The following is a 57,671-nucleotide window of genomic DNA, read 5'->3' as shown; positions in this document are numbered from 1 at the left end:
ACAGTGACGGCCACCGCCGAAACATCTTGAATCCTGCCTATACACATGTAGGTGTAGGCGTAGTAAGCAGCAGCTCCGGAAATTACTACGTGCAAATCTTCGCTCAGTTTTAAGAATTTTCGTATCCGCAAACCTGAATAGTGCAAAATCGACAAGTCACAGTTCGGCATGAAGAACTGTGGCTTTTTGTTAATAAGCCTTGACCTTTGGTTGCACCTTCATTATCTTTCACATACTCTGTAGCAGCACTCGCGTTAGAGGGACGGTCACTATTTAAAACTTATTTAAAAATGAAAAGGGGACCTGTCGGACTGTCTTAAGGGAGGTGAAATTATGCCGACAATTATTTATCCCCGCACTTTACCTTGGAACTGGATGGTTCAAAGGCCGCAGCAGATTCTCAAAGAACTATCATTCTTGGGATACACGGTACTATATGAGGATGTCGGGTCCTTTCGGGAAATCCAAGTCAAAAAGCTCTGGGATTCCTTCTACCTTTGCCGGGGAATCTCACCCTTATCACTGGCTCATCCTCGCCCACGGATTCTTTGGTTAACCTTTCCCCAACATGTTAATTTAATCGATATATATCAACCGGATGCCGTGATCTTTGATTGCTCCGATGAGGTTAGGGAAGATTTTTCGGCCTGTGCTCCTTACATAAAGCCTGTGCTCACCAGAGCGAAGCTGGTTTTTGCCACTTCCCAAAACCTTTTTGATCTGCTTTCCTCCCAACATCCTCGAGTAACCCTCCTGCGCAACGGCGTCGATTATGCCCATTTTTCCACTCCTCAAGAACGCCCGGAGGACTTACCGAAGGAACAACCCCTGATTGGCTATAGCGGAGCAATTGCCCCTTGGTTGGACTGGGACTTGCTGGAGGAAGTCATCAGCAAACACCCCGATTTTAATTTTGTCTTTCTCGGTGCCTTAGTAATGCTTAAGCATTTTCCCCTAACAGCTCCCAATGTCAGCTATTTGGGGCAAAAACCTTATGCGAAACTCCCCGGCTATCTTCAGCGCTTTAAGGTGAGCCTGATCCCCTTTAAGCATACCCCCATGACCCATGGCTGTAATCCCATCAAGCTTTATGAATATGCCGCGGTGGGCTCACCTATAGTGACCACTCCCCTGCCGGAGCTATTAGAAGCACATTCCTATATTACAAGCGACTCCGAGGCCACTCTCGGCTCCACACTGACACCGGCTTCTACTCCGCAAACCTTCGCCCAAGGTATTGAAGAGGCCCTGCTCAGGGGAGCAGATCGAGGCGCCTTACAGGCCTTTGCCGTCAACAATACCTGGCAAAACCGGGCTAAGGAAATTGATAAGAAAATCCTTGCCCTAGGGCTCGACACAGGCTAATCCTGTAACACTTAAGCTTCAACTTGAATAGAATACCCCGAAAATACAATAAAGGAGGGAAAACAACTCATGGCTGACCTCTATCCATATGACCCTTATCAAGAGAGAGTATGCATAATTGTTGAAAAAGTCTTCTTTAGCTGCCAACAAAGAGAGTGTTTTCCAAATTTCCCAATCGATCTTCCCGATTGCGGCGGGCCATTCACCTTTGTTGACCTTGTCTTTCAGAATGGGGTCATCCTTCCGGAAAGCATCGTCATCACTCCGATTCCCGGCCGCCCAAACTTTGCCCGCGCCCAATTCACCGTCCGCATCTGCTTCACCGCCACAGTGAGAAATGCTGCCGGGCAACTCGTCACTGTTAACGGCTGTTTGCCGGACATTTTCAAGGACATTGTCATCTATTATCCCCCAACCCGTCCTGAATTCGACTTCAACTTAAGAGTTGAAACCCGCAGTGAGCTTCTGGTTCCTGCGATCATCTCCGGAGACACCCTAGTCGTCACCGTAGGCTCTTTTGTTATCACCAAATTGACGGGCTTCGTCCAACTGGCTATAGAGGCCTTTGGCTATTGCCCGGAGCCGCCCTTCTGCGAAGAATTTCCCACTGAAGAGCCTTGTATCGACTTCTTGAATCCAAATCTTACCCCATTCCCAACCGATTTCTTCCCTCCCCAATTGCCCAGTCCGGCACCACTGCGGGCAAACCATGTCAATCTCAGCTGATCCCATTCTTTTTACTCACTGTCACAAAGCTACTAGGGCTGTCATTTGACAGCCCTAGTTCATCCTACCTAGGAGGTGTGCATTGTTGCCTGTTACGACAATTCCTCAATCCCGTCTGTTGCTTACAGATCAATATTCCTTCCTGCTTGAGGTAGATAGTGACCGGATGACCTTATTCCCGACAACCGACCAAGAGCCCCTCTTTCAGTTAGACGAATCGGTCCTGCTTGCTCAAGGGATAATCGATGATACTAATCAGATCCATCTCGCCTACATAAAAAGCACCGGGGAACTATGTTACGACCTTATCTCAGTTAACGGTGAACACCAATCTATGCCCTTAGGAAAGCTGGATGTGCGGTCTCAGCGTTTCGAGCAGCTACTCCTTTTTCCCGTCGGCAAAGTCATCCACATTTTTTATGCAAGCGCAAATTACGGCCTGCCCGATGTTTGGCGCATCACCCATCTCTTTTGGAACGGTCAAGCCTGGAGATCCGCCCTGATTGGGGAAGTGGTCCATCCCCGTCATCCCCTCTTCCAGGTTCTGCTTGACTCCCGCTCTAATCTCCATGTCTTAATGATAACCTTCCTAGGCAATCGCTCCGTCCTGATGTCGAGCATCTTCAACGGCTCCTTCTTTGTGTGGTCAAAACGTCAAGAGGTTCTCAATATTCCACGGGAAGTTATCGATATGACCGCAACAATTACTGCCGATGACCGTGGCTACCTGTTCTGGGCAGCCAAACAACCGGGAAGTGACCGCTTTGAAACCGGCCAGGCAACCCATGCCAAACTGAATGACTTCAGAAGCACATGGCAGGTTGAAGCCCCACCTGCGGCAGATCTTCAAGGTCCATGGCGGGGATTGGGGGTTCTTCAATTCCAAGGTGTACTTAGCCTTATGGTTTATCTAAATCAAGCCGTTCTCTTTCAATTGCAGGATTATACTTGGAAACCTATCCAGACTCTTTCCGCCAATTTCCTTCCATTGATGATCGCCCAAAAGTCTCAAGGAAATATTAACTACACCCATTGGCTGCGGGAGGAAAACCAGGAAAACGCCATCTTTGCCGATTGGCTAAAGCTGCCCAAAGCAGTTCCCGAAGACTCCTTTGATTCCGCTCAAGAACAGGTTCCGATTGCTAATGATTCCCAGCCTATCAGTGAAAATGCCCCTCAGGGCAATCCCCTGCTTGCGCCAACTAAAGTTCCACCTGCGGAAACTTCATCTACAGAAGACTTAAATTTAATTTTCAATAATCTTAAAGAAACTACCCTTAACCTTACTAACGACCTCGAATCCTTAAACGAAAAAATAGACTCTCTCCCGGCGGCACTGCAAATTCTTAAAGAGCTCAAAGAAAAAAATGAAGAGACCCTTGCGGCTCTCCGGCAACTTGAAGCAAAAGTAAATGCCCTTCAAGACCAGCAACAAGTTACGACCAAGAAAGGATTTTGGCAAAGATGGTTAATGTAAACAGCCTGATGAAATATGGGGATGTCCTGAAGCAATATCCCCAGCTTAAGCCTATCTTTCGCAGGATGGGCATTCCGGTCTCCGGCTGCGGAATTTACTATCTTCTGGATATGACCCTTGAACAACTTGCCCATCGCTATAACCTAGTTACAGATACCTTGCTGAAAGCCTTGCAAAGGGGATATTAATGTGAAAGTTCTTTTTCAAACCCGCCGGGACTTTCGGAAAAATCCGGCGGGAGATACCATTCAACTGCTGGCCACTGCTCAGGTCCTTAGAAACCTTGGCGTACAGGTCTTTTTATCCCTTAATCCCAAGGTCCGGTTAGACGAATATGACTTGGTTCATATTTTTAACGCCACCCGCGTAGTAGACTCCTCCATGTATTTAGAAAATGCCCGGAAACAACAAAAACCTGCGGTAGTTTCCCCAATCTATTGGAATATGGAGCATTACCTTAAAAAAGATGGTGAGGATTCTCCTGCTCTTAACCAGTGGGAATCCTATCAGTCTTGGCGAGGACAATTACTCCAGGATTGCGACCTGCTTCTGCCCAATGGCCAACAGGAAATGGCTCAGATCCAAGAGGATTTTCAAGTAACTACTCCTTATCAGGTCATACCTAACGGCTTTCCAGTGGAGTATCTTGGTATAGACGAAACCTATTTTCGGGAGCAATGCCCCGGACTTCCGGAAGAGTTTATCCTATCCGTAGGTCGAATTTCTGCTCGCAAAAATCAAAAGTGGCTGGCTCAATGCTGTCAGGAATTAGGAGTCACCCTTGTCTTAGCCGGCCCCATCAATGAGCCTCACTATTTCGAGGAAGTACAGGCTTATCCCAACGTAATTTATCTGGGTACTTTGCAAGGGAGACTCTTGGCCTCAGCCTATGCCGCTGCTAAGGTCCACGCTATGCCCAGCTGGTTTGAGACGCCTGGATTATCCAGCTTAGAAGCCGGAGCCTGCGGAGCAGTGGTCCTCTCCACCGATCAAGGATGCACCAAGGAATATTTCCAGGATATGGCCGTCTATATCGACCCTTTTAATGAAGAAAGCCTCCTTCCTGCTTTGGAAGAGGCCCTGACCTATAATCCCGAACCCTTGACCAAACACATTCAAAAGCATTATTCCTGGACTAAGGTCGGAGAAAAGACTTTGGCGGCCTATAAGAGCCTATTAAAAGGCTCATCCGAAAGTTAAATAATCTAAAAGATCCTTCGCTCATGCTCAGGATGACACCACACATTATGTCATGCTGAACGCAGTGAAGTATCCTGACCCAATAGCAGTAGCGGCATACGGGTTTAAAATAGCAGTAGCGGCATACGGGTTTAATCTGAAGTTAATTAAAAGCTAAGCTTAATAGCGAGGACAATATGGGAAATAAAAGACACAAATCGACGCGAAAATCTAATAGTAAAAAAGACGAGGTCTCATTAAAGACTCTCGTCTTTTTATCACTGACTACGTTCAAAATTAGCTACGCCTTAGAGAGGCATGAGCAGCTGAAGTTCTTATTTATACCTTGCCCTTTCGTATAAAATCCAGTACCTTCTGGCAGGTTGCATAACGGTCGGCACCCGCCAAAAGGATGGCACGTCCCACCGGTTTTGTATTTCCGCCTACTACATAGATTTTCTTGGCGGAATCTAAATATCCTTGACCAACTTGGTCCAGATAAAGGACCGGTGCCCGCAGATAGTCCGCTAGATAACCTGCCGCTCTTTCATCAGGTCCGCGGCCTACTAAGATTAAACTCTCCACTTGCGTATCAACTCCTGCTCCTCTATTCAACCAGTCGATCTCGGTCTCGATGGCCGCGAGCATATCCTCCCACTCGTAACCGTAGGACTTCAAATAATCAATAGGGTCTGCATGCTTGGTTTCTCTATAGGTAAGGGATATATCCCGATGGGAAAAAACGTTTTCCTTTGTCCATCCATAGCGGACACAGGCATCTGCCACCAACCAAACTGTCCGGTTCCACACCTCCCGGAATTTCTGGGGGTCATGCTCCCGTGGTTCAATCATTTCTACGGATAGAAAACGTTGGTTGGCCGTATAACCGGCATGCCAAGCCACCTCGTTTTCCGGGATGGCAAAGATAATCTCACTCCAGTCCACAAAATAATGGGCCGAAGCAGCCCGGTGTTGGCTGTTAAAATAGTTGAATTCAGTTTGGGCTGTAGCCTCGGAGGTTGCGGTAGAATGAATCACAAAACCCTGGGGCTCTAAAGGTTCTTGGGGCCGATTATGAACAAGAATCTGCTCTTTTATCGCGTATCCCGTGATAACCTCCTCCTTTCACTCAAATTTCCTCCGGTTTGCTTGGAGACGGCCTTTTGTGTCCTCTCCGATTTTGCTTTAGCAAAGGTTTGCTCCTTAGACTACTTTATGCTCTAATACTTTATGCTCTAACCCCACTTATGGTCCGCCCTTTTGCTTGCCATTAAAGTAATGAAAGAAATCATGGGCAAAATTTGCGCCCTTGCCAACCACCAATCCGGTGAGAAATATCCCCACATACTCGTTTTGGGTCTGGATTCCGATTAATCTTAAAGCGTCGATCTGAGTCTGATGGGCGAGAAAAATCCCCGTACCTAAGCTGATTAGTTCAATAGTAAGGGGGCGGAATTTATCAGGGAGAAAGGGAAGAGCACTAACTATAGTTTTAAAAAGGTCCACAACTTTTTCTACAACCACTGCCAATAGCATAACTAAGCTCAGAGCATCCATTTCAATTCCCCCCTTTAATCTCTGGATAAAAGTCCCTCCTTCTTACCTATATTCTAAGTTTCGTCTGTTTGTACATATCTTTAAAAAATTTAAGAAGTTTCTGCTAAAAAAGTAAAAACGCCCCCTAATTTCTTAAGAAAGCGTTGTTTTTAAATCCTCTTATTTAGCCAGGCTAGCTATTTATGGGTTCTTAGATAAATTACCTCTAAGGCCCTTTCCGCAGACCGGACACCCCTGCAAAGCCAAAGGCATTTCCAGACCACAAGCATCCAGCAATTCTGCATTGGTCAGGATTTCCGCCGTGGGGCCATCAGCGGCCACTTCACCCTGATGAATAACAATAATTCTGTCGCATAATTCATAGACCATGTCAAGATCATGACTGGTAATAATCTTCGTATGCTCAAAGCCCTGGAGCAGTTTCATCAGCCTCCGTCTGGACTTAGGGTCAAGAGCCGAAGAGGGTTCATCCATAATTAAGATATCTGGACGCATGGAAAGCACAGCGGCTATAGCGGCGGAACGTTTTTCCCCGCCGGATAATTTATAAGGTGCCCGATCCTTGAGATGAAGAATCCCCACCATCTCTAAGGCTTGAAGGACTCGCTTTTCCACTTCTTGTTCGTCCAACTTATAATTACGGGGTCCAAAGGCCACATCATCGTAAACTGTATTCATAAAGAGCTGATCATCGGGGTTCTGAAAAACCATTCCCATCCGCTGGCGGACGATGGGTAAGGTTTTTTTCGTGACTAAAACCTCCCCCACCCGAACCTCTCCCCGGCTAGGGAAAATGACCCCCATCAGCAGCATCAACAAGGTGGACTTCCCGGCACCATTGGCACCGATGATGCCTACCGACTCCCCGTGATGAATGGTAAAAGTCATTCCCTTAATTGCCTTATGGCCATCGGGATAAATATATTGCAGATCTCTGACTTCTGTCATGTGGTGACTCATAAGGTCCCTCCTGTTAAAATCCTTCAGTCATTCTTCTTCCAGGATGACACGAACCGTCATGCTGAGCAAAGCGAAGTATCTTGTGCCGGTTAGCGTACTTGCTCGCAATTAATAGAATAAGGTTCCTATCAACAACGGAATATTCACAGTTCTGACGAGAATGAAAAAGCCACACCAACCCATCATATAGACGATATCCTTGGCAGTAATCCGCGGTTGCTCTCCCATGTTATATTCTCCCGTGAAACCTCTTAAACACATGGATTGATAGACTCGCTGGGCCCTTTCATAAGTCCGGAAGAGCAACTGCCCAATTAAAGGCCCCCAAACCTTCCGCTTGATACCCTTCTGGTCAGGTGCCCGCAAGGAATAAGCTCTCCAGATCAATGAAACCTCTTCCATGAGGACGGAGATATAGCGATAAGTCAAAAGAAGCTGAAGGACAAATATCTTGGGTATTTTTAACATCCGCAAAGCAGAGCCCAGTTTATCCATCCCCGTGGTGGCTATCAGCAATAGGGCCGCGGTCACAGTTAATCCACACTTAATCAGAATCGCCAAAAAGGTAATCCAGCCCCTGGAGAAGCTAAGTCCGCCGATGATGAATACCTGCTGATCAAAGAAAGGATTGAGTATCCCTATTCCCAAAGCGAAAGGGGCCGCCAAAAGCACCCGCTTCATTATCGGGCCAAAAGGCAGTTCCCCTAAGGTCATCACCAGCACAGGAAAGAAAATCAAGGGCAAAAGGCCGAGAATCTCATAGCGGTTAAAGGACACCACCACTATGATATAGATGAGTGTCGTAATAAGCTTTGCTAAAGGATGAATTCTATGAATGACCGTCTCCTTACCGGATAAGTCGTCCAAATGTCGCATATCAAAAACGGTACCCATCATATTTGCCATAATTCTATACCTCACAAAGCCAAAGGTTTAGCACTGGACCCGACTAACCTTCAGTAGGGATTGAATCCCCCACCGAAAGAAGTCTCGTTCAATTCCGATCTCCACAGGAATATTAGTATCATTTAGCTATACTGGAATTCTTCTTCTTGATCAAAGTTACGGCAAAACCAATAATTCCGGCCAAAGCAAGGGTTAGACCTGCGCCTACTATCCCCGCAGTCGTGGTGCCGCCATCGACTACAGGCCATACTTCGCTGCTAGCGGCAGCAGCGGATGTACTTTCTTCTTCAGCGCCTTTGAAGCCGTAATCCGGTAAAAAGGCAATTTTGCTCTGAAAGCTGGCCAAGGTTTGATAAATTCCCTCCGGCGCCTCCAACTCCTCCACTCCTGCCGTTTTATGCATCGACCATTCCAGCCCATCGGGATTAGCTGAAGCAAACCAGGATAAAACTCCCCCGGTAAGAACAGCGACAACAGCAAGAACCGTTAGGACCCGTTTCAGAGAAATACCCGTCAGCTTTTCGCCCCAGGCAGCATTACCAAGGATTTCCGGACGTTCCTTCCAGACAAAGGTAACTACCGCTGCAATAACCAGACCTTCGACAATCCCAATGGCTAAGTGAATGGGCTGCATAAGCAAGAGGAAGGTGGTAAAGGGTAGTTCCGTCTTCCCGGAAAACAGAGTCTCGAGAACAACACTAAAGGACCCTAACTGGAGGCCGATGACTGCAGCCAACAGTGCCGCACCTAAAATCCGTTTCGAACTGTACCCTTTGGCCACGATGGGCTTATAAATAAAAGGATAGACTACAAAACAAGTAAAAAAGCCAAGATTGAATATATTCGACCCCAAGGCTAAAAGCCCTCCATCAGCAAAGAATAAAGCCTGGATGGTCAAGATCGCAGCCATAGTAAGGAATCCCGCATAAGGTCCCAGAAGTATGGCCAGCAATAACCCGCCACCAAGATGCCCGCTGGAACCGGTTCCAGGTATGCTGAAGTTGATCATCTGGGCGGCAAAAACAAAGGCCCCCATAACACCCATCAAAGGAATTTTCTTTTCATCCATATCATCCTGGATCTTTTTAACGGAATAGGCCGCCACACCTGCAGTCGCTGCCCACATAGTTACCCCCACTGCCGGTGAAATTAGCGCATCAGCCATATGCATACTAATCATCTCCCTTTCAAAAAGTAAAACCATGAAAATCCGCCCATTTCTTCGGGCAAGACCTTCATGGTCATCTCCATCGTTTTGAACTTGTTATAAAATAAGCTTAATTGTCCTACAGGACCCTAAGTATCTTCATGATACCATAATATTACGTGCGTCATAATTAGTTATATTCTAGATTGCTATTAAAATTCCTTCTGTTAAAAGACGAAATGTCGAAATATTTCAGCAATAACTTTAAGCAGTAAATTATTGCTCGTTTGTGGCTAACCGGTCTAAACGGTCCCGGGTTGTCTTTAAGACATTTTCCAGAAGGGGCAAATCGCCATTAGTAAGGATTTCCTCTTCATTAGCTTTTATCTTCTCGATAGCTTTTTCCACCGGAATAACCCGGAATTGCTGCCTACCTCCTTTGGTATAGCTATGGGAGAAGGTAGGGATTAATTTGACCTCATTAAGTTCTATGTTCTGAGAAATCAAAGTATCGGTATCGTCTATTCCTGCTGCAGCTGAAGAATCTACAGAATCCGCCGCCTTTGGCCGTATCACTTTTTCAATGCCGAACTTAAGTTGAAGGATAACCCCGCTGTTGCGTTCCTGTCCGCGCTGATCCCCGATAAAATTGCCAATAGAGTAGGCCACAAATTTCTTTTTCCCGTCAATATTAAAGTACTCAACCGGCTGAATTACATGAGGATGGCTTCCCACGATGGCATCGGCACCGGCTTCCAGAAACTCACGGGCCAGGGTCCGCTGTTCCTCAGTAGGCGTAGTGCTGTATTCCACTCCCCAGTGCAATACTAAGATCAGAATATCCACTTGAGGCCTTAATTGATCAATATCCTGGCGAATCTGTTGCTTTTCCAACATATTAATAAAATAGGCATGCTCGGCAGGAAGGCTCAAACCATTGGTTCCATAGGTATAAGACAGATAACCAACTTTAACTCCGCGAATATCCTTGATCAGAAAACCAGTATCCTCGGCACTTTTCTTAATCCCTAATGTGTCCAACCCCGCTCTTTCGATTACTTCAACCGTCCTTAAAGCCCCTCGGTAACCCCGGTCAAGAATATGGTTATTGGTTGCTACTACTCCATCCACTCCATATTCCTTTAAATGATTCGCGATAGCGTCGGGACTATTAAAAAGAGGATACCCCGTATAACCCGTTTCCGGTCCGGCCAGGGCTGTTTCCAGATTAGTAGTGCAATAATCCCCTTCCTCCATGAGCTTCCTGACTTCCCCGAAGAAATTAAAGGAATATGTCCCATCAGGCTGTCCCCCGGACCAGATCAGGGTATTATGCATTAGAATATCCCCTAAGGCAGTGAGGGTAATAGTGTCCCGCTGGGTTATGGGCCCCGGGTCCGGTTTTGAAGGAGCAGGCTCTGAGTGACCTCCGTTTCCCTGGTCTACGGGAGCAGTCGTTGAGACCCCTAACCCCTTGCACCCTGTTAGGGAAAAAATGGACAGTAAAAACATTAGAAAAATAAGTGCGGGAAAAGATTTTTTAATATAAACCTTCTTCATCCAAACCTCCCAGACTGGTGTTAGCTATCTTCAACTATTGTCGGATGTTTATGACTTCGTTTCTCCTACCCTATTTTCCTTCTAATGCCCTAATTTGTTTGCCTAAACCCTTAAGCTCCCGATAACGTTCGTTCGCCCTTCGGATATTTTCATCACCGAGTTCAGCAATATAAATCTCTTCACCACATTCCTTACAATAAGGAACTCCAGCAAGAGTAGGGATAGTGAATATCAAATTCTTTCCTGTATAAAAATAAAACACCGCAACTTCTGCGGTGTTAATTTCCTATGGAGCCGATGGCAGGACTCGAACCTGTAACCTGCTGATTACAAATCAGCTGCTCTACCAATTGAGCTACATCGGCTTGTCCAGCGACAGAATTTATAATAACATAAGGCAAAAACTTTTTCAACACTAAAATAACAAATAAATTTCCAACTTAATTTCCAACTTCTTTTTACAACCTCAATTTTTACTATGGCTACCCATATCTGAAGAAAAAATTAAGAGTTGACAAGGTAGTTGGGGGGCATACTAATTTTAGCAAAGGGAGGGCAAATGATGAGTAATCTTACTTATGAAGAAATCTTTGGCCGCTTGGTTAAAGCTTCTTACCAGGGAAAACTGCAGGAGGAAATCGATACTCTGGAATCCTCCGGAGATGAACACACCAAGCAATATGTGCATTATGCTTTAGGCAAAGGGGACCCGGATAAGGTCGTCTTTCAAATTAAATCCTGGAATAATGAATGTTCTGAAGAAGAGCATAGCTGTGAGGCCTCGTGTCTTTTTGATGCGATAGTCAGGGATATGGAAGGAAATGTGGTCATCCAAGATCGCAATTGTACCCATTGTGGCCAATGCATCGAACCCTGTTCTTTAGATAGCTTAGTGGATAAAAAAGAATTCATTCCCCTAGTGGAAATTTTGCAAGCCAAGGAAGTGCCGGTCTTTGCCATGGTGGCTCCCGCGATTATCGGTCAATTCGGCGAAAAGGTGACTATGGGCCAGCTTCGTGCCGCCCTTAAGCATCTGGGCTTCTACGGCATGATCGAAGTGGCACTTTTTGCCGATGTCCTAAGCCTTAAAGAAGCCCTGGAATTCGATCGGCATGTTAAAACCGATCAGGATTTTGTTCTAACCAGTTGTTGCTGCCCGATCTGGGTGGGGATGGTCAAAAGGGTCTACGACACCCTGATTCCCCATATCTCCCCTTCCGTATCCCCGATGGTGGCCTGCGGACGGGGAATCAAGCGCCTTCATCCGGAAGCTAAGACCGTCTTTATCGGCCCCTGTATCGCCAAAAAAGCCGAAGCCAAAGAAGCGGATATCCGGGATGCCGTGGATGCGGTGCTGACCTTCCATGAATTGAAACAAATTTTTGCGGCTACGGATATTAACCTTGCCGAAATGGAGGATATCCCCAGCGAACACTCCTCGACCAGTGGACGGATTTATGCCCGCACCGGAGGAGTATCCAAGTCGATCGCCGATACTTTAGATCGCCTAAGACCGGATAAGCCGGTAAAGATCAAATCCATTCAAGCCGATGGCATTAAGGAATGTAAAGCCCTGCTCAATGATCTTATGAATAAGGATATCAAGGCAAATTTCTACGAAGGAATGGGCTGTGAGGGCGGCTGTGTCGGGGGACCTAAGGCCTTGCTAAAAGCAGAGGAGGGCACTGAATTTGTCAACAATTACGGTGCCGAGGCGGGAGCCCACACCCCGGCAGATAATCAGCATGTTTTGGAGCTGCTCAAGCAACTGGGAATCGATAGTGTTGAAGAATTGCTGGAAGGAGAGTCGGCCAAGATCTTCCAAAGGGTATTTTAGGATGAGAGGCTACCAACAAATACAAGCGAGGATTGTAGTTGCACGTACATAGAGAATGCAAGTCAAATCAGAACCCTTGTAGCAAGGAAAGCATGAATATTCGGAGGTGGAATATGGAAACACCACAAAATTTAGAAACCAAAAGCACTCCGACAGTCGGACAACAATCAAGACCCGGTGATTTGGACGCTAACCAAATCTCCCCAAAAAAGATGACCTTGCTCATGTTCAGCGGCGAATACGATAAGGCCCTTGCCGCTCTCATTCTCGCTAATTCGGGACGAGAGATGGGAATGGATGTGACCGTCTTCTTTGCCTTTTGGGGACTTTGCCTCGTGCGCGATCCGGATCGGATGACTTTAGAAGATAAAACTCTCTTTGAGCAGATGTTTGGCCTGGTCACTCCTAAAGGAATAGAAGAATTACCCCTTTCCCGCATGAATATGGCCGGAATCGGCAAGGCCATGCTTAAGGAAATGATGGAGGATGACGACACCCCATCCCTCACTGCCTTTCTTAACGGAGCACGGAAAAAAGGAGTAAAATTCTGCGGCTGCAAGCTCTCCGTAGATGTCATGGGATTTAAAAAAGAAGAATTGCTCCCTGAAGTGGAGATCATTACGGCCACTGACTTTTTACAAGAAGCTATGGAATCACAGATTCAATTGTTCATATAAGGTTAAATAGATTAGCTCCCACCCAACCCATCACACCTCTTGGACAGAGTGAATAGGCTATACTAGACAACCAACGTTCTTATAGCTATTCCATGATTGAAGAAGGTGGTGATAGTATGTTTGATGTTAATATTGAAGCCATTCCTTTGTCGACAGTTATTGCCGTAGGAATAATTGCCCTCTTACTTCTGAGAATTCTGCTGGGCTCTTTGTTAAACCTCCTCGACAAATTATTGCTTGGCTAAAGCTCAATGAAAAGGGTCTGCTGCAGGCGAACTTTATGTTCGTAGACAACAGACCCTTATCTTTTAAACTGCAAAGCCGCATTGTTCGTCACTGAATACTTGGTATTCGGAAACAGTAAAGTTTACAAAATCATATTTCTTCGATTGGAGAGCCGCATACCTTTCAGCCTCTTGCTTATTGACAAAGATTTTGTCTATAGAGCTGACAAAGTTGGTATCAATAGCTTTAACAACATAAACTTTCATCGCTATCACTCCACCTAATATAGATTGTTACGGTATTCTTAATGATATCTTAATACGTTTATGTGCAAATAATAAGAAAATTCTCGCAAACGGCAAAATATAAGCGGTCACCGGTCAAAAACAGGGTGTGAACGGTTAGAAAAAATGCGTTGAGCTGCCACAGTGGGAACTACCACAGGATATGTTGATTTTTATTTTCAACTACTTGCTTTAAAGCAGTAATGATGAATACGATAAAAATGAAGGCGGCAATTGAAAGCATCGGGGAAAAATACGCAAAAGGCTGGGCGCCTAAAAGGGTGCCATGGGCCCATAAATACCAAAGTGTAGACATACGGCATCTCCTTTCTATCGTTTAATGCCTCAGGTCACCCTTGAGTTCCTTCAAAATTGATTCTCGCGTATCAACTTCAAAACGATAAATTTGCCCCAAAAAATAGAGACCTACCGCAGAAGTTAAGGCAAGTATCTGCAACGGAGCGGGTGAATACAAGTCAATAAACCTGATAAGGGCAAATATTGTATCATTAGGCTCCAGGGATTGTTTTACACTTAGCTCCACATGCCGGAAATCAATTGTTAAAAAGCCTATTGAAAGATGATTATCATGAACGGGAAAGTAAATTGACATCCGCGGTGTTAATCTATAGGGATCTAAATTTTTTAATAGCTCCGTATGCTTTTCCCCGTCATATTTCTCTTGAAGTTGATTAGTTCCAGCCTCGTACTCCGACTTAATCGCTTGCATAACACGATAAGCGGCGTCAGTAATAACCAGTCCAAAACAAGAGAAGGTGATCAGCAATGTTAAGGCGTAAGGAAGATTGATTTCAAAAACTTTAAACATTAAATATACAGTTTCATTTGGTTCCATCTGCTGTCTTAAATAAACTGCAATTTCCCGGAAGCTTAAAACAGAAATCCCTATTGCGGAATAAGGAGGGACCATCAACCAAAAAACAATAGCCGGCGGGCAAAGTTTCGATGGCTCGAGTTTGCCTTTTATCCATTTCCGCATTTCCTTATAGATAAGGGGGTAGTACTTTTCTAACACCCAGCTTGGTTGTTTAATAAAGGCATCAAAAGGAGTTCGAAAAGTATTTAAGGTTGCCTTAAGATTTTCTCGATTAAATGTTAATGCTGCTACCTTCAAAACCTCAACTCCCACAGAAATTAAAATCCATCAATGATGTCTTGAGCCGCTTTTTCTATCGGATTTTCTGTATATCCCACCGTGGCAAGAATAAAATAAGTCCAGACTATTGCAACAATAATGCCTAGAACGGTCGGGACCGGTAACCAAACCCCCCAGAACTTATTAGAAGATTTGCTCATATTATTAAGCTGCAAATTGGTCATAATTTCACTTCCATGCACATTCAGATTTCGCAGGTATAATTCCTAAAGATGACCCCACCTAAGACCATTGAAACTATAAATGATCCTACCAGCCATATAACCCAATAAGCTTGAATTAACCTCAGAGAAAACTTGAATGCATCCACCTCAAAAACACCCTTTTTTAACCAATATATGGATAAGATTGTGGTGTTGCCACAAGGTTTTCTGAAGAAAGCCCTGGTTAAGCGACATTTAACCAAAAAGGACCGCTGCTTTAAATGAGCAATTCTGCTCGCTTGCAGCGGTCCTTTACGTCCCGGATTAAATTTTAGATAATTTCCCCATACCCATAATAACTTCTTGCAGGGCCGAATCGGGAATAGCCATCATATCCGGAGACGGCTTCACGGGGAACATTCTTGAATATCTGAAATCTTAGCTTTAATACGACCGGCCCGAACTCCCGAAATATAGTCCATGCAAAAATCATCTTCACCGGCTAAAGCCTTTGTTGCGGCCAATAAGGACATCATCGTTTGATCCAATGGATCAAGAATAAAAGCGTCCATGCCCTTGGTTGCGCCCATAACGGCAAAGACACGATTTATCAGCTTCCGTTCGGGAAGACCATGAGATATGTTGGACAAACCGGAGATGATGTGGATATCCGGATATTTTGAACGCAATTGCTCTGTGCTTTCCAAAACCTCCAACCCGAATTGATTATTTACGCCGAGAGGTTTGACTACAGGGTCCAGATAGATATCATTATCGGTAACCCCGGCCTCACGCAGGCCGCTAACCAGTTTATCCGCTACGGCAAGCCTCTTTTCAACGGTATTGGGCATTCCCGAATTATCCATGCATAGAGCCACTACTTTTGGTTTGTACTTAATAATTAGAGGAAGGACTGCTTCCCATTTCTTTTTCACTGCGGAAATTGAATTAACCATCCCCTGTTTACGGCAGCGTGATAATCCTGCTTCAAGCGCCAGGGGATTAGGACTGTCAATACAAAGAGGGATGTCTACTACCTCTTGAATCAGATCCACAAGCCAAATCATATCAGCGACTTCGTCTCCGCCGTGGGCCGTAATTACGTCAATGTAGTTAGCCCCCGCCTCAGCTTGACGCCTGGCGATGTCTTGTAGATAGTCTTGATCTTTTTGTTCGATAGCAAGAGCAATAGCCTTCCGCGTAGAGTTGAGTAGTTCTCCTACAATAATCAAAGCCCTTAATCTCCTTTCCCTTCTCCAATCCCAATTTCTTTCTGTACCGACCTTTGCTCCACAGATGTTACAAGGAGCATCCCCGTAATAATAGGGATGCCCCCTTTTTTATTAGTGTGATCCCAATTAATACATTATACTTGGTAAATAGGTGATTATCTGAGGGAAGATGCAGAGGGTAATAATTGCCAAGATTTGCAGCCCTAGGAAGGGGAAGGTAGCGCTATAAACTTCTGAGATATTGATATCCTCTTTGGCAACCCCCTTAAGGTAAAAAGCCGCGTAGGCAAAGGGCGGTGACAAGTAGGAAGCTTGAATAAATACCGCAAACATAATGGCAAACCAGATAGGATCAAAGCCAAGGGCGTAAACAATGGGGGTAAAGACCGGAATACCGATCAGCAACACGCCGTAGGAATCAATAAACATACCCATAATAAGGAGAATTACCGAAATCACGGCGAAAATTACCCATCTGCTTACGTCTAAGCTGGTGACAAAGTTAGTAATTACTTGTGCTCCGCCTAAACCAAGGAACACGGATGTAAACATAGAAGCGGCAAGGATAATCCACATGATCATGGCATTGGTCTTCATTGTCTCAAAACATGCTTCCTGGATCATCTTCCAGTTTAAACGCTTGTATGCCAGTGCAATGAGCATTGAACCCACACAACCCAAAGCTGCCGCCTCTGTGGGAGTAGCTACTCCTTTTAAGATTGAGCCAAGCACCAAGACGATCAAACCCAGGGTAGGCACAATAGTTTTAAGGATTAAGAGGAGCTTATCGCCGGTGGAATATTTATCTGCCTCCTCTTTAGAAATCGGCGGCCCCATCTTGGGATCAATTATGGTGCGGATAACGATATAGGCCAAGTACAATCCGGACAAGAGAAGTCCTGCTCCGATGCCCCCGGCAAAGAGTTTGCCGATGGAGATCTGAGCTTGGGCCCCATAGATAACAAGGATAATACTGGGAGGAATGATCGTTCCCAAACAGCCCGCCGCCATAATCGTTCCAAAGGAGAGCTTGCGGTTGTACTTATAGCGCATCATGGTCGGTAAAGCCAGCATGGTCATCATGGTGATGGAGGCACCGATAATCCCGGTAGCAGCCGCTAACAGGGTACAAATAACCACTGTTCCGATCGCCAAACCCCCACGAATCCGGCCAAAGATAATATACATGGATTCAAACATATCATCCGCGGCACCGGACCGTTCGAGGATACAGCCCATGAAGATAAAGAGAATACAGCTTACATAGCTAACATTTGAACCAACATTTAAGATGGTACGATTAAATAAGTTCAAAACCCCGGGATTATCCCACATGGTGAAGCCAAAGATAACGGCGAGACCCCCAAGGGTAAAGGTCAGGGGATAACCCAGCAACAATACGGTTAAGAACCCAATAGCAACGATAATTAATGCAGTTTCCGGTGTCATACCTCTTCTCCTTTCACCACATAGATGATATCCCTAAGCAGTTTGGCAATACCCTGGAGAGCCAGCAGAAGAAAACTCAGGGCAAATATTGTCTTTGACGGGGCAATCGGGGGGCCCCACATGGAGAAAGTTCTTTCATTAATCGACCAGGCAAAAATTGCGTTCTGGGTAGTTTTCCATAAAAGCACTCCTACAAATGGAGTGAAAATAAAACCAAAGAAAACTATGTCTATAATAGCTTGCCACTTTTTTGACAACCTACCATAGATGATATCGGTGCGTACATGTTTCCCTTCCTTTAAAACCCAAGCTACCCCAACCATCCAGCTTATACCGGTAAGTAAGGTCGCTAATTCCCAACTCCAGTCGGTGGGGGATTTTAATATATATCTGCGAACAACTTCGAAAGCCTGAAGAGCAACAATCAGCAAAACAATATAGCTAAAGGATTTAGCCGTTAATTCACTGATCTTATCTATGCCCTTCAAGACTTTAGCTAGTTTTTGTACCATAACTTTCCCCTCCTCATACGGTGTATACAAAGGCTACCCACCGGTAGCCTCTGTATACAATTGGCCAGTCTTTGAATTAACTATTTTTTCAGCGGATAACCAAGCTGCTCCTCCGGAGTTAAGCCCGCTCCCCACCAAGCCGACATATTCTTATAAGGGAACCACAATTCTTGGAAGTTATTGATAGAATCATATACCTCAGCAGTTAGTCCGCCGTATTTCTTAGCATCTTCTTGTTCGATCCTAACCATTTCTTGTCTGGCTTTGATGAAGTCTTCTTTCTGCATCCGGATGAACTCCATTTTACCGGATTCTTCAAGCTTATTCATCGTTTGAGCACTTTCATACTGGCTCTTGGTCCAGTGTTGTAACTCACGAGATTTGAAGGCCATTTCTACAATCAGTTGCAGATCGGGCGGCAAAGAGTTCCAGGCATCTTTGTTAACAACAACGGTGGTTACGAAGTGAACATTCCAGAAGTCAGGATAAATACCATAGTCGGAAATATCCACAAGGCCCAGGCTTTCATCGTATTTAAGGTGACCAAATTCCGCCGACTCCACGGCACCTTGAGACATGGCAGTAAAGACTTCTTCCAGGGGCATGGAAATACCGGCTACACCATATTGGGCGATCATGCGGGGATCAGAGGTTCTCATCTTCGTCCCTGCCATATCGGAGAGGCTCTTGAAGGGTTTTTTCGACATCATAACTTCGCTGCCCCAAATTTCCGCCGCGACGAATTGCAGGTTCAGCTTATCAAAAGCTTTTTGAGTTAAATCCCAACCGCCATGCTCATACAACCAGGTCCATTTATCCATGGAGTCCATAGACATACTTCCCGTGCTTAGAGGAAGCAGTGCATATTCAATTCCTTTGGCGTAAATCGGCCAGCTGGCATGCATCTGGAATACTCCATCGCCGCAGGCTTGGAAGGCTTCCATACTGCTGGCAAAAGTCCCATTGGGAACCACTTCGATCTTCAAGCGGCCATTGGACGCCTTATAGATTTCATCAGCGGTCTGTTTGGTTTGTTCAAAGTCACTTTGACCGGTGGTGTGGATAACTTGCATCTTCCAGTTGAACTGCGGGGTATCCTGCATTCCGCCGGAAGCGGCTCCACCTCCGGATGTAGTTTGGACTTTGGCACATCCGGTTAGCACGAGGCCCGCGATAACTGCGATACCCAATACCTTTGTAAAAACCTTTTTCATTCTAATCCTCCTCTGTTATTTAAAAAATTATTTGATTGGATATTGACCTTGTTTTTCCAATCTGGCGGTTTCAGGGGTTAACGTTGATCTTCTCTAATCCGCGAACAGCTCATCGGTTAGTGCCTCACCTGTGACGACGATAAAATCTTTATCCCAGGGCCCAAAAATAAGCTTCTGCAGATAATCTAAGGAACCCATCATCTCCTCGTACCGTAGGTTAAAGAATTGGGCAAATTCCTTGATGTAATCCACAGCGGCCTTATCATCCGATTCTGAGGTTTTAATATAAACTGTACGAACATAGTTTGCTAAGAGAGACCTGATGGTCCATTCTGCAGTCTCCTCATCGTACTTTTCCACTGTTCTTTTATACTCTTTTAAGGGATCTTCACCCACCTCTGTCCAGCCCTTGGTAAAGTAATAAGTGCCGGGATAAAGTTTAAACTGTTCAAAATACTTTGCCCGCTCACCTAGGCTTAAGCCTATGCAGTCGTCAATTCGGGGAATAATCATTGTTTGATGCGGTTGCGCCCGAAGCCCAATCACTGCCCTGCTGCATAGACCATAGCCCAAAATGATCAGATCGTAGTTGGGACTTTTGTCAATAACTCCTTGAATTTCTTCAGTAAGTAACTTAGGAGTTCTATGCAAACCCTGCTCAAGATAAACCGCTTCATAAGGAAGATTCCCGAGTGTTTCCAGTTGGTCTTTTAGTACCTTACAAGCAATTACTAACCCGTTGGGGTTTGTTTGCAAAATAGCCCTCCTCTCTTTTAAAGAATACGGTTAGCAAGGATACCGTTAGTCCTCTTCAAACTAATGCAATTCTTATGCCAATTCGGAATTGTCAGATTATTGGGGGTTTAGCAATACCCTTTGATTCCACTTAGAATCACTGATTTAGAGCACAAATCATCTCCGACATGCCCACATCACTCGTAAAGAGCATAATCAAGAGATGATTCGTTTGATAATCGCTAAGATTCCACAAATAATCACTTTTTAGGACTTAGCTCAGTTTGCTTTAATAGAATACTTTTTCATCTTCTTAACCAATGCGGACTGGCTGATTCCAAGGAGCTTAGCAGCCCGGCGGGTACTATTTGTCATTTGGTAAGCTTCCGTAATCATCTTTTTTTCTTCATATTCCAGATATTCGTTCAGTAAAACGGGCTTTTTGCCGTTTTGGCTTAAGTTTGCTAAAGAAAGTTGGTCGATATTTTCCTCGCCAATACAGTCCGTACGACTTGTTACTATAAGCCTCTCGATCGTATTCTCGAGTTCACGGATATTTCCGGGCCAATCATATTCCAGTAATAGACCAATAACATCCGGGTGAATCCATTTTTGCAGACCATAATTTTTATTAAATTGGTTAAGAAATTCCGTCACCAAAGGTAAAATATCATCTTTACGTTGTCTCAGGGGGGGAATAAAGATCGGCACCACCTTTAACCGATAATAAAGATCCTCACGAAAAAGCTTTTCTTTAACCATCGCCTCGAGATCGCGGTTTGTCGCCGATACGATACGGGCATCCAGCTTAATCGCCTTTTTACCCCCTACCCGGAAAATTTCTTTATCTTGAATAGCTCTCAGTATTTTAACCTGTAAGTCAAGAGGGAGTTCCCCGACTTCGTCTAAAAATAAGGTTCCGCCATTGGCCAATTCAAACAGACCTGGTTTCCCCTCTTTTAATGCCCCGGTAAAAGCACCGGATTCATACCCGAAAAATTCCGACTCGATAAGATTGGGAGGGACGGCCCCACAGTTAATTTTTATAAAAGGCCCCTTGGAGCGCTTACTGGCTCGATGAATAAGCTGAGCAAAAAGCTCTTTCCCAACACCCGATTCCCCTAAAATTAAAACCGTGGAGTCAACTTTAGCCACATAGTGGGCCATATCAATTTTCTCTTGCATCAAGGGGTTTCTGGTAATAATTTTTTTAAAAGGTTGCTGGGAGCGAAAATGCTCTAATTCCTGCAAATACGTATTTTTCTCCTCTTGGAATTTTGCTAATTGACTCTTCAGTTTTTCAAGTTCTGAAACATCCCGGACTGCAGTAACCACATGAGTAATCTCCCCGGATTCATCGAAAATTGGATTGCCCGTAAAAAGAAATTCTTTACCATTACGTATATCGATAACATTGACCCTGGTTTTTCTTTCTAAAACTATTTCTGTAACAGAGATGTTCATATACCCTTCCTTAAGCAGAACCCTGACGTGCTTGCCCACAAATTCTTTGGCGGTGATCCCTGTCATTCGCTGATAAGCACTGTTAGCCCGAACAATGTAACAGTCCGCATCTGCCACAACTATGCCATCGTCCACTGAATCGATGATGGCATTCAGTTCTTTATTGAGCTTTTGAGCGTCTAATTCAGAAGTCATTGAATCCCCCTCCTATAAAAACTTTTTATGTAAACTTCTAGAAATTATAAAGCATTTATTTTAATATTCGACAGATTACTACAAAAGCCTCTAATTTCAAAACAATTCCGATTATTCTGAGCCAGGGTTCTCTTATTTCCATCTCTACTAGTTATGCATCCCCTGTATAAAACAAAAACACCACAATCTCTTGCGGTGTCTAGGTTCTACTGGAGCCGATGGTCGGAATCGAACCGACGACCTGCTCATTACGAGTGAGCTGCTCTACCTCTGAGCCACATCGGCACTTTTTTAACGAATGTAATTCTACCCGATTTTCAGTGGAAAGTCAACAATTAAGGGGTTTTCCGAATACTTGGTATCGGTGTTTGGGGGCAATTTAGGCACCGTTTATGGGAATAATTGAGATAAATCGTCTAATTCAGTGTCTATATTTGTTGAAAACATTGACTTTACGCCTGTCCCGTGTTACTTTTTTGTAAGAGTCAGGAAATAAAGCAACTAGTTCATAAAAAATGCGGTCGCTTTATCATCTGGACTTGCGCAAAAAGAATCCCCAGACGTGGGGATTCTTTTCTTTTTCACAATGGTTTTGATTATCTCCGCAAAAAAAATAAGACCCTGCCATTTCTGACAGGGGAAGAAAAAATATATCTTCAAAGGAGGCTAAAAGGAAAAGGTATGCTTATATAATAGCCAATAAAAGTGAGCAATGTGTAGCTAGAGTGTGAAGTATTTGTGAAATCTTGTATGGCTTTAGCGGCAATTAGACAAATCCATATTACCATATTGTTCCACACCCCCGTTGGAGCACATATCCTGTATTAGTAGCGAACAATTAAGCTGCTTGCCTAGTTTTTGCTTCAAAGGGAGGTGAACTTATGAATTCTTATCATGTGCACTCCTATGGTACCCGCACTTCTTTGGTAAACTGTCATATTCACTGCATGGGCGGAGTGACAGGCCCGAATGTACCTTATGGCAATTCTCACGTTCACTATTATGCAGGTGTTACGACCTGTGACCACGGTCATGTTCACTATTATCGGGGATGTACAGGTCCTAGTATTCCCTGTCCTAACGGTGGGCATATTCATTGTTTACAAGGCTGTACAACCTACGACCAAGGCCATTCACATGCCTATGGGGCTCTAACCGGCAATGAAGAATGTCCTAGGTTTTTTAATACCCGTGCAGTCTAAGATCAAAGGAAGTTTTTGATTAGGCTTGGATCCCTTTCCCCGGGGATCCTTCTTCTTACTCTGTTATCTTGAACAATATCTTTACCCTAATTTCCTGTTTTTACCGACCGAAAGGAACGCGGGCGGCTATTGGCAATCCTCCCTAGTAAAGCAACAAAGATATCAATTTCTTCCTTGGTATTATAAAGCCCAAAGCTTACCCTAACCATTCCCGGGTGAGGCAAGGAAGGATTAGCCATATGCTGTTCCATTTCCTGCTTGGAAATGTGCAGAAGCCTCTGGACATAGGGTTGGGCACAAAAGCAGCCATTTCTTACGGAGATTCCTCCCTGACGGGCGAGCATCTCCGCCACCTCCTCATGGAACATGCCCTCCACATTAAAGGATATGACGCCGATGCGCTGAGAGATCTGCTGCTGATTAAGGGGGATTCCCCCGTAAAAAGTTAAGCCATCAATCCAGCGCAGCCGTTCATAGGCGTAACTTAATAATCCCTCTTCATGTTGCATTACCTTTTTCATCCCCATGGCAGATAAGGTCCGCATAGCGGCCACAAGAGCAATTACTCCCATGAGATTAGGCGTGCCGGCCTCCTCTTTATGCGGTGGATCGTCCCTGAATACCCGATCCGGAGTCACCATCCGGACAGTACCCCCGCCACTGTAATCAGGAGCCCCTTGCTCAAAAAAAGACCGGGGACCGATCAATACACCGGTTCCAAAAGGCGCGTACATCTTGTGAGCCGAGAAGGCCAGAAAGTCAATATGCTCAGGAGAGTGGGCAGGACGCATATCTATAGGAGCATGAGGAACTAATTGTGCTCCGTCAACACAGATTTTTGCACCATAGCGATGGGCCAATTCCGCAATCTTATGGATAGAGTTACGATGGCCGGTTACATTGGAAGCCCCGGTTACCGTAACCAGCTTAACAGCTCCCTGATGCTTCTCCAGCTTAGTTAGTAAATCATCCATACGCAGGCGGCCCTGCTCGTCGATCTCTATATAATCTACATAGAATTTGTCCCGCCAGGGCAAAAGGTTGGAATGATGTTCCATCCAAGTAGTCAAAATGACTTCCTTTTTATTTTTATTCCCCAAGCGATTAGCCAGTTTATTAAGCGCTTCTGTGGTGTTTTTAACAAAGATTACTACATCGGTATGGGCATCCCCCCCAACGAATTTTAAGACCTCCGACCGCGCTTGCTCATAGACCTGAGAAGAAATCACCGACTTATACCCCGCCCCCCGGTGAACAGAGCCGTATTGGGGAGCAAAACCGGTAATTTCGTCCACGACTGAGATCAGCGGCGGAGTCGTTGCAGCATTATCAAAGTTGATTCCCTGTGTCAAACCTCCCGTTACCACTGGAACCTGAGTATCTAAACCTAGAAAAAGGCCCCGATAGTTCATATGTTGCGTAAATGGGAAAAAGCGAAAGTTCATCCTTCAACCCCCTAGATAACCCTTCAGTATTTTTCTTGATTTTCACTTTGCATTATATGTACTGAGTTTGCATTAGGTCCTCGAAATAAAAGAAGGATGATCATTAGGTAATGGCGAATTATGAAGAACGGGGGAGGTGAGCTATTTGCAATCCCAAAAGAGAGAAGACATGTTTATTTTTGGACTTTTTGCCATTATATTTCTATTCAGTAATATTATTCTCCCTCAACTAAACGATTTTTTTGCCGACAGCATTCAACTTACCTATTTGGCAAGTGCGATAATTTCCTTGATTTTTGCATTCGCAGCTAATCGGATTAATAAAAAAAATAAAGACAAAAAAGAGCAAGCTGAAAAGGAAAAACTTGCTGCTGAAAAGGGTAGGCACCCTAAGCAAAAGGCGAAAAAAGGAAAAAAATAGATCAAATACAGGCTTTCTTGGCATATCAGGCAGTATCTTCCTACGAAAGATAATATTGTTGCTTGATCTTCGCCGAATTACATGGTATTTTGTCATAGTCAGGAGAAATGCCGTGTTAGCCTGACATTGCGTAATAATTCCTGGACGCAGGAATTATACCCAGTCTACTTCGTTACCCAACGAGAAGTGGAGTTATGTATTTTGCATAACTCCACTTCTCGTTTTTTATATTAAGGTTCTTATTAAGGTTCTTAGCCATGCTTAGAATGACGGTTTAAGAAGAATATTCTTTGGCTATTGGGGGAAAAATATGCTGTCAAGGAGGCTATTGCCGTGCTAAACCGTCGTGAATTCCTTAAACTGGTTGTAAAAGGTGCAATCCTCGGCAACTTCATCAGCTTAGTAACCCCCGAAATAGAAAAAGCTTTAGCCCAAGGAGTAATCAAAAAGCTTCCCATCATTATGATAGAAACCGGGACTTGCACCGGAGACAGCATCTCCTTAGATAATATCTGGACCCCAACCCTGTCCGATATTTTTAATAATATTACCGAATGGCGTTATGATTGGACCATGATGCAGTCTCAAGGAGAAACTGCCTATAAGGTCTTATTAGAGACAGAGGAAAAATTAGCCCATGAATTTATCCTTATTGTCCAAGGGGCGATGATCCGACGGGATGGAGGACATTTTAATCATGTTGGAATCGAAAACGATCAACTGATTACAGGACTTGATCTAGTGCGTAGACTAGGCTCAAAAGCTAAATATATAGTAGCGATCGGTCATTGTGCAACCTACGGAGGACCGGTTGCCGGGTTCCCTAACCCTACCCAATGTACCGGTGTGCAAAATATCCTCCCTGAACGGAAAGTGATCAATGTTTCCGGCTGTCCCGCTCATCCCGATTGGATTGTCGGTACACTCCTTCATCTGGCTCTTTATGGGGAACCCGAACTGGAGAAATTCGGTCGCCCGAAAATGTTTTATGGAGAAACCATACATAATAACTGCCCTCGCCGCCGCTATTACGACCAAGGGATATTCGCCACAGAAATCGGGCAAAAAGAATGCCTTTACCGAGTAGGCTGCAAAGGGCCGGTCACTTACGCCGACTGTCCGATTCGGCGCTGGAACGACCGCTATAACTGGCCTGTCGGCTGTAATTCACCCTGTATTGGCTGCACAGAGCCGGGGTATCCGGATCTAATGGAGCCTTTTACCACCCATTTTCCCGACATTCCCTTCCCCGGTGGAAGCAGGGAAACTACCGACCGAATCGGGCGCGGGGTACTGGGGGTAGCCACCCTCGGGATCGGTACCTATTTTCTAACTTCCTTTGCCAAAGGCCGCCTCCAGCGTAACCTAATTAAATCAACCATAAAAGGTAAAAAGAGGCTTAAACTCAAAAAGAATAAAACAAATCATAAATATTGGCCAAAGGATAGATCCTAGGAAAAAACGATATATATGTCTGCCCTGAAAAAATTGAGACTCGTAAGCGTAGCCTATTATACAGCAGAGAGCGATTTCACTCTGCATAAGGCAACTAAGGCTTCTGCCTCGCTTCACTCGCCATAAGCCAAGTTTTCTTTAGCGCGGAAGGGCTGACAAGCGGACAATGTTTCCACAGCAATAGCGCAGCCACGAGGTTGCTTGGCCATGGACGGCCTGATGCCGCGAGCACATGGACGTGCAGGAGCGGCCACATCAGGTATTACCATGAGGTTTGGCGTCGAAAGTGTCCAGTGGACATTTTCGCCGAGGCGTATCTCCAAATGAAGCAGATTCGCCAAGGATTCTGCTGCGGAAACAAGTTCGCCAGCCTTGGAGTGCCTGAGCACGTGATTCTCCGATAAAGAAACCATCCAGTGAATGGTTTCAGGAGATCACGCCCGAAGGTCCGGATGTATGATATAGGAAACTTGGCTTTTATGAAGAATGAACAAAACCCTAGTTGACTTATCCACGGAGTGGATAAGCTACAATCTATCAGTGGTTTCAAGGAGTGAGCTTGCTGGAAAAGAAGGTTGTTTTCCCTTTTACCCGTATTCATAACCCCATGTTGGTAGAAGCCCATCTTGAAAATGGGATAATCCAAGATGCCTATATTTCCGATACCCTCTTTCGTGGCTTCGAAATAATTCTTGAAGGCCGTGCGGCCTTTGACATGCCTTATTATACTCAGCGTATTTGCGGAATTTGCTCATCCGTCCATGCAGTTGCCGCCGCCCAAGCAGTTGAGCAAGCTATGGGGATGACCGTTCCTCCGAATGGTATGATCCTACGCAATCTCATCCAGGGAAGCGATACCCTGCAAAACCATCTTCGTCATTTCTACCTTATGAGTATGCCTGATTATTTTAAGGGACCGGATATTCCTCCCTTTATACCGCATTTGGAGGGAGATCTTCGCCTTAGTCCGGAAGAGGATAAGCGAATGACTGAGCATTACTTTCTAGCCGTGGAGATTTCCCGGAATGCACATGCCGCTTTTGGAGTTTTTGGCGGGAAAGCTCCTCATGGTCATGGCATTGTTCCCGGGGGATGCACTATGCATGTGGATGGAGATAAAGTAAATCGCTTTCGGGGTTATCTTGTAACTATTATCGAATTTATTAATAATGTTATGATCCCGGATGTAGAGTTTTTGGCGGAACGTTATCCGGAATATGTTCATTTAGGCAAAGGCAATGGCAACTTTCTTTCGGTAGGTGGTTTTACCCAACCGGATGGAAGCACCCTGTTCCCTCATGGGCTCGTGCTCCAGGGAAGCCACCAGCCCTTTGAGGACCGCTTGATTACGGAAGAGGTAACCACTGCCTGGTATAAGCAAGGGAATCCCCTGCATCCCTGGGAAGGAAAAACTGAACCGGACCGGAACCAGCCGAATGGCTATACTTGGATAAAAGCACCCCGCTACCAGGGGTACGCCTTGGAAGTAGGCCCCTTAGCCCGGGCCGTAATTGCTAAAGAAAAAATCATTGGCTATGGAGCTCTTGGTCGTCATTGGTCTCGAGTCATGGAGAGCAAGAAAATCGCCGAGGCCTGTATGATCTGGCTGGATCGTTTGACCCCTGGAGCTGAGACCTTGAATAGGAAAGTCGAGCAGGAATCCGGGATGGGAATTGGCTATGTCGAAGCCATGAGAGGTGCCTTGGGGCACTGGGTCAAAATCGAAAAAGGCCGGGTTAAACATTATCAAATCGTCACACCCTCTGCCTGGAATTTTAGCTCCAGGGATGCTGCCGGAACCAAAAGTGTAGGTGAGTTGTCTATTTGCGGCCTGACCATAAAACAGCCGGAATTAAAAGAAGCAGGAAGAGTGATCCGTTCCTTTGATCCCTGTTTTTCCTGCAGTGTCCATTTGCTTGATGGAGAACGACTTCGTACTCTGGACATCAAAGTATAACGATTTTTAAAAAAGTCCATCAATAATGCCGCCCATATAGCATGAAAATCTGATAATCTAAAAAATCTTGTGAGAAGAATTCGGGGAATCGGTACTAGGGGGTGAGGATCATAAAGAATAAAATTTGCAAAGCTACCCAACCCCGGCACAAACTACGCAAGGCCGTCATAAAGGAGCTGCGGCGAGAAAATTTAATCGAGAAACTGACAGAAACCTTTCCCGCACCTGTTCGTTTTTTCCATTGGGGTTTTGCTATTTCTCTTACCGCAATTATTCTTACAGGCTATATCCTCCATCAACCTTTACCTTTTCTTGCTCTTCCCTATGGTAAAGTTTTTGAGGTGCATGTGAGCTCCGGTTGGCTGGCATCAGCTTTATTTGTTTTTCGCCTGGTGGATATGTTTATACGCAAAGATACTTCCTTGCTCCCCTCTGCCCAGGAAATAAAAAGTTTTCGGGGCCTCTTTGCCTATTATTTGTTTTTCCGCCCTGAACTCCCTCACCACGGTCATTATAATATCGGCCAGAAAATCATCTTCGGCTCCTGGTTTTTGCTTTTCCCTTTTTTGGTCTTTATCTCCTTAGCTTCCTACTGGGCGGGAGAACACCTGGATTGGGTAGTTAAACTTCTAGGTGGTATCCAAGTGCTGCGGATGATTAAATATACCGGAGCAATCTACCTCACCTCAACCATTCTTCTTCACGTCTATCTAGGTATCACCGAGGATTTAAGCAGGCTCCAAGCTATGGTCGGCGGCTATGAGCAAAAGCCCCCTAAGCAGTAGGGAATAGCCCCGGTGCCATTCCGTCCCCTAAACAAAAAATGGCCATTCTGAACACCGTGAAGATCTTATTTGAAGACCTTCCCTTTGCTCAGGACGACCACTTCTATAAAGTAGAAATAGTAATTCCTGTAAAATTAATTCCAGTTCTGTAAAACCGTTCTCAAAATCTTCCCAGAGCGGGTCATGGGCAATTTTTCTTTGACCTTTACATCAATGGAACAACGAAGGGAAAATTTCTGACGAACAAAATTGATCACTTCTTCGGTGAACCGTTCATACTCCCCTTCACTTACCGGACAATCTTCAAGGGCCAAGTAAACACTTAGAATCTGAGATTGTGTAGAATCATCAACCCTCGCCACAACCCCTGCTTCCAGGACATGGGGATACTCCAACAAAACGCTCTCAACCTGATAATAGCTTATTGTATTCCGCCCGGACATGAATCCATCTAGCAAAATACCATCCCACATATCTCTTTCTTTCGCTAAGGCGAATTCTGCTCCACCCATCTCTAACCCCTCCTAAAGAAGATGGACTGATATTCTAATATCTTTTTTACTATTATAATATGATATTTCGTTTCCCTCTATATTTTTACCCCAATTGTCTGAAATTTCTGGCGAATGGTCCGATACTATCCGTGAATTGCATCAGGACTTCCCACCTAAAAATTTCCGTGGATAAAATGATACATTTTGCTCCACTATTGGGTATAATGGAGTGTAGAGTTCGAAACTGAAAGGGAAGATGCATCTTGCCATTACATATTCATTTTGTTGGAATAAAGGGTACCGGAGTAAGTGCCTTGGCCCAGGTTAGTGCCCAGATCGAGGGAGCTATAATCACCGGCTCCGACGTTTCCGAGCGATTCTTTACGGATGCCGTTCTGGAGCGTGCCCATATCCCTGTCCTGGACTTTGCTGCAGCCAATGTGGAAAAGGCAGATTTTGTTGTGGCTTCGGCTGCCTACAATGAAAACCATGAAGAGATTGCCCGAGCACGGGAGCTTAATATTCCAGTCTATTCTTACCCTCAATTCCTGGGCAGACTTATGTCTAAAAAGCGAGGGATTGCCGTATCCGGAACCCACGGTAAAACTACTACAACTGCCATGATCGGCCTAGTGCTTATCCAATGTGGAATTGACCCCACCATTGTTGTGGGGAGCGATGTTCCCAGCATCGGTGGCAATGCTTATTCCGGAAAAGGAGACTTCTTCCTGGCTGAATCCTGTGAATACCGTCGCCACTTCCTCAATTATTCACCTGAGTACTTAATTATTACCAATATCGAATTTGATCACCCGGATTATTTCAAGGATCTGGAAGATGTTGTCGCGGCTTTTGCGGAATTCACCCAAAAAGTTCCTCCCCAGGGCAAGATCTTCATCTGGCATGAAGATCCCCACCGGAAGTCAATTCAAGCTCAGGCACCGATTGTTACCTTTGGCTTCAGTGAAGAAGCGGATATTAAAGCCACTGAGGTTCAGTTCCATGATGAAGGCAGCTCCATGAAAATTTTCGCCCATGGCACTTATCTTGGTGACCTGCACCTCCATGTCAGTGGCAAACATAATATTCTTAATGCTTTGGCCTCCATTGCTTTTTGCTTGGAAATCGGAATTCCCGCCGATAAAATTCTGGAATCCTTAGGCCGCTTCACCGGTACCAAACGCCGTTTCGAACATGTCGGGGTTAATGCCGGGGCCCTGATCGTTGACGACTATGCCCATCACCCTACGGAAATACGTTCAACCTTGGAGGGGGCACGACTTTCCTTCCCTGATCGGCGGATTCGGGCTGTTTTTCAACCTCACACTTTTAGCCGCACGGAAAAGCTCTTGCAAGAATTCTCCCAATCTTTCCAAGCTGCCGATGAGGTAGTAATTACGGAAATTTTTGCCTCGGCCCGGGAGAAGAACCTCAATACTATTTCTGCATCCTCTTTAGCGGATCTTATCAACCAACAAGGTATCAATGCCCGCTATATAAACTCCCTCGAAGAGGCCAGGGACTACCTGGCTCAGACTCTGGCTCCCGAGGACCTGGTCCTAACCCTAGGGGCCGGGGATGTTTATAAAGTCGGACAAAGTTTGGTAGGTTAAAGAACTTAAATTTGGATAATAGTTTGCCTTGAGTATGCTTCATGCACGACTCAAGGCTTCTTGTATTTCCTTTCCTAACCTTAGCCATGCTATAATAACTATATTAATATTGAGGAAGAGAACGCTGTAAATGAAGTTATACGGAGGAGGGGTTTTCATGGCTCAAACAACGCGCGCTGAGCGGGAAAAAAAGACTGTTGAAGTGATGATCAAGCTTTTTTGTAAAGATAACCATAAACCCGCGGCGGAACTATGCCCGGAATGTCAGGAGCTGTTGAATTACTCCCAAAAGCGGGCTGAAAGCTGTATGTTCGGCGAGGATAAGCCGGTTTGTGGGGAGTGCACCGTTCACTGCTATAAAAAAGATATGCGGGAAAAAATCCGCAATGTGATGCGCTACGCGGGCCCCCGCATGATCATTCATCATCCCGTGATGGCCATGCAACATATTATCGATAAACAACATAAACCCCAGGGTACTAAAACAAGCTAATCCTGAAGTGAAGAATCTTGTAAGATCCTTCGCAACGCTCAGAATGACATCCGTTATCCAAATAATGAGCCCCTTAGGGCCGGCCAGGTCTTTGACCTCCTGCCGGCATACTAAGGGGACTTCTTTATTTAGATATGATTATCTCATTACTTATTATGAACATAGGGTAATCTTTTGGTGGGCAAGGCTTACTTGGAAGCGAATTTGAGGTAAGGGGCTCGATTGCCAATCTCCCTGAGTATCTCTTGCCAGTCCCGGCAGCGAATAATTCCTAGTGGCAATTCAGCTTGGTTGTAGCTGGCATCGAGCAGAAGCACGGGTATCCCTGCTTCAGAAATCGCTTGAGCATTGACTAAATTATCCTCAAGGAAAATTTCTAACTGCCTCTGCAGAGCATATTCCACCTTGCACTTAAAGCCCGTATAAAGAATCTGTTCGTGAGGAATCTTATGCTTTTTCATCCAACGAACTGTATATTCCTCCTCCTCCAAGGAGCGAGCGGTGATATATACAATTTCATGTCCTTCACGGAGTAGTTTTTCAATACCTTTCTTAGCCCCTGCAACCGGGTCCGGTATATCAAACAGGTGGCCCACATTAGCTTCAAAGTATTTACCCATTTCCTCCCAGGACACACCAAAATCTAAGTGCATATCGTAATTCTTAAGTTCTAAAATATTGGTTCCAAAGTGTTGATTCATTTCCTTAACCCAAGCCTTATAACTATCGGAAACCACGCCGTCAATGTCTACACCAATACGCAAGCCGCGCCCTCCTTTCTTTCCTGTTATCCTATGCTTGTACCACGAATATTTCCACATAAAAGCTTTTGGGAGTTAAAGGTAAATTAATGCTGATTATGTCTTTACGCCGGAGAACAAGGTACAGTATAATTAACTGTAGGTATACTTGTACATTCTGAATGGAGGAATGCCAATGGAAAATCAGAAGTTTCAAGAGCTGATACTTGAGCAATTAAAATTACTTAACATAGGTCAGGAAAAACTTACTGAGAGAATAGACCGCTTAGAAAATCAACAACAACAAATATGGAATGCCGTTGATACTTTAGCAGTAAATCAAGAACAAATGCAACAAGACCTAATAACTCTTAAGGAAGATGTTAGTGTACTCAAAAAAGATGTAAGCGCACTCAAAGAAGAGGTAAGCGCACTCAAAGAAGAGGTAACTTCCGTGCGTCTAAGCCAGGTTCGGGTCGAATATAGTATGGATCTAAAGGTAAAAGCTTTATTTGACTTTCGCGAAAATCAGTTAGAAATCAATAAACAGATCTCTGATAGAATTAGACGTTTAGAAGCCAGAGCATAGGACCGGGGCCTTGAACCTCGGTCCTTTATATTTATCTCCTACTGCTTACAACTTGGTTAGCTTGGGTAATTCCAGGACCGAAGGAAGCCGGCGCTTATGTTCACTCAGGCGATGCAGCTTTTCGATCTTCTCTTTTACATCCTCGGGAACTTGTTCCCCAAGAAGGTAGCGATCGATAAGGTCATAGGTGAATCCCATCTCCTGCTCATCGGTTTGTCCTGTCCATAAGCCCGCCGTGGGAACCCGATTGACTATTCTTTCCGGCAGACCTAGTTGGGCCGCCCAGGCTCGCACTTCTGTTTTGGTCAGAGAGTATAAGGGGATAATATCCACTCCCCCATCGCCATACTTGGTGAAGTATCCCGTATAGGTTTCGGGGGCATTGTCCGTTCCCACCACCAGATAATTCAAAGAATTTGCTACTGTGTACAAGGCAGACATCCGTAGGCGGGCTTTTAAATTTCCTTGAACCGGCTGTTCTTCAAAGGTATGCCCTTGGGCGCTTAAGGCTTTTTTGACTGAAGTCATAATTTCCTGATGAGCATCACCTAAATCCGCTTCTATGGCTTTTAAGGACAATCTATTAGCAGTCAACCAGGCATCTTCCACATCCGTGGGATTGGAAGCGGCCGGCAGGATAACTCCCATAGAATTATCAGGAAAAGCCCGCTTAATTAGGCCCGCTACAACCGCAGAATCTACCCCTCCCGATAAGCCTACTACCAACCCCTGGGCATGAGCATCTTGAACACGCTCACGCAGCCACTGGATAGCCAGATTAATTCTTTTCTCCAACTCTTCCGTATTCCACATATCTTTCACCCTCTCTATGACGTCACTTACCTAACCTATTATTCACCTATGATTTACTTTCGATTAACCTCTTGGACCTTATTGCTGATTTCCAACAGCAAGGACTGCCTCAGTTCAAAAAGCTTAGGCGATAAGTCTACGATATATCGGTGGGGGTTAACCAGGCGTTTAACTTCGTCCCATAGAGTATCCAATTCCTTTTGGGCATAAGCTTGAATCTCCTTGAGGTCCGGCAGGTCATAAACACGCTTACCCCCCCGGAAAACCGGAACAAAAAGCTCCCTGGTCTTGAAATTGGTAAGGGTCTTGCGTTTCCAGGTCTCGATCGGGTCAAAGATGGTTAAGGGTTCTTCAAAATGCTCATCATCTAAAGCGATTAAGTCAGCCATGGCTTTCCCTTGCCGATCGTAAAAACGGACAATTTTTTTTATTCCCGGATTAGTTATCTTCGTTATATTCTCGGAGACCTTAAGACGTGGTTCAAATAACCCATCTTTACCTTCGGCCGCCAGTTTGTAGACTCCACCAAGAGCCGGGGTATCTTTGGAGGTGATCAAATTGGTTCCCACACCCCAGGAGTCGATAGCCGCGCCTTGGGTACGAATAGCCGTAATTGTATGCTCATCCAAATCATTGGAGCCCACGATCTTGGCGTGAGGCAGGCCCGCTTCATCAAGCATTTTGCGGGCTTCCCGGGAAAGATAAGTTAAGTCGCCGCTGTCAATACGGATACCCAAAAAACGATGTCCCTCCGCCTCCAGTTCCAACCCTACCTTGATGGCATTGGGGACTCCCGATTTAAGGACATTATAGGTATCCACCAAAAGCAAACATTGATCCGGGAAGGTTCGGGCATAGGCCCGGAAAGCCGCCAATTCGCTGGGGAAACATTGAATCCAGCTATGAGCCTGAGTTCCGGAAACCGGGATGCCAAACCTTTTTCCCGCCAGCACATTGGAGGTAGAGTTGCAACCGCCGATAAAGGCCGCCCTGGATCCGAGGATTCCCGCATCCGGTCCTTGAGCCCGTCTTAGACCGAATTCCATTACATGCCCTCTCCCGGTGGCTGAGACTACTCGGGAGGCCTTGGTGGCAATGAGGGTCTCGAAATTGATTAGATTAAGTAAGGCCGTCTCCATAAGCTGCGCCTCAAAGATCCTGCCCTTTACCCTGACCAGGGGTTCGTAGGGGAAAACTACCGTTCCCTCAGGCACCGCATCAATATCCCCATGAAACCGAAAATCCTGCAAAACATCGAGGAAATCCGTATCAAATAAGTCTAAACTCTTGAGATAGTTAATATCCTCAGCAGAAAACCGGAGGCTTTCGATATATTCCACTACCTGTTCCAAACCGGCGGCAATGGCATAGCCGCCACCGCTGGGGATCTTGCGGAAATACAGATCAAATACTGCCTCCCTATCATCATAACCATTTTGGAAATAGCCTTGCATCATCGTCAGTTGATACAAATCAGTTAATAAAGCAACGTCACGCATTGCATGGCCTCCTCTTCTGTACCGCATCCCTTTTCTCCTTTTTCCCCAGTTCTTTCTCTTTTATCCCCAGAAATGAGGAACCTATCCCAAATTATCCTCGGGTTTTTCCTACTTATTCTCTACTTATCCACAAAGTTATCCACACTATACACAGGTCCCTTACGCATTTCTTCTGATAACAGACTTGTACCAGTGATTTATCTGGATATTTCCCCTGATTATCTATACCCCGTATGGGTAATTCAAGGAGTTGTCCACAGCTTTTCCACGTTATCCACATTATCCACCGATCAATTGTTCTAAAGCCTTCTCTGTTAAAAGAATCCCCTGAGCGACAGTTTCCGGCGAAGGGCCGCCGGGGATATTCCGTTGGCGGACACAATACTCGATGCCGATGCTTGCAAAGAGATCTTCGGCAAATACAGAGGAATGCTCCTTAAACTCCGCTAAGGTCAAATCCTCAAGTCCACAGCCCCGCTTGGAACAATGAAGAACCAACTTGCCTACAATTTCATGGGCTTCTCTAAAGGGTACGTTTTTCTTGGCTAAATAATCCGCTAAATCCGTAGCATTAGTAAAGCCGCCTTTGGCACCCTCGGCCATGGCCTTTTTATTTACCTTCATGGTTCTTAGCATGGGCTCAACTACCAGGAGGGATTTTTGGATGGTATCCACCGCGTCAAAAACCTGTTCCTTATCTTCCTGCATGTCCTTATTATAAGCAAGAGGCAGTCCTTTCATTACTGTAAGCAGCGCAATTAAATCGCCATAGACCCGCCCCGTTTTGCCACGAACTAATTCGGCCACATCGGGGTTTTTCTTTTGCGGCATGATGCTGGAGCCGGTGGAATAGCCATCATCCATGATCACAAATTGAAACTCGCCTGTGGACCACAGGACTAATTCTTCGCAAAGTCTGCTGAGATGCATCATTAAAATAGAAGCTGCACTGAGGAATTCGAGAGCAAAATCCCGATCACTAACCCCGTCAAGGGAGTTCCAGGTAATACCGTCAAAGCCCAGCTCTTGGGCCACCATTTCCCGTTTCAGGGGAAAAGTGGTTCCTGCCAAGGCACCTGAGCCCAGGGGGGATACATTAAGGCGTTTGCGGGTATCCTTTAGACGGCCCAAATCTCTTAAAAACATTTGGGCATAAGCCATTATATGGTGAGCGAAAGAGATAGGCTGCGCTTTTTGAAGGTGGGTATAGCCCGGCATCCAAGTCTCTTGATGTTCCTTGGCTAAATTCAAAATGGTCCTCAAAAGGCTAACCAGCAAATCCTGGGTATGGTCAATCTCTTCCCTTAAGAATAGGCGCAAATCCAAAGCCACTTGATCATTGCGGCTTCTTCCCGTATGTACTTTCTTTCCCACGGTACCCACCCGTTCCGTGAGAAGTTTTTCTACATTCATATGAATATCTTCGGCACCAATCTCGAATTCGATCTTGCCGGCTTGAATATCCGTTAGGATGCCTTTAAGACCCTCCATGATTTGTTCTGCTTCTTCGGGGGTCAGAACTCCTATCTCCCCCAGCATCCGGGCATGGGCGATACTTCCTTGAATATCCTGCTTGTACAATCGTTGGTCAAAAGAGATCGAGGAATGAAAATCCTCCACCAAAGCATCAGTTGATTTTTCGAAACGGCCACCCCAAAGTTTCATCTATAATTTCATCCTTTCATATATACAGAGTAGTTAGATCCTTCGCACTTGCTCAGGATGACAGGTGCTTTGGTCTATGTCATACTGAGCGATTAGCGAAGTATCTTGACCCGAAATAGACTACAAGATCCTTCAGTCATGCTTCCTTCAGGATGACAAACGTACTGATATGCTAAAGAAAACCCGGCTTCGCCACGAAAGCACTGCTTTCGCACTTGTTGCTTTAGCGAAAGCCAAGTCGTTGGTTGCCCTGATGCGCCTTGAAACTTATACTTTCTGAATAGCCAGAAAAGCACCCTGAGGGTGCTTTCTTCTTCTATCTTTGTTACCTCAACCCTGACTTTTTCTCCATCAAAGCTCTTACCTTAAGGGGAAGACCGAAAAGATTAATGAAACCTTCGGCATCCTTTTGGTTATAGACCCCGTCCCGGCCAAAGGTAGCGAATTCTTCGCTAGAAAGGGAGTAAGGAGATTTCACTCCGGCCAGGCTGCAGTTGCCTTTGTAAAGCTTTAAGCGCACGGTTCCGGTAACGTTTTTCTGAGTGACATCCACAAAAGCGTCTAAGGCTTCCCGCAAAGGTGAATACCAGACACCGTCATAGACCAGCTCGGCGTATTTGAGAGCGATTTGCTCTTTATAATGAAGAGTTAAGCGGTCAAGAGTAAGATGCTCCAAAGCTTGGTGGGCAGTGTAGAGGATAGCTCCTCCCGGGGTCTCGTAGACACCCCGGGATTTCATCCCTACCAAACGATTCTCCACCATATCTACAATCCCAATACCGTGCTTGCCGCCGGCGGCATTAAGGGCGGTCAATAATTGCACCGGACCAAGTTTTTCCCCATTCAAAGCTACAGGGATTCCTTGTTCAAAGTCTAATTCCACATATTCCGCCTGATCAGGGGCATCCTCCGGGGAAACTCCAAGCAGATAAAGATCCTTCTTGGGTTCATTCCAAGGATCCTCTAAATCGCCCCCCTCATGGCTGAGGTGCCAAAGGTTCCGGTCCATGCTGTAGGGACGGTCCTTGGTCACTGGAACGGGGATTCCCCGCTCAACAGCATAATCAATGGCATCTTCCCGGGACTTAATATCCCAGATTCGCCAAGGAGCGATGATTTCCAGGTCGGGATTCAAGGCTTTAACCGCCAATTCAAAGCGTACTTGGTCATTTCCTTTGCCTGTGGCACCATGAGCAATAGCCACGGCTCCCTCCTTCTCGGCGATTTCCACCAAGCGGCTGGCAATCAAGGGGCGGGCAAAAGAAGTCCCTAGGAGGTATTTTCCTTCGTAAACCGCACCGGCTTTTAAAGTAGGATAGATAAAATCGGTGACGAACTCTTCTTGCAAATCTTCTATATATAATTTACTGGCTCCGCTCTTGATGGCCTTTTCATTAAGGGGCTCTAACTCTTCCCCTTGTCCTAGGTCAGCGGCCATGGCAATAACTTCATAGCCATAGTTTTCTTTCAGCCAAGGAATGATGATGGAGGTATCCAAACCTCCGGAATATGCAAGCACTACCTTCTTCATGGAATAACTTCCTTTCTATAACTCTTCGACTTAACTTATATTATTTCTTGATTAAAACCAAAAATCCTGCTAATTGTCCATTGCAAGCACCACGAAAACCCCACCTAAAGCAAGTTTTCTTTATAACAATAAGGCCATGATCGCTTTATGAGCATGGAGACGATTCTCTGCTTCATCAAAGACCACCGATTGGGGACCTTCGAGGACTTCCCCGGTGATCTCCTCGCCCCGATGAGCGGGGAGACAATGCAAGACGATGGCGTCGGCTTTCGCTCTTTCCATGGTTTCACCATCAATTCTATAACCTTGGAAAGCCTCCATCCGGATTGCGGCCTCTTCCTCCTGTCCCATACTGGCCCAAACATCCGTATAGAGTACATCGGCGTCCTTAGCAGCCGCCAGAGGATCTTCCACCCACTCTACTAAGCCACCGTTTGCTTTGGCCTGTTCTTGAGCAACAGCCATGACTTGAGCATCAGGCTTATAGCCTGCCGGTGAGGCAATAACCACATGCATCCCCATTTTTCCGGCAAACATCAGGGAATGAGCCATATTGTTCCCATCTCCAATATAGGTAAGTTTAAGGCCTGCCAAGCGATTCTTATGTTCCTGGATAGTCAGCAGATCTGCAAGGACTTGAGTAGGATGAAGAAAATCGCTGAGTCCATTGATGATCGGTATATCGGCATACTGAGCCAGCTCGATTACATCCTGATGGCTGTGAGTTCTGATCATAATCCCATCCACCATCCGGGATAAGACGCGAGCAGTATCTTTTATAGGTTCCCCGCGTCCAATTTGAATATCCCTATTGCTTAAAAATAAGGCATGACCACCCAATTGAAGCATACCGGCTTCAAAAGCAACCCTAGTCCGGGTGGAAGACTTAGTAAAAATCATGGCTAAGGTCTTCCCTTGAAGAATGGGATGAGGAATTCCCTTTTTACGCTCTTCTTTTAACTCCATAGCTACCTTGAGCATGTGATTAATTTCTTCCGGGATAAAATACTGAAGACAGATATAGTCACGACCAGCAAATCTTTCTTTATCTAAAACATCTAAAACCGGCATCTGCATCTCCCTCTCCTTTATGTTTTTATTGCTTTCCGTGTAGTACTGGTTCTTCATTAATGAGACTTCTTTCAGAGAGGATCAGACCCTCGCCGAATGTTGAGTCCATACCGTACTTATTCACCCTTTGGTGAACTTGTTATGCATCATTATACTAGTTGATGTATAAAAATACAACAATTATTTTGACCCTTGCGCCATATCTCCCAATTTCCCTTGCTTAAATTCTTCCAAGTAAATTTATCGCGTATAAGGAGTTTCTTTTTACATAAGGTAAATAAACAAAAAACCTATCCAAAAAAGAATCCCCCGTGTAATATTAATGTAGTACAGAAAGGCGGGATGATATTGACTTGGACTGACCGTATGAAAAAAACCATCGAGACCTTTAAAAGAATGGCATTACCCCTCTACGGCTTTTACATCCTTTTCTCCCTTATCGGCATCATCATTGCCGTTATTACTGTGGGGGCTACCCTTTTACCCTTTATGCGCGTTCATGGGTTTAATCCGTCCCTCTCAGCCACCCCCTATATGGACCCTAATATCCCTGTACCGCCGGGATATGATCCCGCAATGGGTTATGACAACGGCTACAGCTATGGATTCGACTTCTTTAACGAATTTGCACCCTATTGGGATATGGCTCCCCTGATTTTACTTAGTATAGCCCTGCTCCTGTTGGTCGGTTGGTTCCTGGCTGCATTTTTCCTGGCCGGGGTCTTTCATCTCACCAAAAAAGCCTACAGCGAAAAAGCTCAATTTCGTGATATCCGACTGAAAGGCTTTCTGCGTGTGTTAGGCTGGTACGGTGTAATCGGCATCATAGGAATTGTCCTCGTTGGGTTAGGGGTATTAATCGCTTTCAGGTTTCACTCCGAATATGCAAAGGCCTTCTTTGGCATTGGCTATGGTCTTGCCCTCGTTGCTCTGGGAATCTTCCTGGCTCCTTGGATTTCTGCGGCACCCTATACGATGTTAAACCGGCTTCACCTTCCCTTTGGTAAGGCCTTTAAAGAAAGTTGGCGGTTCTACCGTCGACATATGGGACCCTTATGGGGAGTCTTTTTAACATTGTTGGGTATTCAACTGTTAATCAGCTTTATTGATCGCAGCGCACCTGATATCGGGCTTTTGATTATCTTTATTACTTCGCCCTTTGTAGCAATCCTACCCATTGTTTGGGTATTCACCCTTGAAGAAGAAGAGCAACCTATCCCCGTCGCAAATCTTTATACTTCCCCTTCGGAAAGTTCCCCCGCTCCTACCTCCTGGACTCCTACCGGATCAGACATAACTACTGCTCCGGTTTCGCGATCAGACAACTCTCTCTATACTCCTCAGAATTATCCCCCTGACGCCCCCAATAAAGACTATACTACTTCTGAACCTGCTCCATCTACGCCGTCACCAAGCAACCCCGACTATCCCTCCGGCAATCCTTATACTCAACCGGAAGATCCCCATAGGTCACCCGGCGAATCGGCAACTCCTTCCTCTCATATCTACATCCCACCGACTGACCCCTATGCTCCTTCCAGTTATACCCCTCCCGTTTCTCCATCGACCTCGCCAAGGGATTCTGATGACTCCCCCGTGAACTTCTGCCCCACCTGCGGCAAAAAGGTTCGGGAAGGGGCCAGCTATTGTTCCCAATGCGGTACGAAGCTATAAGCTTAGGGAGTTTTAGATTGCAAAAGATCACTTTTTTATTCCGAAAAGTTATGTTATGGTGTGATCATATCTTTGATCGTTCTTTTTAAGTGAGGAGGAATTTTTATGATTAGAAAAACCATTGAAGAAACTGTACATAACGCCCGCGGGGGCCAAGGAAGTGTCGTTTTTTCCCACATCTTAACCAAGGAGGAAATGATGGGGCATGGAGCCGCCTACGCTAAGGTCACTGTAAAACCTCACAGCAGTATTGGTTATCACCAACACATCGGAAACATGGAGCCTTATTACATCCTCTCCGGAAAAGGAATCTTCACGGATAACGACGGTACACGCACTGAAGTCGGGCCCGGCGATGTTTGCATTATTAAAGTAGGTGAAAGCCACGGCCTGGAAAACAATACTGATGAAGATCTTGTCATGATGGCACTCATCCTCAATGAGGGTTGATTCTATGGAATATCTACCCAAGAATATCTTAAGTCATTGAAGTCAAGTTATGCCTAGTCTCTGCTGATATCCGGTAGAGACTTTTTCTTTAGGACAAACTGTACTATATAATTCGGCAAACTGTATTACCTTTGCAACAAATCTTAACCTTTTAATTGAATCAGGAGCCTTTCTGTTTACATTTTACTGTAACAGTGATATCATGTTGCTATCAAAACAATTTCAGTCTATGCTTAGACTAATCTTACAAAGGAGGTCATAGTTTATGAAAGAAAAGAAAGCTTGGGGGCTCAATGGTTATCTCGCAGTAATTATCCTTTTGGCCCTATTGGTCGGAGGCACTGCGCTCCTGATTCAAGCCAAAATCATCTTGGGTATCACCCTCATTGTAATCGGCATACTTTTGTCCAGCGGGATTGTTGTCGTTCAACCCAATAAGTCTTACGTGGTAACCTTCTTCGGGAGCTATGTAGGTACTATCCGCGAACCCGGCTTGTGGTTTACCATCCCACTTTCTATGCGCAAATCCGTCTCCTTACGGGTACGCAACTTTAACAGTAAAACTTTGAAGGTCAATGATGTGGAAGGAAACCCGATTGAAATCGCCGCCGTTATCGTTTTCCGGGTTATCGATACCGCGAAAGCTGTCTTTGATGTGGATAAATACGAACAGTTTGTTGAGATTCAAAGTGAAACCGCTCTCCGGCATGTGACCAGCCGCTACCCCTATGATAACTTCGCTGAAGAAGGGTATTCCCTGCGGGGCAATTCCGAAGAAGTAGCTCGTGAACTGACTAAAGAACTTGAGGAACGGTTAAAAGTAGCGGGGGTAGAGATTTCCGAAGCAAGACTGACCCATCTTGCCTATGCTACCGAAATCGCCGGCGCCATGCTCCAACGGCAACAGGCCAATGCCATCCTGGATGCCCGTCAGATCATCGTTGAAGGTGCGATGGGGATGGTACAGATGGCTGTGGAACGTCTGGAAAAAGATAATGTAGTTCAGCTGGATGAAGAGCGCAAAGCCGCTATGATTAATAATCTCCTTGTCGCCATTGTCTCCGATCGTTCCGCCCAGCCTGTAATTAACACAGGCACCCTTTATTGAAACAGGGGGACAGGTTCTCTGTTTCAAAGCAAGTTATACTAATACCAGATCAGAGTTCAAGGAATAAGCAAATTTGATATTCGGCTTATCCAGTTAGCGGATGTCCATATCCGACCACTGGCCCCGACTTTTGACTTCTAAAATATGACAGGTGTTGATATGCATGCCCAAAAAACAATTTGCGCTAAGGTTAGACCCTAACCTTTATCGCTCCCTGGAAAAGTGGGCAGCCGATGAATTTCGAAGCGTTAACTCTCATATTGAGTTCCTGCTCCGGGAAGCCACCCGCAAAGCAGGCCGCCTAACTAAGGATGCGGAAACACCTGATGAAGGAGGAGATTAATATTTTAACCTTAATGGAAGAAGTTCTTCTCCTATCCCTAAATGAGAATAAGGGTAACTTTTCCTTCACAGCCAGCTCGGTTGTAGATTCCTGCCTCACAGGTGCGCTGCTCATGGAGTTGGAGTCTCTTAAGCGGATTCAGGCAGAAAAGAAAACCTTAGAGGTCCTTGATACAGGGCCAATTAAGGATTCCCGCCTGGAACTCGTTCTGAATCAGATCAGTTCCAGTAAGCGTCACCGCACTCCTGAGCATTGGGTGGGAAAACTCCGCAGTTCTTTAAAAGGCCTACGGAAAGGGCTTCTGGAAGAGATGGTGGCTAAAAGTTTATTACGAGAGGAAGAAAAAACCTTCCTGTTCTTTACCACCACACGCTATCCGGTTCGCGATATCCGGGCGAAAAAGGATATCTTAGACCGAATTCATCGGATCCTGCTCCGGGGAGAGAACCCGGACCTGCGTACTGCTAAGCTAATCGGCTTGCTCTATGCCGGCGGTTTGCTTCCCTATCTTGTGGACAGAGAGGACCGCAAGGAAGCACGTAAAAGGGCTAAGGAAATCACCAAAGATGATATCCTTGCCAATGCTGTAAAAAAGAATATTCAGGCTCAATATGCCGCTACTACGGGGGCAGCTACCGGTGGATAATCCAAAAGACTAACAAGATCATTGCTACATAGGAAATGGAATTTTCATTATTTTTATAGGGTATTCCATAGTGTTTAATTAAAGATAAAACGTCTATTCCGTTAGCCTCTAAGGAAGAAACCGCTTTGTTATATTTAAAAACCGAGGAAGGCTGGATCTTCCTCGGTTTTGATATAGTATTTGCTAATTAATACTTGCAGTTGTCTTGGAAAGTTTCCCACATGGCGATAAAATTCTCGATAGGAACATCATCCTGGACATTGTGGACGGTCGAGAACACGAAACCTCCATCTTTTGCAAAGGCATCAATATTTCGCTTGGTTTCCTCTCTGACTTGTTCCGGTGTTCCTTTAGGAAGGGTTGCCTGTGTGTTGATGCCTCCACCCCAGAAGGTGATGTCTTTGCCGTAAGTTTTTTTCAGGTGTTCCGGGCTCATATTTGCCGCAGATATCTGTACCGGATTCAGGCAAGTAAAGCCTGCTTCGATGATATCGGGAATTATCGCTTCTACCGAGCCACAGCTGTGTAAGGTCATATGACCGACGCCCTTGGCTTTGAGGTAGTCATTCAATTTCTTGTGATAAGGGAGAACCATATCTTTGATCAGTTGTGGGGAAATAAAGGTTCCGCGCTGGGTGCCGAAATCATCGGCCTCACAGCAAACGTCAACCAGTCCGCCATAAACTTCTAAGATGTTATCATAGTACTCGATTTTTTTCTCCAGCAACTTATCCATAAACTGTGTGCAGCGTTCCGGTTCTGTAAGCAACATAGCAAACCAATTTTCGAAGCCCCACATCAATGGTCCCTGCTGGAGGAAGCCATTGCCGAACTGTTCCGAGATGGTGGTAGCAAATCCTGCCGCACGATAGTCTTCCAGCTGTTTGCGATCGGCAGCCGGAAACTTCTCCGGCACCGGCCAGATGAACTTCCGGTCTTCTTCTTCATCCTCGGAGTCCTGCAGCACACCACCGACCAAGTCATAGTACAAGCCCTGATGTTTGGGCATTCTATATTCAGTACCCCAATTATTGATATAGTGGTAACTTTCTGCGTCTTCCCATTTTTTCGCGTAAGGGTTTTCAACTTGGGGGATAGGGTGAAGAGCGGCAGCTCGTACATCGCATTTCAAAAGATCCAGCACTTTGTCGGATGCTGTTACAAGCTGGTAAGGAATATGATTCATAACTATGTCTTCTTCAATACCAAAGTAATCCAAGAGCTTCTTATAAAAATATACAGTAAATTTACAAGAGCATCCGGCACCTAAGTCAAGAGGTATCCGATCCGGTTCCTTATGATTCAGTGCGGTTAAAAGTCTTTCGCGACTATCCATTTTTATCCCTCCACATAATATTTTTTGTTACTTTTGGGGTTAGCCAACCAATTCTTTGGCTATCGCTGCCGCTGATGCGGCATCGGCTGCAAAGGCATCTGCACCGATAGAATCAGCAAACTCCTTACTAATCGGCGCCCCTCCCACCATGACCTTAACTTGCTCATGCAAACCTGCTTCTTTAATGGCGGCAACTATTTTTTTCATGGCAGGCATAGTGGTGGTTAACAAAGAAGATAAACCGACCAGGTTGCAATCCGGGTTTGCTTTAATTGCTTCGATTAACTTTTCTGCGGAAACATCGACACCGATATCGAGTACTGTAAATCCTGCACTTTCTACCATCATCGCAACAAGGTTTTTGCCGATATCGTGCAAATCCCCCTCTACCGAACCGATAATAAACTTACCCCGTGATCCACCATCATTGTCACCTAAATGGGGCTTTAAGACTTCCACCCCAGCTTTCATGGCGCGGGCAGCAACAAGCATTTCGGGAACAAAGATTTCATTGGCTTTGAACTTTTCACCAACAACCCCCATTGCACTAATCATGCCTTGATTTAAGATATCAAGGGGGCTGTGACCTTCTGTTAAGGCTTGTTGCACAAGTTCTACGACTAACTTTTTCTTGCCTGATTCAACCGCGTTGGAAATTTCCTGGATTTTTGACATCGTAATCCCTCCATTTTTCTATAGATTTATTTTTTCTATAACTGGGCTTTAAGCTCTAAACTTTAAACTTTGGTTTTGAAGTTTTAAGCTTTTGGCAATGGCCCAATACGACCCTCTCTAAATGCTGAAATATACTCGAGGCAGTCTTCATCCGCTTGTAATAGTGCCTCCGCTGCATACATCATCCCTAATAGATCTCTGTTCGTGGGATCCATAATGGCACTATCCATACCGGCATTCATGGCTAAGATCAGGAAGGTCTGGTTAATCAGTTTGCGGGCAGGCAAACCGAAGGAAATATTACTCAGACCACTTGTGACATGAATCGTTGGATGGCGTTTCTTGATTTCCTTTGTACATTCAACAAAGGTTGTTAAAGATGTTTCCTTTGTCGCCAACGTCTCAACCAATGGGTCGATATGCAAGCGGGATGGATCGATTTGGAACTCTTCTGCTCTCTTCATAATGTTCTCAAAAACTTCCAAGCGTCTTTCCACGGAATTCGGTATCCCACGATCATCGCAGAGTAGGGCTACGCATTGCCAATCCGTTTCGGCAATAACCGGGAATATTGCCTCGACTTTATCCCCTTCCATTGATACCGAATTAACCAAGCCCGGCTTTTTACAGAAGGGCAAAGCAGCTACGAGGGAGCGGGGACTCGGACTATCCACACAAATCGGCAGATCTGAAACCTCCTGCACCAGATCAATCAGCCATTTCAATGTCTCAACCTCAGATTCCACTTCCACCGAGGCGCACACATCAAGATAATGCGCACCTGCTTCCATTTGCTTCTTTGCACAATCGCGAATGTAGTCTGCGTTTTTTTCACGGATGGCTTTTCCCATGGATGGAATCGAGCCGTTAATTTTTTCGCCAATAATTATCACAGATAATCTCCTCCCGACTTGCTTCAATGTATTGAACAGCCTCCACCTGCTGTTCTATTATTGCAAATTCCATGCCAACAGAAAATTCAGAGTATTCGCCATTTATTGAATGCCCTGATCATAATCATAATCACCTGTCTTCTGACTTCTAACAAACTTATATGAGGATACCCTTTCTTTCTTCAACGGTTCATTTGGTGATCGCAAATGTACTCACCATGATCACAAACAGAATCGATAAACCAAGGGACGTTTCCCATGGCTCAAAACCACAAGAGACGTCCCCTTTAACCCTACAAATCCAATTTTAGTCCGCGACAATAATCTACTGCTTAAGACTTTGACGAAGACGGGTACTCTTCGAAAAGCTTAATCGTTAATATGCCTTCCCCAACCGAAGTACGGATTACCAGATTATCCGCAGTGTTGTTTCTAAACTTAAAATCTAAGACCGGCCAGGCAACAGTGGCATCTCGCCCGGCCGGTACATAACCAACTGTCAACGAGTGATGGTGTCTTTCAACAATTTCCAGCTTGGCAAGATCGGTGGCATTATACAGGGTGGAGGATACTTGACAAATTCCTCCCCCGAGGCCGGGAATAAAAGCATTTCCTTCAATTACTATCGCCTCTTTATAACCTGCTTCATAAGTTCGTTCGCCGACAGTCTCATTAAAGGAGAAGCTTTCCCCAGGTGCTAACACCTTGCCATCAATCGCCTTAGCAGCTAAGCGGATGTTCTCGGTACGGTTGATTTCTTGGGGATTAAAATGCGTCGAGTATTCAGCAATTGGAAGAGGGTCGGTAACTTTAAGCTTAAGTCTAACCGTTTTCTTATAGCCCTCCACAACACCTTCAAAAACCTTTAAGCCTTGAGTAGAAGTATCTGCAACTGTGGTATTCCACTTAACCGTCACCTCCACATTATCGCTATTATAAAGTCGGGCTTGAACTGCTGTGGGCAAGGAAAATTTACCGCCTTGGGCGACGGTTGCCGCGACGTCAGGAATTGAGTGTATATCGGTTATTTCAGCTTTCCCGGTAAGTAAGTCCGTAACATTCTCCACCATTTCTGCGGGGACCACTCCACTACCCCCAAAGGTAACTAACTGTGGCTTCAACCCGTTGGTGTAAAGATCTCTAAGGTAATTGGCTGCCGGCTTGGGCAAGGTTGGTGAATTAGGGTCAATAAATATTATCGGGTCCCCTGTTTGGGCGGCCACAACACTACCGGCTAAAGCATCGGCAAAATTATTGCCCGTGGTTAAAAACAAAGTCTTAGGGTTCTCGGCGAAAGTTTTGGCAATTAAAATATTGGTATCAAAGCGGGATTGACCAGCCAGTCTTTCTACGCCGGCTAGAGGCAGTACCCCCGCTATTTCCGCTAAGACCTTTTCCGAAATCGCTCCGGTTCCCCCCGTGATATAAACCTTGGCCGGCTGCTTTTCCCGCAAAAACGCTTTTACCTCCTGAGCAAGAGCAATTTGAGGAGATAACAGAATTGGCCAACCTTGATTAGCGGCAAAACCGGAAATGCTTAAAGCATCCGGGTATTGTTCACCGGAGGATATGATTACGGTAGATACATTACCGGCTTCAAGGGCACAGGCGATTTGGTAAGATGTATCATACCGATTCTTTCCTTCAATTCTAACTAAGTCGGAGAACCCAAAATTATGCAGTTCATTCTCAAATTCTTCGCCGATGATTCCTGTGCCCCCGATGATATAAATTCTTCCCTCAGGTTCAAGATTTTCCCGAACATAAGCAAAAGCATCTTGGGATTTTTCGATGGTAGAATCGACTAGTAAAATAGGGGCCTGTAATTCACCGGCTAAAACACTAGCGGACAAGGCATCGGCAAATTCATTCCCGGTTGTTAAAATTATGTTCTTAACCTTGGCCATACTAAAATACTCAGATATAACTTTGGCCGTCTCGTACCTGGTATCTCCGGAAAGCCTTTTATGAGTAATGTTCTTTGCAGTAATATCCTCCTGGGCAAAGTTATCGCTCTGAGTTAAATCAGCTCTTGGGAGAGTTGCAGCCACTGATCCGGTGGTTGCATAGATCGGTGCGGTAAGGTAAGTACAGCACCAAAAGGTTAAAAGGGAAGCCATAATCTTGCTCTTTTTTGTTCTCCTCTTCAAATCCTTCACTCCTTCAACTACACGCATAATTATCTCATGTTGAAGAAGTGAAGCCTGTCGAAGAAGGCATCCTTAGTAATGCTTTTAATCAGGCATAGTGTCTTATTTTAGCCGAAAATCCCATTTTACTCTAAGCCAAGGAGCGGGGCTTTGCACATTTATCGACATACCTAAGACTTTTAAGGTTACAAAATCAGATGAAAAAGAGTATAATTACAAATAATGCGTTTGGCTGCGCTAATATGTACAAAGTAAAACTAGGGAAAGGAGCAATTATGAAGCAAGAGTATAACTTTAAGTATGGCGAAGGTTATCACGGTTTATTTTTGAACCCGGAACAAGTCATCCAAGAACTTCATGCTAAGGATATTCAGCCTTTGGAGGATGTAGCAAAGGAAGTAAAGCGGATTCTTGATGAACCCATTGCCTCTCCCCCATTTAATACCCTTTTTCAAGCCGGAGACAAAGTTACTATTGTCGTAAGTGATATTACACGACTGGTTAAGCTTCATGAATATTTACCGACTATTGTAAATGAGTTGAATAAGTTAGGAATCCCGGATAGGGACATCCTAATTTTGACTGCTACCGGTACCCACCGTGGCCAAACTCCGGAAGAACACAAAAAGATTGTCGGAGAGGATGTTTATACACGGATTGAAGTGATCGACCATGACTGTGACCATTCCGAAATGGTGAAGGTGGGAATAACTCCACGGGGAACGGAAGTGGCAGTCAATAAGTTGGTAGTCGATCGAAAGGTTATTCTTACGGGTGGAATCGTCCACCACCTGATGGCCGGTTTCGGCGGGGGGCGTAAGTCCATTCTCCCCGGCGTAGCAAGTCGTAAGACTATAGCGCAAAATCATCTTCACTCTTTAGATCCTCATGGGGAGCAATCCAACCCTCTAATCGGAGTAGGGGCACTTATTGATAATCCCTTACATGAAGATATGGTCGATGCAACCCGTTTAGTGAATCCGGATTTTTTAATTAATGCTATTATCCATACCGATGGACGGATCGCTAAATTAGTGGCCGGTCATTGGCTTAAAGCCTGGGAAGAGGGCTGTCGGTGGGCAGACGAAAATTACGGGGTGCCCATTGGGAAAAAGGCCGACCTGGTGATCGCCGGCTGCGGAGGATTTCCCAAGGATATTTCTCTTTATCAAAGTACCAAGACCCTCTTTAACGCTTCCCTTGCGGTCAAGGATGGCGGAACGATTCTCGTCCTCGCGGAATGCCGAGAAGGTGCCGGAGCAGATGAGTTCTTCGGCTGGAGCCAGCCACTTAAAGAAAAGAGGCTTGATCCGGAACTTCGCAAGAACTTTACAATTCCCGGTTATATTTTCTATGCGGCAGTAGAAGCCGCCGGCAAGGCTAAAGTAGTCCTTTACTCAAAAATTGAGCCTAAACTTGTTGAACCCATGGGGATTATCGGAGTTAACTCGTTGGAACAGGCCTTAGAATTGGCAGGAGTGAATCAAAAAGACCAAAGTATTATTCTCATGCCCTATGGGGGAGCGACAATTCCCTTGTATCGAAAAAGTTAAATTGGTCCCTTAAAGTACAGAAGTTAAGTAGGATTTAAAAAGTAGGGTTTAAAAAACAAAAAAACTTAAACAAAAAAGTAGGACGGTGGCAAAATGTTTAATATCCCTTTGATGATCGTGATCCTTTATATTTTAGTTTTGTTTGGAATTAGCTTTTATGCTTCAAGACTTGCTAAAGGTACCGAAGGATTCCTCTTGGCCGGACGGCAAATGACGACCCCACTCATTGCCGTTACAATTACGGGCTTGGCCATTGGGGGGGCTTCAACGATTGGTGTGGCCGAACAAGCTTACAGCGTCGGACTTTCCGCCGGCTGGTATAATGTGGCTTGGGGTGCCGGTGCAATTGCTATGGGGCTTTTGGCAGCTTCGAAATACCGTCAGATGAATATTACGACGGTTCCCCAGATGTTTGAGAAGTTCTATGATACTAAAGGTCACATACTTTGCGTTCTCAGTCAAATCACCATTCAGCTTGTCATTACCTCCCTTCAGTATCTCGCTGGAGGAGCGATTCTTGCTTCATTGCTTCCTTCAGTCTTTACCTTGCAATCCGGAATCATCACCAGTGCTTTCGTTTTCATCGGCATTACCTTCGTGGGAGGAATGTGGTCTGCCGGTATTTCCAACATTTTAAATGTTATATTAATTTATCTTGGCATTACAATCGCTACTATTGCTACGATCACAAGTCAGGGCGGGATCGCCCAAATCGCTGTAAGACTTCCCCAGGAAGTTCCCTATTTTCATTGGGTGGATGGCTTAGGCTGGATTGCCATTGCCAGCTGGTTTGCTGTAATGATTACACAAACCTTCTCCATGCAGGGTACAGTACAGATTTCCTTGAGTGCTAAGGATGCAAAGACTGCCCGCAACGGTTTTATTATTGGGGGACTTTTGATGCTGCCCATCGGTTTTCTGGCCGCCTTGATGGGGATTGCTGCCAAGGGAATGCTCCCTTCCATCAGCGCAACACTTGCTTTACCCCAAATGATCATGTCTTTACCCCCGGTTCTAGCCGGAGTGACCCTTGCCGCCCTTTGGGCGGCGGATGTTTCCACTGCAGGAACTTTATTATTAGGCTCTGCTACACTGTTCACCCAGGATATTTATAAACGCTTTTTGCGCCCGGCCAGTGACGAACAACATCTAATGTGGATGACCAGGTTTTCCGTCATCGCTCTAGGAGCACTGACCTTTATTTTAGCTTTAACTGTGAGTGGTATTCTTAAGACTATTCTGATCGGGCTCAGCTTGACAGCAGCGTTTACGGTGGTGTTTTTATTTACGGTCTTTGCACCGGGACTTGCACGTAAGAACTCTGCCTTTTACACCAATCTTGTTGGGATTGTCATCTTGATCCTATGGCAATTTATTCCGGCCATCCGGGTATTCCCTCATGTTATTTATCTTGAGTGGATTGCTTGTGTAGTTACGTTCTTATTGATACCTATTTTTGACAAACAGCCCATTCAATCAGGTAATAATGCTGTTACCCTGGTAGAGGGGCAAATCGCCAAGTAAATGAAAAGATGAATTCAAAATGCACCAAGGCAATTGCCAAGGTGCATTTTATTATTATTTATGAAAAACCCAGGTAGCTCCGATCTCCTGAAGCGCGACTTTATCCAGTTTACCTGCCATAGCCTGATTAAAACGCTGAATGGGCTCACCCATGGGTTCCTGGGAGAGTTTAAAAGTTCCCCAATGCATGGGTAAAATTTTCTTGGCCCCCATCTCCTCCGCCATCCGGACGGCTTGTTCCGGTGTAGCATGTCGTGCTTCAAAGGATTTAGGAGAATAGGCCCCGATCCCCATGATCGCAAGTTCTATATCCACTTCTCTTAGCTGCTCTTGAATCTTTTCTGTGTAGCCTGTATCTGCACCCAAGAAGATGTTTACACCGTTTTTGGAAAGAAGAATGGAATTAGACTCCATTTCTTTGTTCCAGGGCAGCCTTGCACCCCAATGAGCCCCCTCGATGGCTTTGACCTTTAGACCGCCCGCATATTCCTTTTCATCGCCCCAATGCATCTCTTCGATTGATTTGAAATTCATACCCTCCCAGAGAGTCTGGGTGTTTTTAGCGGTGATTACAGAGGTTTGGGGTGACTGCATATCCCTAAGGCTTGGGTAATCAAAATGGTCGGTGTGGGCATGGGAACAGATAATCAGATCTACTTTACCAATCTGCTTTGCCGTTAGCGGACCGGCTACTTGCCGTTTGACCCCAATGGTAAAGTTACCCACGGGAGTAAGACCGATTCTTTCGTAAAAAGCCGGATCGATAAGGATTTTGATACCGTAAAAGTTAATTAAAAATGCCGCATGACCCAGCCAGGCCACGGTAAGATCCTGGTTTTTCCACTTTTCCGGTGTAGGAACCAAGGTTGGCATAGCAATTTTTTCTGAATCACCAATAGTATTTCCCAGATGGGAGGCCAAAGCTACCCCTCCTATCGCCGCTGTCCCAAGGGCTATGAATTTGCGCCGACTTATTTTCTGATTCAGTATTTCCATTAAGCTTACCTCAAATTGTCGCATTTACCGAGAATTTCTATACTCTTATATAATATAAAAACCGACCACTGTAAAGGGTAATTATGGCAAAAGTGCGTTCATAGTCATGCAGAATCTTAATTAACACTGATTATATTATATCGATAGAGATTCTTTGCAGTCAAAATAATATACATACATTTTCTTCCTTTAAAATATCTTATTTGCTCGTTATTTGATATAATATTATAAAAGGCAATGATCACTGATAGGAGTGTATTAGAAATGCCCTTACCTAAGCAAAAACCCGGCTATTCTTTTGCCGATTACTTAACCTGGGACGAGTCAGAAAGATGGGAGATAATTGACGGTACACCTTATATGCAGGGTGCACCATCTAGGGTACATCAAGAAGTATCTCTTGCCCTTTTAATGCAATTTGGCAACTATTTGAAAGATAAGGAATGTAAAATTTATCATGCTCCCTTCTGTGTGAGGTTAGATGTCGAGGAGGATGACAATGCGGTAAAAAACGTGGTTGAGCCCGATATTACAATCGTTTGTGATAATTCAAAGCTTGATGAAAAGGGCTGTAAAGGTTCGCCTGATCTAATCATCGAAATCCTATCCCCTTCCACGGCTAAAACAGATAAAGTGGTCAAGTTTAACAAATATGAAAAAGCAGGAGTTAGGGAATATTGGATTTTAGAACCTGATCAAAAACTGGTGAGCGTATTTTTATTAGAAGCTAACAACAGGTATGGCAGACCGGAAATGTATACCGATGAAGATACGATAAGGGTATCAATTTTCGCGGATCTTGAAATTGATCTGAAATCAATTTTCTCCTAGAACCATAGAAGGCCCAATATCTATAAAGAATGCACCTTGGCAAACTGCCTTGGTGCATTCTTTTTTACGTTATTTGCATGCATTTGGTATTCTCATGCGGGCAATAAATTGATTAGGCTTTTTGAGCTGCGTCTAATCCGGCTAGGTAACCGAAGATAACACCACCGGCGATGGGATTTCCAGGGCCATGATAAGTAATGCCGGGGCCGCCTAATCCGGCTGCATTACCGGCAGCATAAAGGCCGGGAATGACATTGCCATGGACGTCAATGACTTGGGCTTTGGCATTAATGCGGGCTCCGCCGCAGGTTCCGCAGTTGGCAGAGTGAATCTGAATGCCATAATATGGCCCTTTGGTCAGAGGTGCTAAAGTGCAAGCGGGATTTTCGGGGTCGGCTTGGGCCATTGCAAAATCACCGGAAGCAAAGCGATCGAAATAGCTTTCGCCACGATGAAAGTAGGGATCTTGCGGGGGAGTTTGGGAAGCATGCTTGTTGAACTCAGCAACAGTAGCTTCCAAACCTTTAGCATCAATACCGAGTTTTTGGGCTAGTTCAGCTAAAGTATCTGCTTTTGTGATATGGGCAGGCACATTATCCCCTTTGGCTCCGGCAATACCATACTTGCTCCATTGTACGGAGTCGGCAATGACAAAAGCCGGCAGGTTGCGCCAACGGTTTTCACCGAAAGTATCCCGCTCATAGAAGGGATAAGCAGAGGTATCGTAATCACAGGCTTCGTTCATGAAGCGCTTGCCATCCTTATTAACGATAATCGTTCCGGGCTTTCCTCTCCAGAGGAACCAGTCACCGATAATGGTCTTCCAGGTACTCTTCTTGTAGTCCTTAGCGTTTTGACGGTAGTTAGCAACCTCATCTTCCCAACCGGGTAGCAAGTAGACCATTAACCCCCAAGACTCATTCATGTTGCGAAGGTCGGCACCGGCATCAATGGCCATTCTTAAGCCGTCACCGGAGGCGTAGACTCCGCCGCCGCTGCCGGGGTTAAATACTACCGAGGCCTCCACAGGTCCTCTTTGATAGGTCTTAAGCAAGTCTTTATCCCATTCAAAACCACCTGTGGCTAGGATAACTCCACGATTAGCTTTGACCCGGATCTCTTTGCCCTCTTGATAAGCAAAAATACCCATAACCTTTCCGGATTCGTCTTTGATCAGCTTCTTAGCGTGGGTATTAAAGGCAAATTTAACACCTTTAGCTAAGGAATAATCATAGAGAGCTGCCATCAAGGCTTCCCCGGATCCTTTACCATTATAGGATGGGCTGATGCTTCGGCCCAGTCTTTTACCACCCGGCCACTCCGGATGATAGTCGGGATAGCCGAATTTAAACTCTACGCCTAATTTGTTCATTAAGAATTCAACAACCTTAGGGCCGTTTTCTAAATAAGCATCAATGAGTACCTCATCTACTTGACCATCATTACCTTTTAAGATGTATTGACGACCTTCTTCGATGGAGTCGGCGATACCTTCTTTTTTCATAAGCGGGTTAGCGGGTACCCACAAGGCTCCCCCGGAAACACGGGTGGTACCACCGGGGATAGGCATAGATTCCAATACGAGTACGGAAGCTCCGGCTTCAGCAGCTGAAACAGCGGCTCCACCGCCACCACAACCAAACCCGACAACAACAACATCAGCCTCAGTATCCCACTTTCCAGTAGCCGGTTCATTACCTGCAGGGGCTGCTGCTTGAGAACTACAACCGGTCAATAAGCCTGCTCCGGCGGCCACTGCCGTGGCTAATCCGCCAATCATGAATTTCCGACGGCTTACATTAAATTTATCGCTCACTTAAGTGTCACTCCCTTTATCGTTTTATCAATTATCGCGATCACTTAGGGTTACTTCTGAAACGCCTCGTCATATTTGCTTTCCACTTTTACAGGGGGTTGTGCTTGAACCCAAGCCCAGATATCATCCCAGTCAGCCGTGGGGGCGATAGTTAAATTACCAATGGTGGTGCTTTGATACTGCGTAAGCATGGGATCTTTCGCAGGTTGTCCCTCTCCTTCCCCTGCAGTTCCCTCAGGGGCTGGGCTCCCGGAAGGATGGATTTCTCCTCCCTTACCATCCCCTTTACGTCCATCTTCATGACAAGGGGTACAGGTTACCTGATCCTCACTCATGGAAACAAAGGCCTGAGTTTCGCTTGTTGAGCCGACAAAGATAATAAGGGCAAAGGCAAACAGTAAAAATAAGCTTTTGATTAGATTCATACCCTTTTTCAACAATTTCACCTCCTCTTAATTTCACATTCACATTTGTAAGGGGTCTTTTCCTCCTTTGTTCTCTGACCATTTTGATTATAAAATAAGCCCGCTTGCAGGCTCGCAAACAGGCATTAGGTCAATATGTTTTCTATTATTAGAAAGGCTTATCCCTTACCAGGCTATGATTTGGGGTTCTTTTACGCATCGATTGGGTAGACTTCTTGTCTTGATAGGGTAGACTAGAGGTTCTCATAAGGTAGAGAAAAAATACGGATGGGAGCATTAGTACAGATTAAGCGTTAAACCACTGTTGGATCTTCTGAACCGTGCGGTAATCCGGATTACGACGACCTAACTCCAGCTTGGAGAGGGTGGTTTGATTGATGCCGATTTCTTCGGCGGATTGAAGCTGGGTCAAGCGGCGTCTAAGCCTTTCCTGCTTTAATTGATCACCGGTATAAGGTAAAGGTATTTCCTTGGATTTGCCTCCGTAGGCAGAATTTTTCCCGGGAGATTTGATCTTAGCGTACTGATCGATAATCGCCTGGGGTGGTTCGACCACAAGTTTCAGATCCAGCCACTCCCTCCCATTATGATAAATCCGGTCATATTGCCAATTAGCAATAATTCCTTTGTCTTTAAGAATATCCAACATTTTTTCAAACCGCTCGATGACTTTGGAAGAACGGGATTTATTATATTCCAGGTTAATAGCCTCAAGAAGGGTTGAAACGCGAATAGGTTCCAGATATCGGGCACGTGACTGTCTACTTCGCCACAACCAGGAGAAATAGCGGGAAGCCCGTTTCTCATAGGACTGTCGGTAGGGATCCAGTTCGAGAACCCTTTTTGAGAGGAGGGCGGTCTGACGTTTTCCTTCCTGTAAGTCCCGAATCAATGGGTCCCCAGGCCTTACCTCCCAAGTATATTCCCCTTTGCCATTTTCCTTTTGGCAATCCATTGGCCGGATGATAAAAGCCTTCTCTTCTGCAGCTGCAACAGCCCCCTCCAGGTCGTTAATCCAGAGATGGTCTAGAATATCCATATGGGTGGCGATGCGCTCCCGCCATTCGTTTTTATATCCCCCGCGCCGGCCGAGGCCATTCTTTTGTTTGCGCAAGCCCCGCAGCTCCAAAATATCATCTGCATTTATCTGAATTTCGGCTTCTTGCAGGTTGGATTTTTTTAACCATAAGTGACAGATGGAATCCATTACATCCACCGTCTCATCATTCATTCCATTGGTGCTTATTTTTAATAAAGCCTCACCACTTGAACTGCCACTTTGGGTATGGAGACTTGCACTCGGCCAAATTTTCGTATCCTTAACGGAAAAATCTACAATTGCTACTGCTTTACGCAACTGCTGATACATTGCCTGACTTAAAGTGGTGATATAAGACATTCTTTCATAGTTTACTCTGGGGTGGAGAATGCTCTTTAGCCCTTGTGGCGGAGAATCC

General features: G+C 45.3%; 59 protein-coding genes and 2 tRNA genes (2 of these 61 cut by a window edge). 25 read left to right on the top strand and 36 right to left on the bottom strand.

The features are described from left to right. The 6 genes from AC1U9U_RS00550 to AC1U9U_RS00525 all read left to right on the top strand — a co-directional run. Window positions 1-113, top strand: the 3' end of a protein-coding gene (locus AC1U9U_RS00550; protein ID WP_479958586.1) for a CAP domain-containing protein. Its footprint begins 526 nt before the window's first position; only the last 113 of its 639 coding nucleotides appear in the window; its start codon lies off the left edge, out of view; it ends in the stop codon at window positions 111-113. Window positions 114-333: 220 nt separating this feature from the next. Next, entirely contained in the window at window positions 334-1,365 is a 1,032-nt protein-coding gene (locus AC1U9U_RS00545) for a glycosyltransferase (protein WP_479958585.1), read from the top strand. Between the two features lie 69 nt (window positions 1,366-1,434). Continuing rightward, a complete protein-coding gene (locus tag AC1U9U_RS00540; RefSeq protein WP_479958584.1) occupies window positions 1,435-2,091 on the top strand; it encodes a hypothetical protein in 657 nt (218 codons plus the stop codon). A gap of 85 nt (window positions 2,092-2,176) precedes the next feature. Further along, the gene (locus AC1U9U_RS00535; RefSeq protein ID WP_479958583.1) at window positions 2,177-3,568 is read left to right on the top strand and encodes a cell division protein ZapB; all 1,392 of its coding nucleotides are present in this window, start codon (window positions 2,177-2,179) and stop codon (window positions 3,566-3,568) included. An 8-nt stretch (window positions 3,569-3,576) separates the two neighbouring features. Further along, window positions 3,577-3,756: a hypothetical protein gene (locus AC1U9U_RS00530; RefSeq protein WP_479958582.1), complete on the top strand. Its 180-nt coding sequence runs from the start codon at window positions 3,577-3,579 to the stop codon at window positions 3,754-3,756. Window position 3,757: 1 nt separating this feature from the next. Continuing rightward, window positions 3,758-4,768 (top strand): glycosyltransferase family 4 protein, encoded by a 1,011-nt coding sequence (locus tag AC1U9U_RS00525; RefSeq protein WP_479958581.1) that lies wholly within the window; start codon window positions 3,758-3,760, stop codon window positions 4,766-4,768. A 318-nt stretch (window positions 4,769-5,086) separates the two neighbouring features. On the opposite strand, the gene AC1U9U_RS00520 is transcribed toward AC1U9U_RS00525, so the two are convergent. The 8 genes from AC1U9U_RS00520 to AC1U9U_RS00485 form a co-directional block, all read right to left on the bottom strand. Beyond that, on the bottom strand, window positions 5,087-5,845 hold the full coding sequence (locus AC1U9U_RS00520) for a peptidoglycan recognition protein family protein (protein ID WP_479958602.1): 759 nt from the start codon (window positions 5,843-5,845) through the stop codon (window positions 5,087-5,089). A 147-nt stretch (window positions 5,846-5,992) separates the two neighbouring features. Beyond that, a complete protein-coding gene (locus AC1U9U_RS00515; RefSeq protein WP_479958580.1) occupies window positions 5,993-6,304 on the bottom strand; it encodes a hypothetical protein in 312 nt (103 codons plus the stop codon). A 180-nt stretch (window positions 6,305-6,484) separates the two neighbouring features. Then, a complete protein-coding gene (locus AC1U9U_RS00510) occupies window positions 6,485-7,264 on the bottom strand; it encodes an energy-coupling factor ABC transporter ATP-binding protein (protein WP_479958579.1) in 780 nt (259 codons plus the stop codon). 108 nt (window positions 7,265-7,372) lie between these two features. Continuing rightward, complete coding sequence (gene cbiQ / locus AC1U9U_RS00505) at window positions 7,373-8,170, bottom strand: cobalt ECF transporter T component CbiQ (protein ID WP_479958578.1); 798 nt, start codon at window positions 8,168-8,170, stop codon at window positions 7,373-7,375. A gap of 118 nt (window positions 8,171-8,288) precedes the next feature. Continuing rightward, complete coding sequence (locus AC1U9U_RS00500) at window positions 8,289-9,341, bottom strand: energy-coupling factor ABC transporter permease (RefSeq protein WP_479958601.1); 1,053 nt, start codon at window positions 9,339-9,341, stop codon at window positions 8,289-8,291. A gap of 252 nt (window positions 9,342-9,593) precedes the next feature. Then, entirely contained in the window at window positions 9,594-10,877 is a 1,284-nt protein-coding gene (locus AC1U9U_RS00495; RefSeq protein WP_479958577.1) for a CapA family protein, read from the bottom strand. Between the two features lie 70 nt (window positions 10,878-10,947). Continuing rightward, window positions 10,948-11,112 carry a hypothetical protein gene (locus AC1U9U_RS00490; RefSeq protein ID WP_479958576.1) on the bottom strand — a complete coding sequence of 55 codons (165 nt, stop codon included), beginning with the start codon at window positions 11,110-11,112 and terminating at the stop codon, window positions 10,948-10,950. Window positions 11,113-11,166: 54 nt separating this feature from the next. After that, window positions 11,167-11,242 (bottom strand) — tRNA-Thr (locus AC1U9U_RS00485). Window positions 11,243-11,439: 197 nt separating this feature from the next. Between AC1U9U_RS00485 and AC1U9U_RS00480 the strand changes: the two genes are divergently transcribed. From AC1U9U_RS00480 to AC1U9U_RS00470, 3 genes are all read left to right on the top strand, one after another. Next, window positions 11,440-12,714, top strand: a complete 1,275-nt coding sequence (locus tag AC1U9U_RS00480) for a [Fe-Fe] hydrogenase large subunit C-terminal domain-containing protein (RefSeq protein WP_479958575.1) — start codon at window positions 11,440-11,442, stop codon at window positions 12,712-12,714. 212 nt (window positions 12,715-12,926) lie between these two features. Next, window positions 12,927-13,391, top strand: coding sequence for a DsrE/DsrF/DrsH-like family protein (locus tag AC1U9U_RS00475; RefSeq protein ID WP_479958600.1), 465 nt, complete (start codon window positions 12,927-12,929; stop codon window positions 13,389-13,391). Window positions 13,392-13,507: 116 nt separating this feature from the next. Continuing rightward, window positions 13,508-13,636 carry a hypothetical protein gene (locus tag AC1U9U_RS00470; RefSeq protein WP_479958574.1) on the top strand — a complete coding sequence of 43 codons (129 nt, stop codon included), beginning with the start codon at window positions 13,508-13,510 and terminating at the stop codon, window positions 13,634-13,636. 63 nt (window positions 13,637-13,699) lie between these two features. Here the strand turns inward: AC1U9U_RS00470 and AC1U9U_RS00465 are convergent, their stop codons facing one another. The 11 genes from AC1U9U_RS00465 to AC1U9U_RS00415 all read right to left on the bottom strand — a co-directional run bounded on the left by AC1U9U_RS00465 (window position 13,700) and on the right by AC1U9U_RS00415 (window position 22,306). Then, entirely contained in the window at window positions 13,700-13,882 is a 183-nt protein-coding gene (locus AC1U9U_RS00465; RefSeq protein ID WP_479958573.1) for a hypothetical protein, read from the bottom strand. Between the two features lie 169 nt (window positions 13,883-14,051). Continuing rightward, window positions 14,052-14,216 (bottom strand): hypothetical protein, encoded by a 165-nt coding sequence (locus AC1U9U_RS00460; protein WP_479958572.1) that lies wholly within the window; start codon window positions 14,214-14,216, stop codon window positions 14,052-14,054. A 21-nt stretch (window positions 14,217-14,237) separates the two neighbouring features. Further along, window positions 14,238-15,035, bottom strand: a complete 798-nt coding sequence (locus tag AC1U9U_RS00455) for a hypothetical protein (protein ID WP_479958571.1) — start codon at window positions 15,033-15,035, stop codon at window positions 14,238-14,240. A gap of 20 nt (window positions 15,036-15,055) precedes the next feature. After that, window positions 15,056-15,217 (bottom strand): hypothetical protein, encoded by a 162-nt coding sequence (locus AC1U9U_RS00450; RefSeq protein ID WP_479958570.1) that lies wholly within the window; start codon window positions 15,215-15,217, stop codon window positions 15,056-15,058. 410 nt (window positions 15,218-15,627) lie between these two features. Further along, complete coding sequence (locus AC1U9U_RS00445; RefSeq protein ID WP_479958569.1) at window positions 15,628-16,452, bottom strand: methyltetrahydrofolate cobalamin methyltransferase; 825 nt, start codon at window positions 16,450-16,452, stop codon at window positions 15,628-15,630. Between the two features lie 126 nt (window positions 16,453-16,578). Continuing rightward, window positions 16,579-17,901 carry a TRAP transporter large permease gene (locus AC1U9U_RS00440; protein ID WP_479958568.1) on the bottom strand — a complete coding sequence of 441 codons (1,323 nt, stop codon included), beginning with the start codon at window positions 17,899-17,901 and terminating at the stop codon, window positions 16,579-16,581. Continuing rightward, on the bottom strand, window positions 17,898-18,413 hold the full coding sequence (locus AC1U9U_RS00435; protein WP_479958567.1) for a TRAP transporter small permease subunit: 516 nt from the start codon (window positions 18,411-18,413) through the stop codon (window positions 17,898-17,900). Before AC1U9U_RS00435 ends, AC1U9U_RS00440 begins: the two co-directional genes overlap by 4 nt. An 80-nt stretch (window positions 18,414-18,493) precedes the next feature. Beyond that, a complete protein-coding gene (dctP, locus tag AC1U9U_RS00430; protein ID WP_479958566.1) occupies window positions 18,494-19,627 on the bottom strand; it encodes a TRAP transporter substrate-binding protein DctP in 1,134 nt (377 codons plus the stop codon). Between the two features lie 93 nt (window positions 19,628-19,720). Continuing rightward, the gene (locus tag AC1U9U_RS00425; RefSeq protein WP_479958565.1) at window positions 19,721-20,383 is read right to left on the bottom strand and encodes a DUF1638 domain-containing protein; all 663 of its coding nucleotides are present in this window, start codon (window positions 20,381-20,383) and stop codon (window positions 19,721-19,723) included. A 258-nt stretch (window positions 20,384-20,641) separates the two neighbouring features. Continuing rightward, on the bottom strand, window positions 20,642-22,021 hold the full coding sequence (locus tag AC1U9U_RS00420; protein ID WP_479958564.1) for a sigma-54 interaction domain-containing protein: 1,380 nt from the start codon (window positions 22,019-22,021) through the stop codon (window positions 20,642-20,644). Between the two features lie 210 nt (window positions 22,022-22,231). Then, window positions 22,232-22,306: transfer RNA gene (locus AC1U9U_RS00415), tRNA-Thr, on the bottom strand. 596 nt (window positions 22,307-22,902) lie between these two features. Between AC1U9U_RS00415 and AC1U9U_RS00410 the strand changes: the two genes are divergently transcribed. After that, window positions 22,903-23,223 (top strand): YmaF family protein, encoded by a 321-nt coding sequence (locus AC1U9U_RS00410; protein ID WP_479958563.1) that lies wholly within the window; start codon window positions 22,903-22,905, stop codon window positions 23,221-23,223. Window positions 23,224-23,309: 86 nt separating this feature from the next. On the opposite strand, the gene AC1U9U_RS00405 is transcribed toward AC1U9U_RS00410, so the two are convergent. Next, window positions 23,310-24,668 (bottom strand): aminotransferase class V-fold PLP-dependent enzyme, encoded by a 1,359-nt coding sequence (locus AC1U9U_RS00405; protein WP_479958562.1) that lies wholly within the window; start codon window positions 24,666-24,668, stop codon window positions 23,310-23,312. Between the two features lie 145 nt (window positions 24,669-24,813). Between AC1U9U_RS00405 and AC1U9U_RS00400 the strand changes: the two genes are divergently transcribed. The 4 genes from AC1U9U_RS00400 (at window position 24,814) to AC1U9U_RS00385 (ending at window position 29,286) form a co-directional block, all read left to right on the top strand. Continuing rightward, window positions 24,814-25,089 carry a hypothetical protein gene (locus tag AC1U9U_RS00400; RefSeq protein ID WP_479958561.1) on the top strand — a complete coding sequence of 92 codons (276 nt, stop codon included), beginning with the start codon at window positions 24,814-24,816 and terminating at the stop codon, window positions 25,087-25,089. Window positions 25,090-25,422: 333 nt separating this feature from the next. Then, on the top strand, window positions 25,423-26,544 hold the full coding sequence (locus AC1U9U_RS00395) for a hydrogenase small subunit (protein ID WP_479958560.1): 1,122 nt from the start codon (window positions 25,423-25,425) through the stop codon (window positions 26,542-26,544). 553 nt (window positions 26,545-27,097) lie between these two features. Next, window positions 27,098-28,501, top strand: a complete 1,404-nt coding sequence (locus AC1U9U_RS00390; RefSeq protein ID WP_479958559.1) for a nickel-dependent hydrogenase large subunit — start codon at window positions 27,098-27,100, stop codon at window positions 28,499-28,501. A 110-nt stretch (window positions 28,502-28,611) separates the two neighbouring features. Continuing rightward, complete coding sequence (locus tag AC1U9U_RS00385) at window positions 28,612-29,286, top strand: cytochrome b/b6 domain-containing protein (RefSeq protein WP_479958599.1); 675 nt, start codon at window positions 28,612-28,614, stop codon at window positions 29,284-29,286. Window positions 29,287-29,420: 134 nt separating this feature from the next. On the opposite strand, the gene AC1U9U_RS00380 is transcribed toward AC1U9U_RS00385, so the two are convergent. Beyond that, on the bottom strand, window positions 29,421-29,798 hold the full coding sequence (locus AC1U9U_RS00380; RefSeq protein ID WP_479958558.1) for an AMP-binding enzyme: 378 nt from the start codon (window positions 29,796-29,798) through the stop codon (window positions 29,421-29,423). A gap of 245 nt (window positions 29,799-30,043) precedes the next feature. On the opposite strand from AC1U9U_RS00380, the gene murC reads away from it, so the two are divergent. Both murC and AC1U9U_RS00370 read left to right on the top strand, forming a co-directional pair. After that, on the top strand, window positions 30,044-31,393 hold the full coding sequence (murC, locus tag AC1U9U_RS00375) for a UDP-N-acetylmuramate--L-alanine ligase (RefSeq protein ID WP_479958557.1): 1,350 nt from the start codon (window positions 30,044-30,046) through the stop codon (window positions 31,391-31,393). 157 nt (window positions 31,394-31,550) lie between these two features. Beyond that, complete coding sequence (locus AC1U9U_RS00370; RefSeq protein WP_479958556.1) at window positions 31,551-31,886, top strand: nitrous oxide-stimulated promoter family protein; 336 nt, start codon at window positions 31,551-31,553, stop codon at window positions 31,884-31,886. A gap of 188 nt (window positions 31,887-32,074) precedes the next feature. Here AC1U9U_RS00370 and AC1U9U_RS00365 read toward each other — a convergent pair whose 3' ends face one another. Next, window positions 32,075-32,650, bottom strand: coding sequence for a 5' nucleotidase, NT5C type (locus AC1U9U_RS00365; protein WP_479958555.1), 576 nt, complete (start codon window positions 32,648-32,650; stop codon window positions 32,075-32,077). A 172-nt stretch (window positions 32,651-32,822) separates the two neighbouring features. Between AC1U9U_RS00365 and AC1U9U_RS00360 the strand changes: the two genes are divergently transcribed. Continuing rightward, complete coding sequence (locus AC1U9U_RS00360) at window positions 32,823-33,215, top strand: hypothetical protein (protein ID WP_479958554.1); 393 nt, start codon at window positions 32,823-32,825, stop codon at window positions 33,213-33,215. Between the two features lie 45 nt (window positions 33,216-33,260). On the opposite strand, the gene nadE is transcribed toward AC1U9U_RS00360, so the two are convergent. The 5 genes from nadE to argF all read right to left on the bottom strand — a co-directional run bounded on the left by nadE (window position 33,261) and on the right by argF (window position 39,800). Beyond that, the gene (gene nadE, locus AC1U9U_RS00355; protein WP_479958553.1) at window positions 33,261-34,028 is read right to left on the bottom strand and encodes an NAD(+) synthase; all 768 of its coding nucleotides are present in this window, start codon (window positions 34,026-34,028) and stop codon (window positions 33,261-33,263) included. Window positions 34,029-34,081: 53 nt separating this feature from the next. Continuing rightward, window positions 34,082-35,527 (bottom strand): nicotinate phosphoribosyltransferase, encoded by a 1,446-nt coding sequence (locus AC1U9U_RS00350; RefSeq protein WP_479958552.1) that lies wholly within the window; start codon window positions 35,525-35,527, stop codon window positions 34,082-34,084. A gap of 279 nt (window positions 35,528-35,806) precedes the next feature. Further along, a complete protein-coding gene (gene argH / locus AC1U9U_RS00345) occupies window positions 35,807-37,192 on the bottom strand; it encodes an argininosuccinate lyase (RefSeq protein WP_479958551.1) in 1,386 nt (461 codons plus the stop codon). Window positions 37,193-37,517: 325 nt separating this feature from the next. Continuing rightward, window positions 37,518-38,723 carry an argininosuccinate synthase gene (locus AC1U9U_RS00340; protein WP_479958550.1) on the bottom strand — a complete coding sequence of 402 codons (1,206 nt, stop codon included), beginning with the start codon at window positions 38,721-38,723 and terminating at the stop codon, window positions 37,518-37,520. Window positions 38,724-38,843: 120 nt separating this feature from the next. Next, window positions 38,844-39,800, bottom strand: coding sequence for an ornithine carbamoyltransferase (gene argF, locus AC1U9U_RS00335; protein WP_479958598.1), 957 nt, complete (start codon window positions 39,798-39,800; stop codon window positions 38,844-38,846). Window positions 39,801-40,136: 336 nt separating this feature from the next. On the opposite strand from argF, the gene AC1U9U_RS00330 reads away from it, so the two are divergent. From AC1U9U_RS00330 to AC1U9U_RS00310, 5 genes are all read left to right on the top strand, one after another. Further along, on the top strand, window positions 40,137-41,468 hold the full coding sequence (locus tag AC1U9U_RS00330; RefSeq protein ID WP_479958549.1) for a zinc-ribbon domain-containing protein: 1,332 nt from the start codon (window positions 40,137-40,139) through the stop codon (window positions 41,466-41,468). A gap of 105 nt (window positions 41,469-41,573) precedes the next feature. After that, window positions 41,574-41,918, top strand: coding sequence for a cupin domain-containing protein (locus AC1U9U_RS00325; protein WP_479958548.1), 345 nt, complete (start codon window positions 41,574-41,576; stop codon window positions 41,916-41,918). A gap of 265 nt (window positions 41,919-42,183) precedes the next feature. Beyond that, window positions 42,184-43,026: an SPFH domain-containing protein gene (locus tag AC1U9U_RS00320; RefSeq protein WP_479958547.1), complete on the top strand. Its 843-nt coding sequence runs from the start codon at window positions 42,184-42,186 to the stop codon at window positions 43,024-43,026. Between the two features lie 163 nt (window positions 43,027-43,189). Next, window positions 43,190-43,369, top strand: a complete 180-nt coding sequence (locus AC1U9U_RS00315; protein ID WP_479958546.1) for a type II toxin-antitoxin system antitoxin — start codon at window positions 43,190-43,192, stop codon at window positions 43,367-43,369. After that, window positions 43,353-44,015 (top strand): GOLPH3/VPS74 family protein, encoded by a 663-nt coding sequence (locus AC1U9U_RS00310; RefSeq protein WP_479958545.1) that lies wholly within the window; start codon window positions 43,353-43,355, stop codon window positions 44,013-44,015. Before AC1U9U_RS00315 ends, AC1U9U_RS00310 begins: the two co-directional genes overlap by 17 nt. On the opposite strand, the gene AC1U9U_RS00305 is transcribed toward AC1U9U_RS00310, so the two are convergent. From AC1U9U_RS00305 to AC1U9U_RS00285, 5 genes are all read right to left on the bottom strand, one after another. After that, entirely contained in the window at window positions 44,002-44,172 is a 171-nt protein-coding gene (locus AC1U9U_RS00305) for a DUF2284 domain-containing protein (RefSeq protein WP_479958597.1), read from the bottom strand. The two genes, AC1U9U_RS00310 and AC1U9U_RS00305, sit on opposite strands and share 14 nt — an antisense overlap. A gap of 30 nt (window positions 44,173-44,202) precedes the next feature. Further along, complete coding sequence (locus AC1U9U_RS00300) at window positions 44,203-45,351, bottom strand: uroporphyrinogen decarboxylase family protein (protein ID WP_479958544.1); 1,149 nt, start codon at window positions 45,349-45,351, stop codon at window positions 44,203-44,205. Between the two features lie 39 nt (window positions 45,352-45,390). Further along, window positions 45,391-46,026 carry a cobalamin B12-binding domain-containing protein gene (locus tag AC1U9U_RS00295; RefSeq protein ID WP_479958543.1) on the bottom strand — a complete coding sequence of 212 codons (636 nt, stop codon included), beginning with the start codon at window positions 46,024-46,026 and terminating at the stop codon, window positions 45,391-45,393. An 83-nt stretch (window positions 46,027-46,109) separates the two neighbouring features. Then, window positions 46,110-46,919: a methyltetrahydrofolate cobalamin methyltransferase gene (locus tag AC1U9U_RS00290; protein WP_479958542.1), complete on the bottom strand. Its 810-nt coding sequence runs from the start codon at window positions 46,917-46,919 to the stop codon at window positions 46,110-46,112. Window positions 46,920-47,251: 332 nt separating this feature from the next. Continuing rightward, entirely contained in the window at window positions 47,252-49,096 is a 1,845-nt protein-coding gene (locus AC1U9U_RS00285) for a cell wall-binding repeat-containing protein (protein ID WP_479958541.1), read from the bottom strand. Between the two features lie 215 nt (window positions 49,097-49,311). On the opposite strand from AC1U9U_RS00285, the gene larAH10 reads away from it, so the two are divergent. Then, window positions 49,312-50,622 (top strand): NPN-dependent 2-hydroxyacid racemase, LarAH10 family, encoded by a 1,311-nt coding sequence (gene larAH10, locus AC1U9U_RS00280; RefSeq protein ID WP_479958540.1) that lies wholly within the window; start codon window positions 49,312-49,314, stop codon window positions 50,620-50,622. Between the two features lie 93 nt (window positions 50,623-50,715). Beyond that, window positions 50,716-52,146 (top strand): sodium:solute symporter family protein, encoded by a 1,431-nt coding sequence (locus AC1U9U_RS00275; protein ID WP_479958539.1) that lies wholly within the window; start codon window positions 50,716-50,718, stop codon window positions 52,144-52,146. Window positions 52,147-52,200: 54 nt separating this feature from the next. On the opposite strand, the gene AC1U9U_RS00270 is transcribed toward AC1U9U_RS00275, so the two are convergent. Beyond that, window positions 52,201-53,142 carry an MBL fold metallo-hydrolase gene (locus AC1U9U_RS00270; protein ID WP_479958538.1) on the bottom strand — a complete coding sequence of 314 codons (942 nt, stop codon included), beginning with the start codon at window positions 53,140-53,142 and terminating at the stop codon, window positions 52,201-52,203. Window positions 53,143-53,406: 264 nt separating this feature from the next. Here AC1U9U_RS00270 and AC1U9U_RS00265 point away from each other — a divergent pair, with 264 nt between their 5' ends. After that, window positions 53,407-53,973: a Uma2 family endonuclease gene (locus AC1U9U_RS00265; RefSeq protein WP_479958537.1), complete on the top strand. Its 567-nt coding sequence runs from the start codon at window positions 53,407-53,409 to the stop codon at window positions 53,971-53,973. Between the two features lie 112 nt (window positions 53,974-54,085). Here the strand turns inward: AC1U9U_RS00265 and AC1U9U_RS00260 are convergent, their stop codons facing one another. From AC1U9U_RS00260 to AC1U9U_RS00250, 3 genes are all read right to left on the bottom strand, one after another. Beyond that, window positions 54,086-55,789: an FAD-dependent oxidoreductase gene (locus tag AC1U9U_RS00260; protein ID WP_479958536.1), complete on the bottom strand. Its 1,704-nt coding sequence runs from the start codon at window positions 55,787-55,789 to the stop codon at window positions 54,086-54,088. A 50-nt stretch (window positions 55,790-55,839) separates the two neighbouring features. Beyond that, the gene (locus AC1U9U_RS00255; RefSeq protein ID WP_479958535.1) at window positions 55,840-56,235 is read right to left on the bottom strand and encodes a hypothetical protein; all 396 of its coding nucleotides are present in this window, start codon (window positions 56,233-56,235) and stop codon (window positions 55,840-55,842) included. Window positions 56,236-56,500: 265 nt separating this feature from the next. Beyond that, window positions 56,501-57,671 carry the 3' portion of a helix-turn-helix domain-containing protein gene (locus AC1U9U_RS00250; protein ID WP_479958534.1) on the bottom strand. It continues 656 nt past the right edge of the window, so only the last 1,171 of its 1,827 coding nucleotides appear in the window; the start codon falls outside the window, past its right edge; its stop codon occupies window positions 56,501-56,503.

It is taken from the genome of Desulfitobacterium sp., from assembly GCF_982384815.1.
The sequence above is the reverse complement of the archived record's forward strand: the minus strand, read 5'-3'. Positions and strand labels throughout refer to the sequence as shown.

Excerpts from the sequence above, each read along its gene's own strand:
- AC1U9U_RS00510 (WP_479958579.1), bottom strand. The coding sequence starts at position 7,264 with ATGAGTCACCACATGACAGAAGTCAGAGATCTGCAATATATTTATCCC.
- AC1U9U_RS00360 (WP_479958554.1), top strand. The coding sequence starts at position 32,823 with ATGGAAAATCAGAAGTTTCAAGAGCTGATACTTGAGCAATTAAAATTA.
- AC1U9U_RS00450 (WP_479958570.1), bottom strand. The coding sequence starts at position 15,217 with ATGAGCAAATCTTCTAATAAGTTCTGGGGGGTTTGGTTACCGGTCCCG.
- AC1U9U_RS00270 (WP_479958538.1), bottom strand. The coding sequence starts at position 53,142 with ATGGAAATACTGAATCAGAAAATAAGTCGGCGCAAATTCATAGCCCTT.
- AC1U9U_RS00530 (WP_479958582.1), top strand. The coding sequence starts at position 3,577 with ATGAAATATGGGGATGTCCTGAAGCAATATCCCCAGCTTAAGCCTATC.
- AC1U9U_RS00295 (WP_479958543.1), bottom strand. The coding sequence starts at position 46,026 with ATGTCAAAAATCCAGGAAATTTCCAACGCGGTTGAATCAGGCAAGAAA.
- AC1U9U_RS00275 (WP_479958539.1), top strand. The coding sequence starts at position 50,716 with ATGTTTAATATCCCTTTGATGATCGTGATCCTTTATATTTTAGTTTTG.
- AC1U9U_RS00380 (WP_479958558.1), bottom strand. The coding sequence starts at position 29,798 with ATGGGTGGAGCAGAATTCGCCTTAGCGAAAGAAAGAGATATGTGGGAT.
- AC1U9U_RS00350 (WP_479958552.1), bottom strand. The coding sequence starts at position 35,527 with ATGCGTGACGTTGCTTTATTAACTGATTTGTATCAACTGACGATGATG.
- argH (WP_479958551.1), bottom strand. The coding sequence starts at position 37,192 with ATGAAACTTTGGGGTGGCCGTTTCGAAAAATCAACTGATGCTTTGGTG.
- nadE (WP_479958553.1), bottom strand. The coding sequence starts at position 34,028 with ATGTGGAATACGGAAGAGTTGGAGAAAAGAATTAATCTGGCTATCCAG.
- AC1U9U_RS00470 (WP_479958574.1), top strand. The coding sequence starts at position 13,508 with ATGTTTGATGTTAATATTGAAGCCATTCCTTTGTCGACAGTTATTGCC.
- AC1U9U_RS00325 (WP_479958548.1), top strand. The coding sequence starts at position 41,574 with ATGATTAGAAAAACCATTGAAGAAACTGTACATAACGCCCGCGGGGGC.
- dctP (WP_479958566.1), bottom strand. The coding sequence starts at position 19,627 with ATGAAAAAGGTTTTTACAAAGGTATTGGGTATCGCAGTTATCGCGGGC.
- AC1U9U_RS00545 (WP_479958585.1), top strand. The coding sequence starts at position 334 with ATGCCGACAATTATTTATCCCCGCACTTTACCTTGGAACTGGATGGTT.
- AC1U9U_RS00320 (WP_479958547.1), top strand. The coding sequence starts at position 42,184 with ATGAAAGAAAAGAAAGCTTGGGGGCTCAATGGTTATCTCGCAGTAATT.
- AC1U9U_RS00285 (WP_479958541.1), bottom strand. The coding sequence starts at position 49,096 with ATGCGTGTAGTTGAAGGAGTGAAGGATTTGAAGAGGAGAACAAAAAAG.
- AC1U9U_RS00315 (WP_479958546.1), top strand. The coding sequence starts at position 43,190 with ATGCCCAAAAAACAATTTGCGCTAAGGTTAGACCCTAACCTTTATCGC.
- AC1U9U_RS00410 (WP_479958563.1), top strand. The coding sequence starts at position 22,903 with ATGAATTCTTATCATGTGCACTCCTATGGTACCCGCACTTCTTTGGTA.
- AC1U9U_RS00435 (WP_479958567.1), bottom strand. The coding sequence starts at position 18,413 with ATGGTACAAAAACTAGCTAAAGTCTTGAAGGGCATAGATAAGATCAGT.
- AC1U9U_RS00405 (WP_479958562.1), bottom strand. The coding sequence starts at position 24,668 with ATGAACTTTCGCTTTTTCCCATTTACGCAACATATGAACTATCGGGGC.
- AC1U9U_RS00515 (WP_479958580.1), bottom strand. The coding sequence starts at position 6,304 with ATGGATGCTCTGAGCTTAGTTATGCTATTGGCAGTGGTTGTAGAAAAA.
- AC1U9U_RS00330 (WP_479958549.1), top strand. The coding sequence starts at position 40,137 with ATGATATTGACTTGGACTGACCGTATGAAAAAAACCATCGAGACCTTT.
- AC1U9U_RS00440 (WP_479958568.1), bottom strand. The coding sequence starts at position 17,901 with ATGACACCGGAAACTGCATTAATTATCGTTGCTATTGGGTTCTTAACC.
- AC1U9U_RS00265 (WP_479958537.1), top strand. The coding sequence starts at position 53,407 with ATGCCCTTACCTAAGCAAAAACCCGGCTATTCTTTTGCCGATTACTTA.
- AC1U9U_RS00300 (WP_479958544.1), bottom strand. The coding sequence starts at position 45,351 with ATGGATAGTCGCGAAAGACTTTTAACCGCACTGAATCATAAGGAACCG.
- AC1U9U_RS00480 (WP_479958575.1), top strand. The coding sequence starts at position 11,440 with ATGAGTAATCTTACTTATGAAGAAATCTTTGGCCGCTTGGTTAAAGCT.
- AC1U9U_RS00540 (WP_479958584.1), top strand. The coding sequence starts at position 1,435 with ATGGCTGACCTCTATCCATATGACCCTTATCAAGAGAGAGTATGCATA.
- AC1U9U_RS00370 (WP_479958556.1), top strand. The coding sequence starts at position 31,551 with ATGGCTCAAACAACGCGCGCTGAGCGGGAAAAAAAGACTGTTGAAGTG.
- AC1U9U_RS00500 (WP_479958601.1), bottom strand. The coding sequence starts at position 9,341 with ATGCATATGGCTGATGCGCTAATTTCACCGGCAGTGGGGGTAACTATG.
- AC1U9U_RS00465 (WP_479958573.1), bottom strand. The coding sequence starts at position 13,882 with ATGAAAGTTTATGTTGTTAAAGCTATTGATACCAACTTTGTCAGCTCT.
- AC1U9U_RS00460 (WP_479958572.1), bottom strand. The coding sequence starts at position 14,216 with ATGTCTACACTTTGGTATTTATGGGCCCATGGCACCCTTTTAGGCGCC.
- cbiQ (WP_479958578.1), bottom strand. The coding sequence starts at position 8,170 with ATGGCAAATATGATGGGTACCGTTTTTGATATGCGACATTTGGACGAC.
- AC1U9U_RS00420 (WP_479958564.1), bottom strand. The coding sequence starts at position 22,021 with ATGACTTCTGAATTAGACGCTCAAAAGCTCAATAAAGAACTGAATGCC.
- AC1U9U_RS00475 (WP_479958600.1), top strand. The coding sequence starts at position 12,927 with ATGACCTTGCTCATGTTCAGCGGCGAATACGATAAGGCCCTTGCCGCT.
- AC1U9U_RS00495 (WP_479958577.1), bottom strand. The coding sequence starts at position 10,877 with ATGAAGAAGGTTTATATTAAAAAATCTTTTCCCGCACTTATTTTTCTA.
- larAH10 (WP_479958540.1), top strand. The coding sequence starts at position 49,312 with ATGTACAAAGTAAAACTAGGGAAAGGAGCAATTATGAAGCAAGAGTAT.
- argF (WP_479958598.1), bottom strand. The coding sequence starts at position 39,800 with ATGCAGATGCCGGTTTTAGATGTTTTAGATAAAGAAAGATTTGCTGGT.
- AC1U9U_RS00310 (WP_479958545.1), top strand. The coding sequence starts at position 43,353 with ATGAAGGAGGAGATTAATATTTTAACCTTAATGGAAGAAGTTCTTCTC.
- AC1U9U_RS00340 (WP_479958550.1), bottom strand. The coding sequence starts at position 38,723 with ATGAAGAAGGTAGTGCTTGCATATTCCGGAGGTTTGGATACCTCCATC.